At 60.6% G+C, this 57,671-nt stretch carries 44 protein-coding genes, 2 tRNA genes and 3 rRNA genes (1 of these 49 only partly in view); 20 read left to right on the top strand and 29 right to left on the bottom strand.

Translation table 11 applies throughout. The annotated features are described in order from the left end of the window. The 3 genes from ileS to murJ form a co-directional block, all read right to left on the bottom strand. Positions 1-1,899: the 5' portion of an isoleucine--tRNA ligase gene (ileS, locus tag HWV67_RS16345; RefSeq protein WP_175652016.1), read on the bottom strand. The gene continues 933 nt to the left of window position 1, outside the view; the window shows 1,899 of its 2,832 coding nt (coding positions 1-1,899); the start codon lies at positions 1,897-1,899; its stop codon lies beyond the left edge, outside the window. Then, positions 1,896-2,846 (bottom strand): bifunctional riboflavin kinase/FAD synthetase, encoded by a 951-nt coding sequence (gene ribF, locus HWV67_RS16340; RefSeq protein WP_175652015.1) that lies wholly within the window; start codon positions 2,844-2,846, stop codon positions 1,896-1,898. Before ribF ends, ileS begins: the two co-directional genes overlap by 4 nt. A gap of 118 nt (positions 2,847-2,964) precedes the next feature. Then, the gene (gene murJ / locus HWV67_RS16335; RefSeq protein ID WP_175652014.1) at positions 2,965-4,503 is read right to left on the bottom strand and encodes a murein biosynthesis integral membrane protein MurJ; all 1,539 of its coding nucleotides are present in this window, start codon (positions 4,501-4,503) and stop codon (positions 2,965-2,967) included. Positions 4,504-4,755: 252 nt separating this feature from the next. Between murJ and rpsT the strand changes: the two genes are divergently transcribed. Further along, positions 4,756-5,028, top strand: a complete 273-nt coding sequence (rpsT, locus tag HWV67_RS16330; protein ID WP_095154376.1) for a 30S ribosomal protein S20 — start codon at positions 4,756-4,758, stop codon at positions 5,026-5,028. 128 nt (positions 5,029-5,156) lie between these two features. On the opposite strand, the gene HWV67_RS16325 is transcribed toward rpsT, so the two are convergent. The 17 genes from HWV67_RS16325 to mrcB all read right to left on the bottom strand — a co-directional run bounded on the left by HWV67_RS16325 (position 5,157) and on the right by mrcB (position 24,399). Then, positions 5,157-7,460 carry a PqiB family protein gene (locus HWV67_RS16325; protein ID WP_175652013.1) on the bottom strand — a complete coding sequence of 768 codons (2,304 nt, stop codon included), beginning with the start codon at positions 7,458-7,460 and terminating at the stop codon, positions 5,157-5,159. Next, on the bottom strand, positions 7,453-8,076 hold the full coding sequence (locus HWV67_RS16320) for a paraquat-inducible protein A (RefSeq protein ID WP_175652012.1): 624 nt from the start codon (positions 8,074-8,076) through the stop codon (positions 7,453-7,455). The genes HWV67_RS16325 and HWV67_RS16320 overlap by 8 nt, the downstream gene beginning before the upstream one ends. Next, positions 8,063-8,722 (bottom strand): paraquat-inducible protein A, encoded by a 660-nt coding sequence (locus HWV67_RS16315; RefSeq protein ID WP_175652011.1) that lies wholly within the window; start codon positions 8,720-8,722, stop codon positions 8,063-8,065. Before HWV67_RS16315 ends, HWV67_RS16320 begins: the two co-directional genes overlap by 14 nt. Positions 8,723-8,912: 190 nt before the next feature. Next, a 5S ribosomal RNA gene (gene rrf / locus HWV67_RS16310) occupies positions 8,913-9,028 on the bottom strand. Between the two features lie 146 nt (positions 9,029-9,174). After that, positions 9,175-12,064: ribosomal RNA gene (locus HWV67_RS16305) — 23S ribosomal RNA — on the bottom strand. Positions 12,065-12,291: 227 nt separating this feature from the next. Then, positions 12,292-12,367 (bottom strand) — tRNA-Ala (locus HWV67_RS16300). Between the two features lie 6 nt (positions 12,368-12,373). Next, positions 12,374-12,450, bottom strand: a tRNA-Ile gene (locus tag HWV67_RS16295). Between the two features lie 84 nt (positions 12,451-12,534). Beyond that, a 16S ribosomal RNA gene (locus HWV67_RS16290) occupies positions 12,535-14,071 on the bottom strand. The 16S, 23S and 5S rRNA genes sit together here with 2 tRNA genes alongside, the layout of an rRNA operon. Positions 14,072-14,560: 489 nt before the next feature. Beyond that, a complete protein-coding gene (gene msrQ, locus HWV67_RS16285; protein ID WP_175652010.1) occupies positions 14,561-15,181 on the bottom strand; it encodes a protein-methionine-sulfoxide reductase heme-binding subunit MsrQ in 621 nt (206 codons plus the stop codon). Continuing rightward, positions 15,181-16,194, bottom strand: coding sequence for a protein-methionine-sulfoxide reductase catalytic subunit MsrP (gene msrP / locus HWV67_RS16280; RefSeq protein WP_175652009.1), 1,014 nt, complete (start codon positions 16,192-16,194; stop codon positions 15,181-15,183). The genes msrQ and msrP overlap by 1 nt, the downstream gene beginning before the upstream one ends. Positions 16,195-16,260: 66 nt before the next feature. Then, the gene (pssA, locus tag HWV67_RS16275) at positions 16,261-17,118 is read right to left on the bottom strand and encodes a CDP-diacylglycerol--serine O-phosphatidyltransferase (RefSeq protein WP_095159772.1); all 858 of its coding nucleotides are present in this window, start codon (positions 17,116-17,118) and stop codon (positions 16,261-16,263) included. 147 nt (positions 17,119-17,265) lie between these two features. Next, positions 17,266-18,282 carry a ketol-acid reductoisomerase gene (ilvC, locus tag HWV67_RS16270; protein ID WP_095159771.1) on the bottom strand — a complete coding sequence of 339 codons (1,017 nt, stop codon included), beginning with the start codon at positions 18,280-18,282 and terminating at the stop codon, positions 17,266-17,268. Between the two features lie 54 nt (positions 18,283-18,336). Beyond that, complete coding sequence (gene ilvN, locus HWV67_RS16265) at positions 18,337-18,828, bottom strand: acetolactate synthase small subunit (protein ID WP_042125802.1); 492 nt, start codon at positions 18,826-18,828, stop codon at positions 18,337-18,339. A gap of 1 nt (position 18,829) precedes the next feature. After that, positions 18,830-20,554 carry an acetolactate synthase 3 large subunit gene (locus HWV67_RS16260; RefSeq protein WP_095159779.1) on the bottom strand — a complete coding sequence of 575 codons (1,725 nt, stop codon included), beginning with the start codon at positions 20,552-20,554 and terminating at the stop codon, positions 18,830-18,832. 425 nt (positions 20,555-20,979) lie between these two features. Beyond that, complete coding sequence (locus HWV67_RS16255) at positions 20,980-21,312, bottom strand: YqcC family protein (protein WP_175652008.1); 333 nt, start codon at positions 21,310-21,312, stop codon at positions 20,980-20,982. Then, on the bottom strand, positions 21,309-22,052 hold the full coding sequence (locus HWV67_RS16250; protein ID WP_095159769.1) for a tetratricopeptide repeat protein: 744 nt from the start codon (positions 22,050-22,052) through the stop codon (positions 21,309-21,311). The genes HWV67_RS16255 and HWV67_RS16250 overlap by 4 nt, the downstream gene beginning before the upstream one ends. Positions 22,053-22,077: 25 nt before the next feature. After that, positions 22,078-24,399: a penicillin-binding protein 1B gene (mrcB, locus tag HWV67_RS16245; RefSeq protein ID WP_175652007.1), complete on the bottom strand. Its 2,322-nt coding sequence runs from the start codon at positions 24,397-24,399 to the stop codon at positions 22,078-22,080. Positions 24,400-24,516: 117 nt separating this feature from the next. Between mrcB and HWV67_RS16240 the strand changes: the two genes are divergently transcribed. From HWV67_RS16240 to HWV67_RS16230, 3 genes are all read left to right on the top strand, one after another. Continuing rightward, positions 24,517-26,079 carry a bifunctional aminoglycoside phosphotransferase/ATP-binding protein gene (locus HWV67_RS16240; protein WP_175652006.1) on the top strand — a complete coding sequence of 521 codons (1,563 nt, stop codon included), beginning with the start codon at positions 24,517-24,519 and terminating at the stop codon, positions 26,077-26,079. Between the two features lie 102 nt (positions 26,080-26,181). Next, on the top strand, positions 26,182-26,526 hold the full coding sequence (locus HWV67_RS16235) for a pentapeptide repeat-containing protein (RefSeq protein ID WP_175652461.1): 345 nt from the start codon (positions 26,182-26,184) through the stop codon (positions 26,524-26,526). A gap of 156 nt (positions 26,527-26,682) precedes the next feature. Then, positions 26,683-26,955, top strand: a complete 273-nt coding sequence (locus HWV67_RS16230) for a TfoX/Sxy family protein (protein ID WP_095159765.1) — start codon at positions 26,683-26,685, stop codon at positions 26,953-26,955. A 177-nt stretch (positions 26,956-27,132) separates the two neighbouring features. Here the strand turns inward: HWV67_RS16230 and HWV67_RS16225 are convergent, their stop codons facing one another. The 4 genes from HWV67_RS16225 to HWV67_RS16210 are packed head-to-tail and all read right to left on the bottom strand — an operon-like array spanning position 27,133 to position 30,721. After that, entirely contained in the window at positions 27,133-28,029 is an 897-nt protein-coding gene (locus HWV67_RS16225) for a ChaN family lipoprotein (RefSeq protein WP_175652005.1), read from the bottom strand. Positions 28,030-28,038: 9 nt separating this feature from the next. Further along, positions 28,039-28,806 (bottom strand): heme ABC transporter ATP-binding protein, encoded by a 768-nt coding sequence (locus HWV67_RS16220; protein WP_175652004.1) that lies wholly within the window; start codon positions 28,804-28,806, stop codon positions 28,039-28,041. Further along, complete coding sequence (locus HWV67_RS16215) at positions 28,806-29,789, bottom strand: FecCD family ABC transporter permease (RefSeq protein WP_175652460.1); 984 nt, start codon at positions 29,787-29,789, stop codon at positions 28,806-28,808. The genes HWV67_RS16220 and HWV67_RS16215 overlap by 1 nt, the downstream gene beginning before the upstream one ends. A 50-nt stretch (positions 29,790-29,839) precedes the next feature. Beyond that, complete coding sequence (locus tag HWV67_RS16210) at positions 29,840-30,721, bottom strand: heme/hemin ABC transporter substrate-binding protein (protein ID WP_175652003.1); 882 nt, start codon at positions 30,719-30,721, stop codon at positions 29,840-29,842. A gap of 168 nt (positions 30,722-30,889) precedes the next feature. On the opposite strand from HWV67_RS16210, the gene HWV67_RS16205 reads away from it, so the two are divergent. Then, a complete protein-coding gene (locus tag HWV67_RS16205) occupies positions 30,890-31,207 on the top strand; it encodes a Rieske (2Fe-2S) protein (RefSeq protein ID WP_095159760.1) in 318 nt (105 codons plus the stop codon). On the opposite strand, the gene sfsA is transcribed toward HWV67_RS16205, so the two are convergent. Both sfsA and HWV67_RS16195 read right to left on the bottom strand, forming a co-directional pair. After that, positions 31,197-31,910, bottom strand: a complete 714-nt coding sequence (gene sfsA / locus HWV67_RS16200) for a DNA/RNA nuclease SfsA (protein WP_175652002.1) — start codon at positions 31,908-31,910, stop codon at positions 31,197-31,199. The two genes, HWV67_RS16205 and sfsA, sit on opposite strands and share 11 nt — an antisense overlap. Then, entirely contained in the window at positions 31,910-33,082 is a 1,173-nt protein-coding gene (locus HWV67_RS16195; RefSeq protein ID WP_175652001.1) for a pyridoxal phosphate-dependent aminotransferase, read from the bottom strand. The genes sfsA and HWV67_RS16195 overlap by 1 nt, the downstream gene beginning before the upstream one ends. Positions 33,083-33,295: 213 nt before the next feature. Between HWV67_RS16195 and dksA the strand changes: the two genes are divergently transcribed. From dksA to HWV67_RS16120, 15 genes are all read left to right on the top strand, one after another. Continuing rightward, entirely contained in the window at positions 33,296-33,739 is a 444-nt protein-coding gene (gene dksA / locus HWV67_RS16190) for an RNA polymerase-binding protein DksA (RefSeq protein WP_175652000.1), read from the top strand. Between the two features lie 66 nt (positions 33,740-33,805). Then, positions 33,806-34,693, top strand: a complete 888-nt coding sequence (gluQRS, locus tag HWV67_RS16185) for a tRNA glutamyl-Q(34) synthetase GluQRS (RefSeq protein WP_175651999.1) — start codon at positions 33,806-33,808, stop codon at positions 34,691-34,693. Between the two features lie 151 nt (positions 34,694-34,844). Beyond that, positions 34,845-35,021 carry a hypothetical protein gene (locus tag HWV67_RS16180; protein ID WP_010796831.1) on the top strand — a complete coding sequence of 59 codons (177 nt, stop codon included), beginning with the start codon at positions 34,845-34,847 and terminating at the stop codon, positions 35,019-35,021. Further along, complete coding sequence (locus tag HWV67_RS16175) at positions 35,005-37,959, top strand: sensor histidine kinase (protein ID WP_175651998.1); 2,955 nt, start codon at positions 35,005-35,007, stop codon at positions 37,957-37,959. The genes HWV67_RS16180 and HWV67_RS16175 overlap by 17 nt, the downstream gene beginning before the upstream one ends. 22 nt (positions 37,960-37,981) lie before the next feature. Further along, positions 37,982-39,418: a sigma-54-dependent transcriptional regulator gene (locus HWV67_RS16170; RefSeq protein WP_175651997.1), complete on the top strand. Its 1,437-nt coding sequence runs from the start codon at positions 37,982-37,984 to the stop codon at positions 39,416-39,418. Positions 39,419-40,122: 704 nt separating this feature from the next. After that, positions 40,123-41,511, top strand: a complete 1,389-nt coding sequence (locus tag HWV67_RS16165) for a polynucleotide adenylyltransferase PcnB (RefSeq protein WP_175651996.1) — start codon at positions 40,123-40,125, stop codon at positions 41,509-41,511. 5 nt (positions 41,512-41,516) lie between these two features. Further along, entirely contained in the window at positions 41,517-41,993 is a 477-nt protein-coding gene (gene folK, locus HWV67_RS16160) for a 2-amino-4-hydroxy-6-hydroxymethyldihydropteridine diphosphokinase (RefSeq protein WP_175651995.1), read from the top strand. 251 nt (positions 41,994-42,244) lie between these two features. Then, a complete protein-coding gene (gene panB, locus HWV67_RS16155; protein WP_095159752.1) occupies positions 42,245-43,045 on the top strand; it encodes a 3-methyl-2-oxobutanoate hydroxymethyltransferase in 801 nt (266 codons plus the stop codon). Beyond that, entirely contained in the window at positions 43,042-43,899 is an 858-nt protein-coding gene (gene panC / locus HWV67_RS16150; protein ID WP_175651994.1) for a pantoate--beta-alanine ligase, read from the top strand. Before panB ends, panC begins: the two co-directional genes overlap by 4 nt. A gap of 165 nt (positions 43,900-44,064) precedes the next feature. Further along, positions 44,065-45,729, top strand: a complete 1,665-nt coding sequence (pgi, locus tag HWV67_RS16145) for a glucose-6-phosphate isomerase (protein ID WP_175651993.1) — start codon at positions 44,065-44,067, stop codon at positions 45,727-45,729. A 161-nt stretch (positions 45,730-45,890) separates the two neighbouring features. Beyond that, entirely contained in the window at positions 45,891-47,825 is a 1,935-nt protein-coding gene (gene acs / locus HWV67_RS16140) for an acetate--CoA ligase (protein ID WP_175651992.1), read from the top strand. A gap of 85 nt (positions 47,826-47,910) precedes the next feature. After that, positions 47,911-48,780 carry an oxygenase MpaB family protein gene (locus HWV67_RS16135; RefSeq protein WP_175652459.1) on the top strand — a complete coding sequence of 290 codons (870 nt, stop codon included), beginning with the start codon at positions 47,911-47,913 and terminating at the stop codon, positions 48,778-48,780. A 135-nt stretch (positions 48,781-48,915) separates the two neighbouring features. Continuing rightward, positions 48,916-50,094: an acetyl-CoA C-acetyltransferase gene (locus tag HWV67_RS16130; RefSeq protein WP_175651991.1), complete on the top strand. Its 1,179-nt coding sequence runs from the start codon at positions 48,916-48,918 to the stop codon at positions 50,092-50,094. Positions 50,095-50,170: 76 nt separating this feature from the next. Continuing rightward, on the top strand, positions 50,171-51,187 hold the full coding sequence (locus HWV67_RS16125; protein WP_175651990.1) for a class I SAM-dependent rRNA methyltransferase: 1,017 nt from the start codon (positions 50,171-50,173) through the stop codon (positions 51,185-51,187). 99 nt (positions 51,188-51,286) lie between these two features. Further along, positions 51,287-54,223: a DUF748 domain-containing protein gene (locus tag HWV67_RS16120; protein WP_175651989.1), complete on the top strand. Its 2,937-nt coding sequence runs from the start codon at positions 51,287-51,289 to the stop codon at positions 54,221-54,223. Positions 54,224-54,328: 105 nt separating this feature from the next. Here HWV67_RS16120 and HWV67_RS16115 read toward each other — a convergent pair whose 3' ends face one another. The 3 genes from HWV67_RS16115 to rpsO form a co-directional block, all read right to left on the bottom strand. Then, on the bottom strand, positions 54,329-54,682 hold the full coding sequence (locus HWV67_RS16115; RefSeq protein WP_095159745.1) for a BON domain-containing protein: 354 nt from the start codon (positions 54,680-54,682) through the stop codon (positions 54,329-54,331). Between the two features lie 257 nt (positions 54,683-54,939). Then, positions 54,940-57,045 carry a polyribonucleotide nucleotidyltransferase gene (pnp, locus tag HWV67_RS16110; protein ID WP_095159744.1) on the bottom strand — a complete coding sequence of 702 codons (2,106 nt, stop codon included), beginning with the start codon at positions 57,043-57,045 and terminating at the stop codon, positions 54,940-54,942. A gap of 252 nt (positions 57,046-57,297) precedes the next feature. Continuing rightward, positions 57,298-57,567: a 30S ribosomal protein S15 gene (gene rpsO / locus HWV67_RS16105; RefSeq protein ID WP_095159743.1), complete on the bottom strand. Its 270-nt coding sequence runs from the start codon at positions 57,565-57,567 to the stop codon at positions 57,298-57,300. Positions 57,568-57,671: the final 104 nt, after the last annotated feature.

Below are 57,671 nucleotides of genomic sequence, written 5' to 3'. Positions count from 1 at the left end.
CAGACGCATGATGTCGGCGCCCAGGGTGTCGTTGACCTTCTGCGGCTCGATGGTGTTACCCAGCGACTTGGACATCTTGCGACCGTTTTCGTCGACGGTGAAGCCGTGGGTCAGCAGCTCGCGGTACGGCGCATGGTTGTCGATCGCGCAACCGGTCAGCAGCGAGGAGTGGAACCAGCCGCGGTGCTGGTCGGAACCTTCCAGGTACAGGTCAGCACGAGGACCGGCTTCGTGGCCGATGTTGTGCGAACCGCGCAGTACGTGCCAGTGCGTGGTGCCGGAGTCGAACCAGACGTCGAGGGTGTCGGCGATCTTGTCGTACTGGGCAGCCTCTTCACCCAGCAATTCGGCGGCGTCCAGCTTGAACCAGGCCTCGATGCCTTCTTGCTCGACGCGCTTGGCCACTTCTTCCATCAGTTCGACGGTGCGCGGGTGCAGTTCGCCGGTCTGCTTGTTCAGGAAGAACGGGATCGGAACACCCCAGTTACGCTGACGCGAGATGCACCAGTCAGGACGGTTGGCGATCATCGAATGCAGGCGCGCCTGGCCCCAGGCCGGGACGAACTTGGTGTCTTCGATAGCCTTGAGTGCACGCTCACGCAGGGTGTCGCCGGTGTCCGGCTGCTTGTCCATGCCCACGAACCACTGCGCGGTGGCGCGGTAGATCAGCGCGGACTTGTGGCGCCAGCAGTGCATGTAGCTGTGGCTGATGGTTTCGGTGAACAGCAGCGAGCCGACTTCGGCCAGCTTGTCGACGATGTGCGGGTTGGCTTTCCAGATGAACTGGCCGCCGAAGAACTCCAGCGAGTCGACGTACACGCCGTTGCTCTGCACCGGGGTCAGGATGTCGTCGTTGACCATGCCGTAGCGCTTGCAGGTAACGAAGTCGTCCTCACCGTAGGCCGGCGCGGAGTGCACCACGCCAGTACCGGCGCCCAGCTCGACATATTCGGCGAGGTAAACAGGCGACAGGCGGTCGTAGAACGGGTGACGGAAGTTGATCAGTTCCAGCGCCGAACCCGGCGCGGTGGCGATGACCGAACCTTCCAGCGAGTAACGCTTGAGGCAGGACTCGACCAGTTCTTCGGCCAGCACCAGCAGCTTGTCGCCGACGTCGACCAAGGCGTAGGTGAATTCCGGATGGATGTTCAGCGCCTGGTTGGCCGGGATGGTCCACGGGGTGGTGGTCCAGATCACGATGGAAGCCGGCTTGGGCAGCGAAGCCAGGCCGAAGGCGGCGGCCAGCTTGTCTTCATCGGCGGCCTTGAAGGCGACGTCGATGGTCTGGGATTTCTTGTCGGCGTACTCGACTTCAGCTTCAGCCAGGGCCGAACCGCAATCGAAGCACCAGTTGACCGGCTTCAGCCCCTTGAACACGAAACCGTGCTTGACGATTTCAGCCAGGGCACGGATTTCGCCGGCCTCGTTGGCGAAGTCCATGGTCTTGTACGGGTTGTCCCAGTCGCCCAGCACGCCCAGACGGATGAACTCGGCCTTCTGGCCTTCGATCTGTTCGGCGGCGTAGGCACGGCACAGCTCGCGGGTCTTGTCCGCGGTCAGGTGCTTGCCATGGGTGACTTCGACCTTGTGCTCAATCGGCAGGCCGTGGCAGTCCCAGCCCGGAACATAAGGCGCGTCGAAGCCGGACAGGGTCTTGGAGCGGACAATCATGTCCTTGAGAATCTTGTTGAGCGCGTGACCGATGTGGATCTTGCCGTTGGCGTAGGGCGGGCCGTCGTGCAGGACGAACTTCGGACGATCCTTGCCAATTTCGCGCAGCTTCCGGTACAGGCCAATACTGTCCCAGCGCTGCAGGATCTGCGGTTCGCGCTGTGGCAGGCCGGCCTTCATAGGGAAGGCGGTGTCCGGAAGGTTAAGCGTGGCTTTATAGTCGGTCATTTCAGGCTCTTCGTTAGCGGTTGAGCGTGCCAATGGGCACGTGCGGCGGCGATATCCGCATCGATCGCCGACTTGAGCGCCTCCAGGGAGGCGAAGCGCTGCTCTTCGCGCAGCTTGTGGTGGAATTCCACCGTAAGGCGCCGGCCATACAGATCACCGGCAAAATCCAGCAGATGCACTTCCAGGTGGGCGCTGCCATCCCCGGAAACGGTTGGCCGCACGCCAATATTGGCGACACCGGGCCAAGCCTTGCCATCGATTGGCACACTGACGAGGTAGACCCCGCTCAGCGGCACACGACGGCGCTTGAGTTGTACGTTGGCGGTGGGCGTACCCAACTGCCGAGCCAGCTTCTGTCCGTGCAGTACTCGACCGCGGATGCGGAATGGCCGCCCCAGCAGACGCTCGGCCAGCGCGAAATCCGCAGCGGCCAGCGCATCGCGAACCTGCGTGCTGCTGACCCGCAGCCCGTCGAGTTCGACGGTCTGCGCCGCCTCGACGGAGAAGCCATGGCGGTTGCCCGCATCCTGCAGGAAGGCGAAGTCGCCGAGACGGTCGCAACCGAAGCGGAAGTCGTCACCGACTTCAAGGTGCTTCACGCCCAGCCCGTCGACCAGGATGGTCTCGACGAACTCGCTGGCGCTGAGTTTGCTCAGGCGCTGGTTGAACGCCAGGCACAACACCCGGTCGACACCTTCGGCGGCCAGCAGAGCCACCTTGTCGCGCAGGCGGGCCAGACGGGCCGGAGCGGTTTCCGGAGCAAAATATTCACGCGGCTGTGGCTCGAAAATGACCACGCAACTGGGCACGCCCAGCTCTACCGCGCGCTCACGCAGACGCGCCAGGATGGCCTGGTGGCCGCGGTGAACACCGTCGAAATTGCCGATAGTTGCAACGCAGCCCCGGTGCCGGGGGCGAAGGTTGTGGAGGCCTCGAACCAGCTGCATAACGCGCTTCTTGCTCATAAAGTGGTCGATTATAACCACACCCGGGCGCCGACGACAGGCAACAGCGCGAAGCCAGGACGTCGATCGTACAAAACCGACGTCCGGCCCGCGCCGTCCGTCAGTGCAGCGCCTTGCGGGCGAAGTCCCGGGGGCGGAAGCCGAACAGGAACAGGCTACCGAAATAGGTCAGGATGCCGGCCGCAATCAGCGCGCCCAGCCGCAAGAACCGCATCAGCATGTCACCCTGCGCCCAAGGCGGCATGAATATCAGGCCAACGATCAGCACGGCCGACATCAGAATTACTGCAATCACGAGCTTGAGCAGAAAACGCCCCCAGCCCGGCTGCGGTTCGAACAGCTGCTGCTGACGCAACTTCCAGTACAACAGACCGGCATTGAGGCACGCGCCAACACTGATGGCCAAGGCCAGACCGGCGTGCTGCAGCGGTCCGACAAATACCAGGTTGAGCAATTGCGTCGAGATCAGGGTGAAGATTGCGATCTTCACCGGTGTACGGATGTTCTGCTGCGCATAGAAACCGGGAGCCAACACCTTGATCAGGATGATGCCGAGCAGCCCCACCGAATAGGCAATCAGCGCACGCTGGGTCATTTGCGCATCGAACGCGCTGAACTTGCCGTACTGGAACAAGGCCACCGTCAAAGGCTCCGAGAGGATCGCCAGGGCCAGGGCACATGGCAGCACCAGCAGGAAACACAGGCGCAGCCCCCAATCGAGGATCTGCGAATACTGTTGGCGGTCCCTGTTGGCGTAGGTCTTGGCCAGGGTCGGTAGCAGGATGGTGCCCAGTGCTACGCCCAGGACGCCGGAAGGCAATTCCATGAGGCGGTCGGCGTAGTACATCCACGAAACCGAGCCCGCCACCAGGAACGACGCAAAAATGGTGTTGATGATCAGCGAGATCTGGCTGACCGAGACGCCAAGGATTGCCGGCAGCATTTGTTTAAGCACGCGCCAGACACCGGAATCATGGAGGTTGAGGCGAGGCAGCACCAACATGCCGATCTTTTTCAGATGAGGCAGTTGATAAAGCAGTTGCAACAGACCACCCACCAGCACTGCCCAGCCGAGTGCCATGACGGGCGGATCGAAATAAGGCGTGAGGAACAAGGCGAAGAAGATCATCGCGACGTTGAGCAGGGTCGGCACAAACGCCGGCACCGAGAAACGGTTCCAAGTATTGAGGATTGCCCCGGCCAAGGATGACAGCGAAATCAGCAATATATAAGGAAACGTCACACGCAACAGATCAGTGGTGAGCTGAAACTTCTCCTCGCTGTCGACAAAACCAGGTGCCGTAGCCCAGACCACCCAAGGGGCAGCCAGCACACCCACCACCGTGACCAGTGCCAGCACCAGGGTCAGAAGGCCGGCGACATAAGCGACAAAGGTGCGGGTCGCTTCTTCGCCATGCTGGGTCTTGTATTCGGCCAGGATGGGCACGAATGCCTGGGAGAATGCACCCTCGGCGAAGATCCGCCGCAACAGGTTCGGCAGCTTGAAGGCAATGAAGAAGGCGTCAGTTGCGACTCCAGCACCGAAAATACGTGCAAGAATGGTGTCCCGTACAAAACCCAGCACACGCGACACCATGGTGATGGAGCTGACCGCAGCCAGGGATTTGAGCAGATTCATCTAAAGTTTTTCATGCTGAGGGATGAAGGGCAGGCCGAAAGCCATCCAGATATGCGATACTGCGCGCCGCGCAAAACAGGCAGCGCAAAAGCTCCCGAGTTTACAGGTCACGCACCAGAAGGGAATCATCCCGATGGAGAGATTGGCCATTGGGCGGAACCCCGTCCTCGGCCTTGACAACCGGTCAACTCATCGGCATGATTCGCGGCCTATTTTGTTTGCTATTTACCAAGTCTTTCGAGGAGCTCGACGGTGGCCAACTCACCTTCCGCCAAAAAACGTGCAAAACAGGCTGAGAAGCGTCGCAGCCACAACGCCAGCCTGCGTTCCATGGTTCGTACCTACATCAAAAACGTAGTGAAAGCCATTGACGCAAAAGACGCCGAAAAAGCGCAAGCTGCTTACACCCTGGCTGTACCTGTAATCGACCGTATGGCCGACAAAGGTATCATCCACAAGAACAAAGCTGCCCGCCATAAAGGCCGTCTGAATGGCCACATCAAGGCGCTGAAAGCTGCTGCCTAAGCGACAAGCTTGTTAAAAAACCGACCTCAGGGTCGGTTTTTTATTGCCTGTCATTTGGTGAACACCTTACAAGAGCGGCGTTACTCACATCCGGGCCCGGGGAGGATTCCTCCGGGCCCAGACGCGGATCACTTACCGAGCGGGATCTTCGGCGCCCATTGCAGCCACTCGTCCTCCGCCTTGTCGAACAGCGCGAAGGTCTGCTGCGGTAATGCCGGCTTGCCGATCTGTTCGCCATCCGGCGTCGCAAAAGCGATACCGCCCTGGATCAGGGTTTCCAGGGACTCGGTCCGTACCGTTGCGCCCTTGAAGAGGCCCAGCTCAAAGCCGAAGCCACTGCTGTTCCAGAAGCGACTGCCGCCCCGAACCAACGCCGCGTAGCGCGGTTCGATCAAGATGTGGATCAGCACCCGATCCGCCGTCTGCCCCAATTCAAACCCCGTCACCTTGCCGACCGGTATCTCGCGATAAGTCACAGGCACACCAGGCTTGATCGACCCGCGTCGCGCCGCGCTCAGCACCAGCGCCAGGCCCTCTGGAGGCCCAAGGACCTCTGGCTTCTCGGGCAAGGCCACGAAGTCACGCTGCGGGCCCGGGCTCTTGGCCGCAGGCTGCACTTCCAGATATTGGCCCGTCACCAGGGTGCCCAGGTTCTCGGTCTTGACGATACCGAGCGCTGGCTTGACCACCCAGAACTGGGTACCGACCCTGGCGATTCGCTCCGGCACTTCGGTTATGCGCGCCTTGAGCAGGACAGATTGCAAGTCTGCACTCAGGTCGACCCCTTCCACCTTGCCAACATCCAACCCCTTGAAGCGAATAGGCGTACCGACTTTCAGACCATCGGCATCAGCCACCTTGATCGTGATCGCGGTACCCGAAAGGTTCGCCGCCTCCTGATTCTCGTGCAGGCGGAATGTAGGAATACGTCGCTTGAGAGCAACGTTCGGTACCGGTGTATCGAAGGATATGCCTCCTGCCATCAAACTCTGCAGCGACTCACTCTTGATCTGTATGCCTGAGAGGCCGCCCGTAAGGGTAATGCCACTGGCGTTCCAGAACCGTGTCGAGCCATTGACCAGGCCCGCATACTCCGGCTCGATGTGCACGCCGATCCGCAGGCGCTTTTGCTGCTTGCGGGAGAACTGGTAGCTCTGCACCGTACCCACCTTCACTTGCCGATAGAGGACGGGGCTTCCCACCTCCAGCGAGCCGAGGTTGTCGCTGAACAGCACCAGGTGCAGGCCCGGAGCCTTCAGGTCGAGCGGAGGGGCCTTGGCGCGGGCTTCGAACTCACGCTGTGGGGGTGCCCCTTTGTCGCCCGGGCGAATCGCGATGTAGTTACCCTTGACCAAGGCCTCAAGACCGGTGATTCCCGCCAGGGAAATCGACGGCTTGACCACCCAGAACTGAGTGCCCTCCACCAGATAGTCTTCCGCCAGCGGGTCCAGGGTAAGTTCAGCCATCGCACTGTTCAGGTCACTCTCGACCTTGAGAGCCTTCAGCGAGCCAACCTGGATGCCCTTGTACATGACGGGAGTACGACCAGCTTGAAGCCCCTCGAAGTCATTCAGCTTCACCTTTACCCGAATCCCGGCCTGGGCAGCATCGAAGTCTTCATACAGCCGGAACGGCAAGCTCGGGTCGGTGGGCGGGCTGTCCTTGCGGTGCTCTGGCGTGGCAAAGGCAATGCCGCCCGCCACGATACTGGCCAATGATTCACTACGGATCTTGACCCCGGACAGGTTGGCATCGACGCTGACACCGCTGGCATTCCAGAAACGCGTGTGTTTACGCACCAACGGCGCATAAGCCGGCTCAATGAAAACCTTGATTTCTACCGTGCCCTGGTCTTCTGCCAACCGGTAACTCTTCACCCGACCGACCTGAATCTGCTTGTAAAACACCGGACTGTCACGATTGAGCGAACCCAGCCGGTCGGCCTTGAGCGTCAGATGCAGCCCCGGCTCACTATCGGATAACGGAGGAGCTTCCGGTAGCGCGACGAATCGTTTGGTCGGCTCTCCATCCCCTGGGCTGACCGCGATGTAGTTACCGGAAACCAGCGTTTCCAACCCGGTAATGCCCGCAAGCGTTACGCTGGGCTTTACCAGCCAGAAGCGCGTATTGGCCAGCAAATGAGGCTCGGCGGCCGAGCTCATCTCGATGGTGGCAATCACGCCGGTATTACTGCCTTTGGCGTCCAGAACCAGGCTCTTTACCTTACCGACCGGCATGCCTTTGTAAACCACTTCGGTCTTGTTCGCGACGATACCCTCGCCACTCTCGAAGCGGACCTCGATATCTACGCCTGACTGCCGGTAGGCCTGCCAGCCCAGCCAACCACCGATGACCAGCGCGATCAAAGGCAAAATCCAGATAGCCGACCAATTCGAAGCGGGGCGGGTTCTAGCCGTAGGCAAATCACTCATGGTCGTCGTCCGACTCCGTGTTATCCCAGATAAGTCGGGGATCGAAAGTTACTGCAGCAAACATCGTCAATATCACCACACTGGCAAAGGCAATCGCCCCCAGGTTGGCCTCGACACTGGCGATGCGACCAAAGTTGACCACCGCCACAAGGATGGCGATGACGAAGATATCCAGCATCGACCAGCGCCCGATGAACTCGATGAAACGGTACATGAGGATTCGCTGGCGAGCGGACAACGGTTGATGACGCTGCACTGAATAGAGCAACAAGGCGATGCCTACCAGCTTGAAGGTCGGCACCAGAATACTGGCGATGAACACTACGGCAGCAATTGGCAACATGCCGTGCTTCATCAAGGTAATGACGCCGGACATGATGGTGTCCGGACTACCCTGACCCAGCGTACTGACCGTCATGATCGGTAGCAGGTTCGCCGGGATATAAAGAATGGCTGCAGTAATCAGCAAGGCCCAGGTTCTGGCCAGGCTATTGGGCCGGCGCGCATGAACGATCGCACCGCAGCGCGTGCACGTCTGGACGCTTGTATCGGGCTCCTGACGGTTGAGCTCATGACACTCACAACAAATCAGGATTCCAGCATCAATCGCCCGCATGCAGGTCTTCTCCAGATAACGCCACCCAGATCTGATGTGGCGACATCACCACCTCGAGCCAGACCTGGACCAGCAACAGACTGATGAAACACAAGAGGCCCAACCCAAGGCTCAGCTCGGCAAGGTCCACCAACTTGACGATAGCGACCAGCACACCCATGAAATAAACCTCGAGCATGCCCCAATCGCGCAGATGGTGATAAATGCGGTAGAGGAGCAATCCGTAATTCCTACCGACATTCCAGCGAATACTCAGCAGCACAGCGAGCTGACACAGCAGTTTAAGTAGCGGGATCGCCATGCTGCACAGGAACACCACAACAGCGATGCCCCGCATCCCTGTGTTGTACAACCCAATCACACCACTCCACACCGTATCGTCGGCGCTTTGCCCCAACAAATGGAGTTGCATGATCGGCAAGAAGTTCGCAGGCACATAGAGCAGTAAAGCAGCCAGGACCAATGCCAGGCTTCGCTCAACCACATTATGGCGGTGGGCAAAGAGTTCGTATCCGCAGCGCGGGCAATGAGCCTTTTCATCTCGCTTGAGCTGCGGCTTGCGCATCAGTAGGTCGCACTCGTGGCAGGCCACCAATTGGTCAAGAGGCAGATTCTCGAGCGGCCGAACGTCGGCGGGATCGGGCATAAATAGCTTCTGAATAAGATGTCGGGCTCTATTCTAGTGCTCTTGCTCACATTTGTGGGAGCAAGGACAGGCAGTCTGAGCATTCTGCTGAAGCGTTCAAGCCGCCAAAAAAGCACTGCCTAAGCCAAGATAAAAGCCAGAAAAGACAAAACCCCTACCTGCATACGCAGATAGGGGTTTCGGAATTTAATCTTGACGATGACCTACTCTCACATGGAGAAGCTCCACACTACCATCGGCGATGCATCGTTTCACTGCTGAGTTCGGGATGGGATCAGGTGGTTCCAATGCTCTATGGTCGTCAAGAAATTCTGTGTGCTCGTCCGCCTTTCGACGTCCGTGCAAATCGGGTATGTGATGTTTTGTGGGTTCACGAATTTTCGAGCGTTTCGTCTTCACCACCACAATTCGGTGCTCTGTCTCCAGAAGCAGTCAAATTGCTTGGGTGTTATATGGTCAAGCCTCACGGGCAATTAGTATTGGTTAGCTCAACGCCTCACAGCGCTTACACACCCAACCTATCAACGTCGTAGTCTTCGACGGCCCTTCAGGGAGCTCAAGGCTCCAGTGAGATCTCATCTTGAGGCAAGTTTCCCGCTTAGATGCTTTCAGCGGTTATCTCTTCCGAACATAGCTACCCGGCAATGCCACTGGCGTGACAACCGGAACACCAGAGGTTCGTCCACTCCGGTCCTCTCGTACTAGGAGCAGCCCCTCTCAAATCTCAAACGTCCACGGCAGATAGGGACCGAACTGTCTCACGACGTTCTAACCCCAGCTCGCGTACCCCTTTAAATGGCGAACAGCCATACCCTGGGGACCGGCTTCAGCCCCAGGATGTGATGAGCCGACATCGAGGTGCCAAACACCGCCGTCGATATGAACTCTTGGGCGGTATCAGCCTGTTATCCCCGGAGTACCTTTTATCCGTTGAGCGATGGCCCTTCCATACAGAACCACCGGATCACTAAGACCTACTTTCGTACCTGCTCGACGTGTCTGTCTCGCAGTCAAGCGCGCTTTTGCCTTTATACTCTACGACCGATTTCCGACCGGTCTGAGCGCACCTTCGTACTCCTCCGTTACTCTTTAGGAGGAGACCGCCCCAGTCAAACTACCCACCATACACTGTCCTCGATCCGGATAACGGACCTGAGTTAGAACCTCAAAGTTGCCAGGGTGGTATTTCAAGGATGGCTCCACGCGAACTGGCGTCCACGCTTCAAAGCCTCCCACCTATCCTACACAAGCAAATTCAAAGTCCAGTGCAAAGCTATAGTAAAGGTTCACGGGGTCTTTCCGTCTAGCCGCGGATACACTGCATCTTCACAGCGATTTCAATTTCACTGAGTCTCGGGTGGAGACAGCGCCGCCATCGTTACGCCATTCGTGCAGGTCGGAACTTACCCGACAAGGAATTTCGCTACCTTAGGACCGTTATAGTTACGGCCGCCGTTTACCGGGGCTTCGATCAAGAGCTTCGCGTTAGCTAACCCCATCAATTAACCTTCCGGCACCGGGCAGGCGTCACACCCTATACGTCCACTTTCGTGTTTGCAGAGTGCTGTGTTTTTAATAAACAGTCGCAGCGGCCTGGTATCTTCGACCGGCATGGGCTTACGGAGCAAGTCCTTGACCCTCGCCGGCGCACCTTCTCCCGAAGTTACGGTGCCATTTTGCCTAGTTCCTTCACCCGAGTTCTCTCAAGCGCCTTGGTATTCTCTACCCAACCACCTGTGTCGGTTTGGGGTACGGTTCCTAGTTATCTGAAGCTTAGAAGCTTTTCTTGGAAGCATGGCATCAACCACTTCGCGCTCTAAGAGCGCTCGTCATCAGCTCTCGGCCTTAAGATCCCGGATTTACCTAAGATCTCAGCCTACCACCTTAAACTTGGACAACCAACGCCAAGCTGGCCTAGCCTTCTCCGTCCCTCCATCGCAATAACTAGAAGTACAGGAATATTAACCTGTTTTCCATCGACTACGCTTTTCAGCCTCGCCTTAGGGACCGACTAACCCTGCGTCGATTAACGTTGCGCAGGAAACCTTGGTCTTTCGGCGTGGGAGTTTTTCACTCCCATTGTCGTTACTCATGTCAGCATTCGCACTTCTGATACCTCCAGCAAGCTTCTCAACTCACCTTCACAGGCTTACAGAACGCTCCTCTACCGCATCACCTAAGTGATACCCGTAGCTTCGGTGTATGGTTTGAGCCCCGTTACATCTTCCGCGCAGGCCGACTCGACTAGTGAGCTATTACGCTTTCTTTAAAGGGTGGCTGCTTCTAAGCCAACCTCCTAGCTGTCTAAGCCTTCCCACATCGTTTCCCACTTAACCATAACTTTGGGACCTTAGCTGACGGTCTGGGTTGTTTCCCTTTTCACGACGGACGTTAGCACCCGCCGTGTGTCTCCCATGCTCGGCACTTGTAGGTATTCGGAGTTTGCATCGGTTTGGTAAGTCGGGATGACCCCCTAGCCGAAACAGTGCTCTACCCCCTACAGTGATACATGAGGCGCTACCTAAATAGCTTTCGAGGAGAACCAGCTATCTCCGAGCTTGATTAGCCTTTCACTCCGATCCACAGGTCATCCGCTAACTTTTCAACGGTAGTCGGTTCGGTCCTCCAGTCAGTGTTACCTAACCTTCAACCTGCCCATGGATAGATCGCCCGGTTTCGGGTCTATACCCAGCGACTAAACGCCCTATTAAGACTCGCTTTCGCTACGCCTCCCCTATTCGGTTAAGCTCGCCACTGAATATAAGTCGCTGACCCATTATACAAAAGGTACGCAGTCACCTAACAAAGTAGGCTCCCACTGCTTGTACGCATACGGTTTCAGGATCTATTTCACTCCCCTCTCCGGGGTTCTTTTCGCCTTTCCCTCACGGTACTGGTTCACTATCGGTCAGTCAGTAGTATTTAGCCTTGGAGGATGGTCCCCCCATATTCAGACAAAGTTTCTCGTGCTCCGTCCTACTCGATTTCATTGATAAGAGATTTTCGTGTACGGGGCTATCACCCACTATGGCGGCACTTTCCAGAGCCTTCCACTAATCTCAAATCAACTTAAGGGCTAGTCCCCGTTCGCTCGCCACTACTAAGGGAATCTCGGTTGATTTCTTTTCCTCAGGGTACTTAGATGTTTCAGTTCCCCTGGTTCGCCTCTTACACCTATGTATTCAGTGTAAGATAACCATCTTATGATGGCTGGGTTCCCCCATTCAGAGATCTCCGGATCAAAGTCTGTTTGCCGACTCCCCGGAGCTTATCGCAGGCTACAACGTCTTTCATCGCCTCTGACTGCCAAGGCATCCACCGTATGCGCTTCTTCACTTGACCATATAACCCCAAGCAATCTGGTTATACTGTGAAGACGACATTCGCCGAAAATTCATGATTAAACTCACAAATTTTACCTTAGCCTGAACAAACACCAGTGAAAGTGCCGTCCAGTCTATCTTTCTATCACATACCCAAATTTTTAAAGAACGATTCTGATAAAGTTCAGAAATCAATATTCGATGCGAATATTCATTTCTAAGCTTTGACATAGGTGCAAGAGGGGGTGGTGGAGCCAAGCGGGATCGAACCGCTGACCTCCTGCGTGCAAGGCAGGCGCTCTCCCAGCTGAGCTATGGCCCCAGCAATTGGTGGGTCTGGGCAGATTCGAACTGCCGACCTCACCCTTATCAGGGGTGCGCTCTAACCAACTGAGCTACAGACCCAATCGAAGGTTGCTAACCTAATCGTCTTCTTCAATGAATCAAGCAATTCGTGTGGGAGCTTATGAAGCGGCTGATGTCGTCGATTAAGGAGGTGATCCAGCCGCAGGTTCCCCTACGGCTACCTTGTTACGACTTCACCCCAGTCATGAATCACACCGTGGTAACCGTCCTCCCGAAGGTTAGACTAGCTACTTCTGGTGCAACCCACTCCCATGGTGTGACGGGCGGTGTGTACAAGGCCCGGGAACGTATTCACCGCGACATTCTGATTCGCGATTACTAGCGATTCCGACTTCACGCAGTCGAGTTGCAGACTGCGATCCGGACTACGATCGGTTTTGTGAGATTAGCTCCACCTCGCGGCTTGGCAACCCTCTGTACCGACCATTGTAGCACGTGTGTAGCCCAGGCCGTAAGGGCCATGATGACTTGACGTCATCCCCACCTTCCTCCGGTTTGTCACCGGCAGTCTCCTTAGAGTGCCCACCATTACGTGCTGGTAACTAAGGACAAGGGTTGCGCTCGTTACGGGACTTAACCCAACATCTCACGACACGAGCTGACGACAGCCATGCAGCACCTGTGTCAGAGTTCCCGAAGGCACCAATCCATCTCTGGAAAGTTCTCTGCATGTCAAGGCCTGGTAAGGTTCTTCGCGTTGCTTCGAATTAAACCACATGCTCCACCGCTTGTGCGGGCCCCCGTCAATTCATTTGAGTTTTAACCTTGCGGCCGTACTCCCCAGGCGGTCAACTTAATGCGTTAGCTGCGCCACTAAAATCTCAAGGATTCCAACGGCTAGTTGACATCGTTTACGGCGTGGACTACCAGGGTATCTAATCCTGTTTGCTCCCCACGCTTTCGCACCTCAGTGTCAGTATGAGCCCAGGTGGTCGCCTTCGCCACTGGTGTTCCTTCCTATATCTACGCATTTCACCGCTACACAGGAAATTCCACCACCCTCTGCCCTACTCTAGCTCGCCAGTTTTGGATGCAGTTCCCAGGTTGAGCCCGGGGATTTCACATCCAACTTAACGAACCACCTACGCGCGCTTTACGCCCAGTAATTCCGATTAACGCTTGCACCCTCTGTATTACCGCGGCTGCTGGCACAGAGTTAGCCGGTGCTTATTCTGTCGGTAACGTCAAAACACTAACGTATTAGGTTAATGCCCTTCCTCCCAACTTAAAGTGCTTTACAATCCGAAGACCTTCTTCACACACGCGGCATGGCTGGATCAGGCTTTCGCCCATTGTCCAATATTCCCCACTGCTGCCTCCCGTAGGAGTCTGGACCGTGTCTCAGTTCCAGTGTGACTGATCATCCTCTCAGACCAGTTACGGATCGTAGCCTTGGTGAGCCATTACCTCACCAACTAGCTAATCCGACCTAGGCTCATCTGATAGCGCAAGGCCCTAAGGTCCCCTGCTTTCTCCCGTAGGACGTATGCGGTATTAGCGTTCCTTTCGAAACGTTGTCCCCCACTACCAGGCAGATTCCTAGGTATTACTCACCCGTCCGCCGCTGAATCGAAGAGCAAGCTCTTCTCATCCGCTCGACTTGCATGTGTTAGGCCTGCCGCCAGCGTTCAATCTGAGCCATGATCAAACTCTTCAGTTCAATACTGCTTGGGTTTTGAGAAAACCCTAAACTTGGCTCAGCAATCTCAAAATGAACTATTTCGATTTCTCGTATAGTCACTTGTGATGCTGATAATCTTGCTGACTATCAGTCCGAATTCACAAGCACCCACACGAATTGCTTGATTCAATTGTTAAAGAGCGGTTGGTTAAGAGCTTTTCGTCTCAACCGAGGCGCGCATTCTACGCTTTCCTCTCAGCCTGTCAAGGGTTTATTTTGAAGTTTTTCAGAATTTCTCTTTCAACTTCAAACACTTGACTCGCTGCGATCTCTCGTCAGCGGGAGGCGAATTCTACAGCGTTACAACCTGCTGTCAACTGCCTTTTTTCACCGCTTTCGGTGGAGACCGAAACACTTCCTACGCTACCTGAAACTTCTAACTCGTTGAATCTCAAGGAGTTTTCCGTTCCGACTGCGCCGGAAGTGGGGCGAATTATAGACAGATAAAACGAGGCGTCAAGGGTTTATTTAAACTTTTGTTACAGGCCCCGTTTTACGCCGGCCCAGACGCGGCAACCGCTGCCCGATAGCGGGGATACGAAGCAACAACAGCCCGGCGCCGATCACCGCATAGACAGTCCATTCCTTGAGGTCCGCTCGAACTACCCAAAGGAAGTGCAGCAGCCCTAGCCCCAGGATGGCGTACACCAACTTGTGCAGCTTCTTCCAGCGCGCCCCCAATCGACGCTGACTGAAGCGATTCGACGTTACCGCCAGACTCAACAAGCCGGTAAACCCCAAAACCCCGACGATGATATAGGGCCGCTTGCGAAGCTCGACCGCCAACTGCCCCCAATCAAGACCAAGAATAAAGAAGAGGTACGCACTCAGGTGCAACGCAATATAGGCAAAGCACCACAATCCCAACTGCCGGCGCACGACGATCCAGCCGGACCACCCTGTTAACCGCTGCAAGGGCGTCATGCTCAACGTGATCAGAAGAAAGATAAGCCCGCCCAGACCCAGCCGATCCACCAGGACCTTTCCCGGATCAGGACCCAGCGCGAAGATCCATGCCTGGTAAAGCCACAACAGCGGCCAGATGGAAGCCACTATAAAGATGCACAACCGAAACAGTGGGTAGCGCATCAGTAGTTCGTCCTCAGGTCCAGCCCGGTGTAGAGTCCACTCACCTCTTCGGCATAGCCGTTGAACATCTGGGTGTCGCGAACATTGGGACTGAACAGCCCGCTCGGTAAGCGCCGCTCCCGCGCCTGGGTCCAGCGAGGGTGATCCACCGTCGGGTTCACGTTGGCATAGAAGCCGTACTCTTCTGGCGCAATACGCTGCCACGTGGTTTGCGGCTGCTCGGTGACCAGACTGATCCGAACAATGGACTTGATGCTCTTGAAGCCGTACTTCCAAGGAACCACCAACCGCAACGGAGCGCCATTCTGGTTCGGCAACTCTCGGCCATACATACCCACCGCGAGTATCGCCAATGGGTTCATTGCCTCATCCAGACGCAACCCTTCTACATATGGCCAATCGATCAAGGCAAAACCCGAACGCTGGCCGGGCATATGCCGAGGATCTTGCAGCGTCTCGAAACGCACGTATTTGGCCTTGGACGTTGGCTGAGCCTCTTTGATAAGAGCCGAAAGCGGAAAACCCAACCAGGGAATGACCATTGACCACGCTTCCACGCAGCGCAGCCGATAGATGCGCTCCTCCAACTGGTAAGGCTTCATGAAGTCTTCCAGCGCGTAGCGGCCCGGCTTACCCACCTCGCCATCAATGACCACCGTCCATGGCGATGTGGGTAGCCCACCGGCATTCTCGGCAGGATCACCTTTGTCGGTGCCGAACTCATAGAAGTTGTTGTAGTGCGTAGCGTCCTTGAAAGGCGTTATAGCCTCACCCTGCACAGTGACAGCCTGCCAACGGGTTTCGGGAAGCTTGGCATTGAACCAGTCCGGAGCCTTGCCGGGCTCTATGTCGGCATAGCGCGACACCTCCCCTGCCCCGGCCCATCGAGGCAAACCGGCAATCGCCAGGCCGGCCATCGAACCACCCAGCAAAGTACGGCGGGAAAGGTAGATTGATTCAGGCGTGACCTCCGACTCAGAGCAGTCGGAGGCCCGGGGGAACTTGATCAGCATGATGACTCCGCAGAACCGCTGGACAGATGCAGCAGTAGACTACGAAGTCAGGGAGAAATTACATCACTACTCGGCGTTTTTCCGGCGACGCATGCGCAGCAGGTATTGCGCAGGTCCGGAAGCCGCATAGGCAAGGAACACCAGCAGCAGGATGCGTGGCGGATCGCTGAATACCACGGCGAACACCAGTACCACGGCCAGGATCGCGACGAAGGGAACACGCCCCTTCAGATCCAGCTCCTTGAAGCTGTTGTACTTGATGTTGCTGACCATCAGCATGCCAGCGCCCGCAACCAGCAGTGCCACCAGGAACGAAAGCTTCGACCCCTGGATGCCGAAGTCACTGAACGCCCATACCGTACCCGCGACCACACCAGCAGCAGCCGGACTGGCCAGACCGATGAAGTAACGCTTGTCGGCCTTGCCGACCTGGGTGTTGAACCGGGCCAGACGCAGTGCCGCGCCCGCAACATAAATGAAGGCGACCATCCAGCCGACTTTACCCATATCGCCCAGCGCCCAACCAAAGGCCAGCAACGCAGGGGCTACACCAAAGGCGACCATATCGGACAAGGAGTCATACTCCGCACCGAAAGCACTCTGGGTATTGGTCATGCGGGCCACGCGACCATCAAGGCCGTCGAGCACCATGGCAACGAAGATGGCAATGGCTGCGAAAGCGAAATACTTGCTCGCCTCGCGAGGATCACCGGCACTCAGCGCGCTCTGGGCGCTCATGGAGTTGATGATCGAATAGAAACCGGCGAACAGGTTCGCGGTGGTGAAAAGGTTTGGCAGCAGATAGATACCGCGGTGCCGGACTTTGCGTCCTTCGGCGTCATGCCCTTCTTCGACATGCTCATCGATCGGTAGCAGGCTTTCGGCGTCAGAGGCCTTGTTCGGCTCTTCGGGACGTTCGCTCATGGACATTACCTTGCAACGGGGTGGAAGTTTTCGACAAAGGTTTGCGACGAGGGTTCGCCGACAAACGGATGAAAGCTTATACCAGAAGCTGACCCCGGAAATGAAAAAACGCGGCCTAAGCCGCGTTTTTCATCGCATCAGGACCAATCAGTTCTTGGCCTTGTCGACGATTTTGTTCGCCGAGATCCAAGGCATCATCGAGCGCAGTTGCTCGCCGATGACTTCGATACCGTGAGCGGCGTTGTTACGACGCTTGGCGGTCATGGATGGGTAGTTGGTAGCACCTTCGCTGATGAACATCTTGGCGTACTCGCCGTCCTGGATGCGCTTCAGAGCGTTGCGCATGGCCTGACGGGATTCGGCGTTGATGACTTCAGGACCGGTCACGTACTCGCCGTATTCGGCGTTGTTGGAGATCGAGTAGTTCATGTTGGCGATACCGCCTTCGTACATGAGGTCAACGATCAGCTTCAGTTCGTGCAGGCACTCGAAGTAGGCCATTTCTGGCGCGTAGCCAGCTTCAACCAGGGTTTCGAAACCGGCTTTGACCAGTTCGACGGTACCGCCACACAGAACGGCTTGCTCGCCGAACAGGTCGGTTTCGGTCTCGTCCTTGAAGGTGGTTTCGATGATGCCGGTACGGCCGCCACCGACGCCAGCGGCGTAGGACAGAGCGACGTTCTTGGCGTTACCCGAAGCGTCCTGGTAGATAGCGATCAGGTCAGGGATACCGCCGCCTTTGACGAACTCGGAGCGAACGGTGTGGCCTGGTGCTTTCGGCGCGATCATGATCACGTCGAGGTCGCCACGTGGAACGACCTGGTTGTAGTGGATCGAGAAGCCGTGGGAGAACGCCAGGGTAGCGCCCTGCTTGATGTTCGGCTCGATCTCGTTCTTGTACAGGTTGCCCTGGAACTCGTCCGGAGTGAGGATCATGACCAGGTCGGCAGCAGCGACGGCGGTAGCAACGTCAGCAACTTTCAGGCCGTGTGCTTCAGCCTTGGCAACGGTAGCCGAACCTTTACGCAGACCGACGGTGACATCCACACCGGAGTCCTTCAGGTTGCACGCTTGAGCGTGGCCCTGGGAGCCGTAACCGATGATGGCAACTTTCTTGCCCTGGATGATCGAGAGATCGCAGTCTTTGTCGTAGAAAACTTTCATGAAATACCCCTGGTTATCTCGGCCTTGTTCAGGCCATTCGCTAATTTTGTCGAGTTAGATACTGAGCACTTTGTCGCCACGGGCAATGCCGGTGACACCACTGCGCACGGTTTCAAGAATGGACGCGGTGCCGATTGCCTGAATGAAGCTGTCGAGCTTGTCGCTGGTGCCGGTCAACTGCACGGTGTACACACTGGCGCTGACGTCGACGATCTGCCCACGATAGATATCAGTGGTGCGCTTGATCTCGGCGCGCTGTGCACCAGTGGCCTTCACTTTGACCAGCATCAGTTCGCGCTCGATATGAGCACTTTCCGACAGGTCGACCAGTTTGACCACTTCAACCAGTTTGTTCAGGTTCTTGGTGATCTGCTCGATCACCTCATCGTGGCCCACCGTGGTCAACGTCAGACGCGACAGGGTCGGGTCTTCGGTTGGCGCAACGGTCAGGCTTTCGATGTTGTAGTTGCGTTGCGAGAACAAGCCAACGACGCGGGACAGGGCACCGGGTTCGTTTTCCAACAGCAGGGAAATAATGTGCCGCATATCAGGTACGCTCCGTCTTGCTCAGCCACATGTCGCGCATCGAACCGTCCTTGATCTGCATCGGGTAGACGTGTTCGCTGTTGTCGACCTGGATGTCGATGAACACCAGGCGGTCCTTGAGGGCGAAGGCTTCTTCGAGCTTCGGCTTGAGGTCCTTCAGGCTGGTGATGCGGATACCCACATGACCATAGGCTTCAGCCAGCTTGACGAAGTCAGGCAGCGACTCCATGTAGGAATGCGAGTGGCGGCTGTTGTAAGCCATGTCCTGCCACTGGCGAACCATGCCCAGCACGCCGTTGTTCAGGTTGACGATCTTGACCGGCAGGTCGTACTGCAGGCAGGTCGACAATTCCTGGATGTTCATCTGGATGCTGCCTTCGCCGGTGACACAAGCGACATCGCTTTCCGGGAAGTTCAGCTTGACGCCCATGGCCGCCGGGAAACCGAAGCCCATGGTGCCCAGGCCGCCGGAGTTGATCCAGCGGTTCGGCTTGTTGAAGCGGTAGTACTGCGCCGCGAACATCTGGTGCTGGCCAACGTCGGAAGTGACGAATGCATCACCACCGGTAACTTCGCACAGTGTCTCGATAACGGTCTGAGGCTTGATGACGCTGCCATCCCCTTTGTCGTAAGGGAACATGCCGCGATCGCCGCGCCATTCTTCGATCTGTTTCCACCAGGCATCGATCGCTGCCTTTTCAGGCTGCTCGCCGATTTCGCGAACGGTAGCGAGCATCTCGGTCAGAACGCTTTCAACCGGACCAACGATTGGCACGTCAGCCTTGATGGTCTTGGAGATCGACGCCGGGTCGATATCGATATGGATGACCTTGGCGTTCGGGCAGAACTTGGCCGGACCGTTGACAACGCGGTCGTCGAAGCGTGCGCCGACAGCGAGGATCACGTCGGCGTGGTGCATCGCCAGGTTCGCCGGATAGCTGCCGTGCATGCCGAGCATGCCGAGGAACTGGCGATCAGTGCCTGGATAGCCACCGAGCCCCATCAGGGTATTGGTGACTGGCAGGTTGAGCAGTTGCGCAAGCTCGGTCAGCGGCGCGGAGCCACCACCGAGGATCACGCCACCACCGGCGTAAACGATCGGACGCTTGGCCGCCAGGAGCATTTCCGCAGCCTTGCGGATCTGACCGGAGTGACCGCGAACGGCCGGGCTGTAGGAGCGCAGCTTGACCTTCTTCGGATAGACGTACTCGAACTTCTCGGCCGGGTTGGTCATATCCTTCGGAATGTCGACAACCACCGGGCCAGGACGGCCGGATTGCGCAAGGTAGAAGGCTTTTTTCAGGACTTCAGGGATTTCCGAGGCATGCTTGATCATGAAGCTGTGCTTCACGATAGGCCGGGAAATACCGATCATGTCGGTTTCCTGGAAGGCATCGGTGCCGACCATGGTGCTAGGCACCTGACCAGACAGGATGACCATCGGGATCGAGTCCATGTAGGCGGTGGCGATGCCGGTGATGGCATTGGTCGCACCTGGACCGGAAGTCACCAGTACCACGCCGGCTTTGCCGGTGGCACGGGCGTAACCGTCCGCCATATGGGTAGCTGCCTGCTCGTGACGAACCAGGATGTGGTTCACTTCCGGTTCTTTGAACAGAGCATCGTAGACATGAAGAAGAGCACCGCCTGGGTACCCATAGATGTGCTTAACGCCCTCGTCACGCAAAAAGCGGACGACCATTTCAGCGCCAGATAAAAGCTCCACGTTGTTCACCTCTAAAACGCCAGAATACCGTCCACTCCGGGACGGGTCTTAATAGGTTTACTGCCAAGCAGAGCATGAGCGACGAAGTCGCCGACTACGTCAGCACTGACTGAGCAAGTATTGGGAGCGCCCCAAAGTGTTGCGGGGTTTTCCCACCCAGCGCGAGGTAACGCGTTGCGGGGTGTAACAGGTCGGCGCGGGTGTGCGCCTCATGATCTGCTTAGCGGGTCTGCTTCTGGCAGTCCCCCTACAGCGGACTTTGGATTGTTCTGATTCGAACTGCCCAAGTCAAGTGATCTTCAAGGTTTAATTCCAGCCGGGACGCTCTGCCAGCCGGGCGGAAACGTTTGCCTGGCTGTCGCAATCGCTCTGCCACAACGACGCGGGGCCGCAAAAGCGGCCCCGGCGGATAAACAACAGTGAAATCAGTTGGATGGGCTGATCAATTGGTCGAACTCGGCCAACAGCCTGCGCAACTGGCGACTTTCTTCCGGACGGTTGACATAAACCGTCTCCGCCATCACCAGAATGCCCGAGGCATTGGGCAGCGCGAGCCCCTTCTCGAGGATCTCCTTCATGCGCGGAAGGAAGATCCATTGCAGCCATTGCTCGAAGCTCAAGCTATCGACCGCGAAAGGAACAGTGCTGGCCAGCGCCTCGGCGCTGGGTATCTCGTCACTCCACCAGCCCTGCACATGCAGCTCACGCTCGATCAGCAGCAGATGATCGGCGATATCCAGGATCCGTGGGTCCATCACAGGTTGACCTGGGCTTTCTGCCGCGCCAGTGCCGCACCGGCGGCGTCGCCTTGTTTCTCGCGGGACTGCGCGATGATGTTCCACAGCCCTGATTGCAGATCAGGACGACCGTTCGCGTAGGTCAACGCACGGCGCGCCAACTGCTCGGCCTGTGGCGCGTCACCCTGGGCGAGACGGACCTGGGCCAAGCGATAGAGCACTTGCGGCTCGCGCGGGGCAATGCGCTGGGCACGCTCCAGGCTGGAAGATGCGCCGTTGTAGTCGCCACCGCTCTGCTGTTGCTGGGCGGTAGTCAGTAGCGCCAGCACTGGGCCATCAAGCTGTTCGTCGGCCGACAGGCCACTGCCGGTGGCAGCACGCGGGATTCCGCTCGGTGCGGAGGGCATGGTGTAACTGCCCGCGTTGGTCGACTGCGGCGTGAAGGGCTCCGATGTCACCGGCCCCGGCGTGATCGGACCGGTGCTGATCCCCGCAGGCGCCGTAGAGGCCGGGAAGGTCTGGATCGGCGAAGCGCCACTGCCTTGCGGCACCATCACGGTCACGCCACTGTCTTGCTGGATCGCTTGATTCTGGCGCGAGCCGGTATTGACCTGCGACGTCACGGCCCGATTGGCCGTAACCCGCTCGCTGTTGGATACCCGGGTGCCCGAATCCACCACCGGAATCGAACCACGCTGCACGCTGGCGCAGCCGTTGAGCAAAGCCAGCGCCGTCAAGGCAGGAAACAACCACTTGTTCACATCACGTCCTCTTGGCTGATGCTGCTTAATTCATCCAGCCCTTCACCCAGTCCATGACCGAGTCGGCTGGTGTCTGTTCGCCGCCGCAGGCCGCGCCTGGCGCCGGTTCGCTTCCGCGAATATACGGCATCTGCACCGCGCCCGGGCAGCTCGCATCCGAGCCCTGGCCGCTGTGCGGATCCAGCCATGCCTGAACGACGTTATCCGGCATCGGCATGTCCAGCGGCAGCGGGTCGGCCTTGCGCATGAAACTGGTCCAGACCTGCAGGGCACCGGTGGCGCCGGTAAAGGGCGTCTTGCCGTTGTCGTCGCGGCCCAGCCAGACCACCGCCAGGAGATCCTGGCTGAAGCCGGCGAACCAGCTGTCGCGCGAATCGTTACTGGTACCGGTCTTGCCCGCCAGGTTCAACGAGCTTGGCAGCACGCTGTAGACCGAGCGGCCAGTACCTTCGCGCATGACCCGCTGCATGGCGTTCTGCACCAGGTAGATGGAACCTGGATCGAAGCGCTGCTGGATCTGGAACGGATAGCGTTTGAGCGGCTCACCTTCGGCGGTCAGCACGCTGCGAATACCGCGCATCGGGGTGTTGAAGCCACCGTTGGCGAGCGTCTGGTACATGGTCGCCACTTGCATCGGCGACATGCCGCCAGCGCCCAGCAACATGGACGGGAACGCAGGCCAATCGACCTCGACACCCAGGCGACCGATGGTTTTGAGCACATTCGGCACACCCAGTTCCAGGCCCAGCTTGGCCGTCGACAGGTTGTAGGAATTGGCGAGGCCCTGGTACAGATAGATCGTGCCGTGAGCGCGCCGATCATAGTTCTGTGGTTTCCAGACCTGTCCGTCAGCGCCTTTCACCGAGAACGGCTCGTCCTGCACCCAACTGGTCAGCGTGTATTGGCTGGGTTTCTCGAGCGCCGTCAGGTAGACCGCCGGCTTGACCAGCGAGCCAATCGGCCGCACGGCATCGATTGCCCGGTTGAAGCCGGCAAAGCCCGCCTGACGACTGCCGATCAGCGCCTGCACCTCACCGGTTTCCGGGTTGGTGACGACCATGGCCGCTTCGACCTCATCCGAGCCCTTGCGACCGGCCAGACGCTTGAAGGTGTCGGCCATCGAGGCTTCGGCCTTCATCTGCAGGATCGGGTCGAAGCTGGTGAAGATGCGCAGACCTTCTTCGGTCAAGTCTTCATCGCGGTAGTCCTGGCGCAGTTGGCGCTTGACCAGATCGAGGAAGCCGGGGAAGGAGCTATCCGCGAGGCTGCCGCGCTTGGTCACGCCCAGCGGCATCTTCTTCGCCGCCTCGACCGCTTCCGGCGTGGCCACGCCCTGCTCCGCAAGCAGGTCGAGCACCAGGTTACGCCGTTGCAGGGCGCGCTCCGGGTAACGCCGCGGGTTGTAGGCGGACGGCCCCTTGACCATGCCCACCAGCAAGGCCACCTGGTGCAGTTTCAACTCAGACAACGGCTGACTGAAGAAAAATTGGCTGGCGAGGCCGAAACCATGCACTGCCCGCTGGCCATCCTGCCCAACGAACACTTCGTTCAGGTACGCCTCGAGGATTTCCTGCTTGCTGTAATGCAGTTCCAGCAGCATCGCCATCATTGCTTCGGTGAGCTTGCGGGAGAGGCTGCGTTCGTTAGTCAGGAAGAAGTTCTTTACCAACTGTTGGGTCAGGGTACTGCCGCCCTGGCGCATGGCGCCGGACGAGGTGTTGACCCACACGGCACGGGCGATGGACTTGGGCGACACACCGAGGTGGTGATAGAAGTCCCGGTCTTCCACCGCTACCAGGGTATCGAGCAGGTACGGCGGCACCTGATCGAGCTTGATCAGAATGCGGTCTTCGAGGTTCTTCGGATACAGGCCACCGATCAGCAGCGGTTCCAGGCGGACCACCGCAAGCTTGGAATCATTGGGCGAACTGAGGCCGGCTACGTAGTCACCCGAGAAGCGCACCCGCACTTGCTGAGCAGGCTCCATGGCTTCATAGAACTGGAAACCACGAGTATTCAAATCGATGGTATTACCGCTGACAGCCGCCGCGCCGGGGCCGTTGACCGCACTTTCGCGCCGATAGCCGAGGGCATCGAGCTCAACGAGGAAATCCTCCTTGCTCAGCTTCTGCCCGACGAACAGCTCCAATGGCCGCGCGTAGACCTTGGCGGGAATGGTCCAGCGCTTGCCAGAGAATTTTTCCTGGACGACCGCATCGAGATAGACGGCGAAACCGGCCAGCACGACAAGGCCGACGAGACCGAGCTTGATGGCCCAGCCCAGCAGGGCGCGAACGCGGCCAGACGGTTGTTTTTTAGGGGTACGGGAGGATCGGGTACGAGTCATGGGCGCGGATTATACGCACTTTATCGTTCATCGACAGGCGCCCCCCGGCGGTTTCCAGACGGCATGCTTGTCGCCATAATGGCCGATTAGAATCCCATTTGCCCAGAAGGATCGCCCGTGAGCCAAGCCTTGATCACAGCCTTGCAGAACCCCGCCCTGTTTCCCCATCCCGTGCGGGATTTCCGGGTTATCGAAACGCACATTTCCTGGGTTCTGCTCACTGGCGACTACGCCTACAAGATCAAGAAGCCGATGAATTTTGGTTTCCTCGACTTCACCGAGTTGTCGGGCCGCGCGCACTTCTGCGCTGAAGAACTGCGCCTGAACCAGCGCCTGACCGATGGCCTTTATCTGGAAGTCCTGCCGATCACCGGCACTGCCGAGGCCCCGCAACTCGGCGGCGAAGGCACGGCGATCGAATACGCGCTGAAAATGCGCCAGTTCCCGCAGGAGCAGATGCTCAGCACCCTGCAAGCCAACGGCGAGCTGACCACCGCACACATCGACCAGATGGCGAAGCAGATCGCCGAGTTCCACCTGCAGGCACCACGGGTTTCCGCCGAGCATCCACTGGGTACGCCAGAAAGCGTGATGGCGCCCGTGGAGCAGAACTTCGAGCAGATCCGTCCCTTCCTCAGCGACAAGGCCGACCTGCAACAACTCGACGCCCTGCAAGCCTGGGCCCGCAGCAGCTTCGACCGTCTGCACACGCTGCTGGAAGCACGCAAGGCTCGAGGTTTCATCCGCGAATGCCACGGCGACATCCACCTGGGCAATGCCACGGTGATCGACGGCAACGTGGTGATCTTCGACTGCATCGAGTTCAACGAGCCCTTCCGCCTGACCGACGTCTATGCCGACGCCGCCTTCCTGGCCATGGACCTTGAAGACCGCGGGCTGAAATCCCTGTCGCGGCGCTTCATCAGCCAGTACCTGGAACTGACCGGAGACTACGAAGGCCTGGAACTGCTGAACTTCTATAAAGCCTACCGCGCCCTGGTTCGGGCCAAGATCGCGCTGTTCAGCATGCCGGCCGACGCCGATGGCGTGCAGCGCGCCACCACCCTGCGCCAGTACCGCAACTACGCCAACCTGGCGGAGAGCTACAGCGCCATTCCTTCGCGCCTACTGGCCATCACCCATGGCGTTTCCGCCGTAGGCAAGAGCCACGTGGCAATGCGCCTGGTGGAAGCACTGGGGGCGATCCGCCTGCGCTCGGACGTGGAACGCAAGCGCGTGTTCGGCGAACAAACCAGCGAGGCCGCCGGCGAGTTGCAAGCCGGCATCTACAGCAGCGATGCCAGCCAGGCCACTTACGAGCGCCTGCATCAACTGGCCGCGCTGATCCTGCGGGCCGGCTTCCCGGTCGTCATCGACGCCACCTACCTCAAGCAGGCACAGCGCCAGGCAGCGGCCGAAGTGGCCAGCGCGACCGGCGTGCCGTTCCTGATCCTCGACTGCAACGCTCCTGACGCCGTGATCGCCAGTTGGCTGGCCCAGCGCCAGGCCGACCAGAACGATCCGTCCGACGCGACACTGGAAGTGGTCACCGCGCAGCAGGCCAGCCGCGAGGCGCTGAGCGCCGAAGAGCTGCTGCAAAGCAAACGCGTGGAAACCAACGAAAGCGACAGCCTGGACAATCTGGTCAAGCAGATCCGCCAGCGCCTGCCGGGCCTGTAAAACGGTAGAGGCGTGAAGCAGTCCACACTTCACGCCTCTATTCCGCTGCCTGCAAAGGGTGACACTATAATGCCATTACCAGGCCACCCAGGAGGCGTTCTCATAAATCAGCCACGGCAACTCGACAGCACGCTGTATGCATTGATTCACAACGAGAACATCGCAGCGTTCAACCGGGAGAAACCAAAGGGCGTCAGCATCGACTTTCGCGATGGCGACTTTCGCGGCCTCGACCTGCGTAACCTCGACACCACGGGCATCGACTTCTCGGGTGCGTACTTCCGCGCGGCCGACCTGCGCGGCCTGGATTTGCGGGACGTCCCCATGGAGGGGGCGAGCATCGCCCACGCGCAGATCTCCGGGTCGTGGTTCCCTCCCGAACTGAGCGCCGACGAGATCCTCATGTCGGTGCAATACGGCACCCGCCTGCGCTACCGCACAAGCTGAACAGCACCCGGCGGACCTGCGCGTCAGGTCCGTCGGGCGCAACCCTCCCAGCACCACATGGCAAATCGCCGCGTATTTTCCAAGTGCCGCTACACTCCTCAGTGTTTACCCGCGACTTCCTCCACAAGAACCGTTCAGCCGGCGCAAGGAGGCTTGATGAACGATGAACTTCAGCACCTGAAGAATCTTGGCAAGACCTCAGCACAGTGGTTGCACGCGGTAGGCATCCACAGCGCCTCGGACCTTCGCCGCCTGGGCGCGGTGGATGCTTACCGGGCGGTGCGCACCCGAGGTTTCCGGGCATCGAAGGTGCTGCTGTACGCCATTGAAGGCGCTTTGCTGGACGTGCACTGGAACGATATCCCCGCCGAACGCAAGGAAGCACTGAACCAGCAACTAGATGCGACGGCCCTTCGGAAAAAAAATTAAGGTTTATCGTACAAATCGATTGACTTCGAAATGAGAATCACTATGATTACCACAACTGGTCGCGAGACTGGTTGGATAAGCTGAAAGCCCCTGGTTCGGACTCTCAGATTATCTCCTCATCAGGCTAATCACGGTTATTGACCCGGCATCTTGCCGGGTCTTTTTTTGCCCGCGATTTCATTGCCGCAGATCGGCGCAGTAGTCCTTCTCAGGCAAGGCGGCGGTGAACCAGACGAAATCCGCTATCGCCGGCCCGACCTCCTCGCCCACCTGAGCCAGCATCAACACGACGGTATCCTCTTGCGCCGCCCCCAGGTCAGCCAGGTGCAATGGCACACCGACATCCTTGCGCACGTGATAGCCGCCAGCCAGCAGCAAGGCCGGTGCGGGTGCCACCAGCAGACGCTGAGCCATGCGCCGGTCGCGTTGCTGCTGCACCGCCAGCATCGCCGGCAACTGACTCTCCGGGAGCATGCCGCAATGGCCCTCGCGCACTTCGTCCAGCAACACTTCGCGCACCGCCTGCGCGGTAGAGCGAGGTCCGGACAATTGCGGTGGGTTGCGGTAGATGTCTTTCATCTCGCTGCGATCCAGGTTGGCCGCGAGCACCGGGTAGCCTTGGCTGAAGGCTTCCTCCAGCAGTGGACCGTAGAGTTTCCAGTCCCAGCCATCACGCCACGCCAGCGCCTTGGCCAGATCAGCCGGCAGCGGCTTTTGCTGACGAACCGCGTCGACATTGGCCTGCTGCGCCGGCTCCAGCATTTCCAGCAACAGGCTGCCCTGTGCGCGCTGCTGCACCAGGGCCTGCAACAGCCAGCGCTGCAAGGCGTGGTGATCGGGATTGTCATGCTGCTCGCCCACCAGCACCCGTGGCGCAGCCGCCAGCCGGCTCACCAATTGTTCCGGAGTCAGCAGGCGACCGCTGGCGGTCTCGCGAATCTGCCCGAGATCGGCATGCTCGCGCCCTTCCGGGCTCTGCCATTGCGGCAACGCCGGCAGCGGTGCCATGGCGTGACAACCCGCCAAGCCCCAGGCCAGCAGAATGAGGATGCCGAACGACCGGGACCAGGGCATAGGTAACTCCTAACGGGCAATGATGAGCGGATGGCCTCGCTCGGGATGGGCATGAACCAACACCTCCAGCCCGAACACCGCCTTCAGGGCCTCGGGCTGCAAGACCTTTTGCGGCGTATCGAAGACATAAGGCCGGCCCTGTTCGAGCAGCAGGATACGATCACAATAGCGCGCAGCCAGGTTCAGGTCGTGGAGGATCACCAGCACCGCGGCGCCGCGATCGGCAAATCCGCGGACTGCCTGCAGCGTGGTGTGCTGGTGCAACGGGTCGAGGGCCGAGGTCGGCTCGTCGAGCAGCAAGGTCCGACCCTCCTCGCCCGGCCAGAGCTGCGCCAGCACTCGTGCCAGATGCACGCGCTGCCGCTCGCCACCGGACAGCGCGAGGTAGCTGCGGTCGGCCAGATGCAGGGCATCCGCCGCCTCCAGCGCCGCGTGGACGATTTCATGGTCGCGGTCCTTGCCGGTCCGATGCGGCAGACGCCCCATGCCCACCACTTCCTCAACGCGGAAAGCAAAGCCGAGGCTCGACACCTGTGGCAAGACCGCCAACAGTTGGGCGCGCTCATGGCCAGGCCAGTCGGCAAGCGCGCGGTCGTGGAGCAGGACACGGCCACGCTGGGTCGCCAGTTCGCCGCAGAGTGCACCGAGCAGGGTGCTCTTGCCCGCGCCGTTGGGCCCGAGCACACCCAGTACTTCACCTGGCTGGACCTTGAGGCTGACGCCATCGAGCACCATCTTGCGCCCGCGGACGACTTGAAGATCTTCGACCTGGAGCATCAGGCACGTCCCCGCAGCAGCAGATAAAGGAAAAACGGCGCGCCGATGAACGCGGTGACGATACCGATCGGCAATTCCGCCGGCGCCAGCGCCAGCCGGGCGATCAGATCAGCGAACAGCAGCAGCGAAGCCCCCGCCAGCAATGAGGCGGGCAGCAAGACCCGGTGGTCCGGGCCGGACAACAGCCGCACCAGATGCGGCACCACCAGCCCGACAAAACCGATCAACCCCGCTGCCGCTACCGCCGCACCCACGCCCAGTGCCGTACAGAACACCAGTTCGCGTTTGAGCGATTCGACTTCGATGCCCAGATGGCGAGCCTCCGATTCGCCCAGCAGCAGCGCATTCAAGGCCTCGGCACGACGCGGCAACCACAGCGCCACCGCCGTCGCCACCAGCACCAGTGGCCACAGGCGCTGATAACTCGCGCCGTTGAGGCTGCCCAGGTTCCAGAACGTCAGGGTCCGCAGGGTCGCGTCATCCGCCAGGTAAGTGAACAGCCCCACCGCCGAGCTGGCCAGGGCCGTCAAGGCGATACCGGCAAGCAACATGGTGGCGACGCTGGTCTGGCCGTCACGCCGCCCCAGGCGATAGACCAGCGCGGTCACACCCAGGCCGCCGAGAAAAGCGCACACCGACAGCAGATAGGGCGCGATAGCTTCCGGCACGCCACCCACCCAGGCACTACCAACAATCGCCACCGCCGCACCGAGCGCCGCGCCGCTGGAAACGCCCACCAACCCCGGGTCCGCCAGCGGATTGCGAAACAGCCCTTGCATGGCCACACCGGCCAGCGCCAGCACAGCGCCCACCGCCAGCCCGAGCAGTGTCCGCGGCAGGCGGATCTGTCCGAGAATCAACTCGGCCTGCTCCAGCCCGTCGCCATTGACTGGCAGACCGAGCAGCCGCAAGCCTGCGCGCAAGGTGTCCATCAGCGGCAGACTCACCGGCCCGAGCGCCAGCGACAGCCAGACCGCCAGCAGACACAACAGGCTGAGGATGATGAACAGCGTGCGCGGCGGGATCAGACGGGTCATGGCGCCAGTTGAGCCTTGGCCGTCGGGTAGAACGCCTGGGCCAGCGCTTGCAGGCTGGCGGGCAGACGCGGACCGAGGCCGCCGACCAGCAGCGTCGGGTCAAGATCAATCAGACGCTTCTCTTTCGCCGCACGGGATGCGGCCAGCGCGGGGTTCTCTTTCAGCAGTGCCTGCAGCGCAGCATCGCCGGTGAGGGCGCGATCAGCGAACACCACCACTTGCGGGTTCAAGGCGGCCAGCGCCTCTCCGGAGAAGTTCTTGTAGCCCTGGTGAGTCGCCAGGTTGCGGCCGCCGGCCTGTTCCACCAGCCAGGCGCCAGCGGTGTCGGTGCCGGCAATCATCGGCTTGCCGCCAGCATGGCCCACCAGCAGGATCACCCCGGGTGCCTGCTCCGTGCCCTGCACCGCCTTGATCCGGGTACGCAGGGTTTCGAGTTGCTGGCGATAGTCAGCGAAACGCTGTTCGGCCTGCTCCGGCTTGCCAAGCAATTCGCCCAGGTGCTTGAGGTTGCCCTGTACGGCTTCCAGGTCGGCGCGGCTGGAGAACAGTTCGACCCGCACCCCCGCCCCGCGAATCTGCGACAGAACCGGCGGCGGGCCCATTTCCTCGGTGCCCACCAGCACATCAGGACGCAGGCTCAACACGCCTTCGGCCGAAAGCTGGCGCTGGTAGCCAATGCTGGGCAGCGCTTTCAGCGATTCCGGGTGCTGGCTGGTGGTATCGACGCCCACCAGCCGCGACTCCGCGCCCAGCTCGGTAATCCATTCGCTCAAGGCCCCGCCAGCGCTGACCCAGCGCTGTGGCAGCGGGTCGGCGGCGTGCGCCGGGTTGAACACAAGCCCGATACAAAGGGCGATCAGGCTGGCATATCGGCGCATAACGGGGCTTCCTTTTCGATCAGGACGAACCGCCACCCCTCGGATAGCGGTGTGAGAGAAGCGCCGGGCAAGGTATAAAGGCGCCCGACGCCATCAGAGCCGGCAATTTGATAATTATTTGCATTTGAGCGTCAAGCTGCCTTGCATCCTTAACGGAGCCCATCGCTCATGCACTTCCTTTGTACCTCCGCCGAACTGGGCGAAGGCCAGAGCCGCGGTTTCACCTGCGAAAACACCGAACTGCTGGGCGTACGCCGGCAAGGGCAGGTCTATCTGTACCGAAACCGCTGCCCTCATCGCGGGATTGCGCTCAACTGGCAGCCAGACCAATTTCTCGACAGCAGCGCCAGCCTGATCACCTGCGCCCGGCATGGCGCACTGTTCCTTATCGAGAACGGCGAGTGCGTGGCCGGGCCGTGCGAGGGTGATGCCCTGGAAGCCCTCGACTGCCATGAAGACAGCCAGGGCATCTGGCTCACGGATTGAGCAGCACCGGCAAGGCGCGGTCGATACGCACCTGCTCGCTGTCCAGCGTCACGCCGTAAGCCAGCACTTCGACGCCATCGAGCACGGCGGCGCGCAGTGCGATGGCGTATCCCGGGTCAATCTCTTCAGCCGGGCGTACCGCCTCGATACCGTTGAGGTTCACACAATAAAGCTGCAGCGCGCGGACACCTTGCCGGGCCAGCGCCGCCAACTCGCGCAGGTGTTTGGCGCCGCGTTGGGTCACGGCATCGGGAAAGGCCGCGATAGCCGAACCGTCGAAGCCGAGGGTCACGCTCTTGACCTCCACATAGGCCAGGCCGCTGTCGAAGGTCAGTTGAAAGTCGATGCGGCTGTTCTCCTCGCCATACGGCACCTCGCGGCGCAGCGCGGTGAAACCCGCCAGCTCACTGATCACGCCGGCGCGCAGCGCCTCTTCGACGATGGCATTGGCCCGCCCGGTATTCACGCAGGCCAGCCGGCCTTGCGGGGTCTCGCTGATTTCCCAGGTGCCGGGCAGCTTGCGCTTGGGGTCGTTGGAGCGACTGAACCAGACCTTGCCGCCTTCCTTCATGCAGTTGAGCATCGAGCCGGTGTTCGGGCAGTGGATGGTCATCTGCTCGCCGCTCGGCAGTTCGATATCCGCGAGAAAGCGTTTGTAACGGCGCAGCAGCCGGGCTTCTTCGAGCAATGGAGAAAAATGCATCAGCCTTGCCAGCTCTTCAGTCCACGGGCAATCCGCTCCACCGCTTCTTGCAGACGCGGCAGGCTCTGGGTGTAGGCGAATCGCACATGATGGCTGGCCTGGTGCCGGCCGAAATCCACGCCGGGGGTGAAGGCGACATGCTCGGTTTCCAGGAAATGCCGGCAGAACGCGAACGCATCACCACCGAATGCGCTGATGTCGGCGTACAGGTAGAACGCACCTTGCGGCTCCACCGTGATCCCGAAGCCGAGCCCGCGCAGGGCTGGCAGGAGGAAGTCGCGGCGACGGGCGAATTCCGCGCGACGCTCTTCGAGGATCGCCAGGGTGCCGGGTTCGAAACAGGCCAGGGCCGCATGCTGAGCCATGCTCGGCGCACTGATATAGAGGTTCTGCGCCAGTTTCTCCAGTTCAGGCACGGCTGCGGGCGGTGCGACCATCCAGCCCAGGCGCCAGCCGGTCATTCCGAAATATTTGGAGAAACTATTAAGGACAAAGGCTTGGTCATCGACTTCCAGCACGCTGGGGGCGTCCATCCCATAGGTCAGGCCGTGGTAGATCTCGTCCACCACCAGATGGCCATTGTGCGCCCGGGTCGCCCGCGACAGGCCCGCCAGTTGCTCGCGATCAAGCACGGTGCCGGTCGGGTTGGCCGGCGACGCCACCAGGGCGCCGACTGTATCGTTATCCCAATAGCGCTCGACCAGATCAGCGGTCAGTTGATAGTTGACGTCCGGCCCCACCGGCACCAGTTGTGCACCGCCTTCCACCAGACGCAGGAAATGGCGGTTGCACGGATAACCCGGGTCGGCCAGCAGCCAGTGCTTGCCGGGGTCCACCAGCAGGCTGCTGGTCAGCAGCAACGCACCGGAACCGCCTGGGGTAATGAGAATCCGCTGCGGGTCGATGTTCACGCCATAGCGCTGGTCATAGAAGCCGGCAATCGCTTCACGCAGCGCCGGCAACCCGCGGGCTGCGGTGTAACGGGTGTGACCGGCGCCCAGTGCGGCCTGGCCGGCTTCGACGATGGGCGCTGCGGTGGAGAAGTCCGGCTCGCCGATTTCCAGGTGAATCACATCATGACCGGCGGCCTGCAACTCGTTGGCCCGGGCCAACAGTGCCATCACATGGAAGGGTTCGATGGCGCGACTGCGCGCACTGTAGGGCTGAGCCATGGGACTTCTCTCAATTGGGACTAAACTGGTGATTCTACCCATGCGCAACGACGAACGTATGGCTAAACCTCGCTGTCTTACCCGAGCTAACGGGGAGTAGCGCACCCCCGTCCTATCTGGTAAGTTCGGCGGCTCGCAGTCGCAGGGCCGGCGGGCGCCGGAGATGGAATAAGCCTGCGCATTGGATTCAGATGAGTGAGAGGCGGGCTATTCATGTCCACCGTAGAAAAGCAAAAAGCAGGCTCCATGTATGGTCTCGACCCGTATGTCGCAACCAAAGATGAGGAGTACATGGGCGAGCCCATGAAAAAACACTTCATCAAGCTGCTCGGTGCCTGGAAACAGGACCTGATGACCAGCGTGGACCGCACCGTGGACCATATGAAGGATGAAGCGGCCAACTTCCCCGATCCGGCAGACCGTGCCAGCCAGGAAGAAGAGTTCGCTCTGGAGCTTCGTAACCGTGACCGCGAACGCAAGCTGATCAAGAAAATCGACAAGACTTTGCAAAAAATCCAGGACGATGAATACGGCTGGTGCGATAGCTGTGGCGTGGAAATCGGCCTGCGTCGGCTGGAAGCCCGTCCTACCGCGGACCTGTGCTTCGACTGCAAGGAAATTGCAGAGAAAAAGGAAAAGACCGTCGGCAAGGGCTGATCCTTACCGCATCTAGAACGGGGCGCATATTGCGCCCCGTTTCATTTACAGATCCCGGCATCCACCATGAACCAGTCCCACTACATCGGACGCTTCGCTCCGACACCCAGTGGCTTCCTGCACTTCGGCTCGCTGGTCGCAGCCCTCGCCTCCTGGCTTGACGCCCGCGCGGTCGGTGGCCGCTGGCTGCTGCGCATGGAAGACATCGACCCACCGCGCGAAGCCCCCGGCGCCCAGGCCGCGATTCTCAAGACACTGGAAAGCTACGGCCTGGAATGGGACGGCGAAGTCGTCTACCAGCATGACCGCCACGATGCTTACGCCGAAGTGATCGAACGCCTGTTCCGCCAAGGTCTGGCCTACGCCTGCACCTGCTCGCGCAAACAGCTGGAAGGCTACAGCGGCATCTACCCGGGCCTGTGCCGCAACCTCTGCCATGCGCGGGACGATGCCGCGATTCGGATTCGTGTACCGGAATTGACCTACCGCTTCACCGACCGTGTCCAGGGTGATTTCGAGCAACATCTGGGACGTGACGTCGGCGATTTCGTCATTCAGCGGCGCGACGGCCTGTATGCCTATCAGTTGGCGGTGGTGCTGGATGATGCGTGGCAAGGCGTGACCGATGTCGTTCGCGGCGCCGACCTGCTGGACAACACACCGCGTCAGTTGTACTTGCAGGAGTTGCTTGGGCTTGCGCAGCCGCGCTACCTGCACGTGCCGCTGATCACCCAACCCGACGGGCACAAGCTGGGCAAGTCCTACCGCTCCGCGCCGCTGCCGGCTGAACAGGCCACGCCCCTGATCCTGCGGGCATTGCGTGCACTGGGCCAGGGCACCGATCCGGCGATGGTCGCGTCCACCCCGGCCGAGGTGCTGCGCCATGCCGCCGCGCACTGGGATGCCGATGCAATCCCGCGCAGCCTCACCCTGCCCGAGGCCCAACTGCGCTGAACCCGGTCTTCCGGCAGAAAGACCAATAAATTCAATTCCTTGGGCCGCTGCATGAAGTCCGTTTGCAGGCAGCGGCCCTTCCGTTACCATCGCCACAGTTTTGCGCCAATAATAAGTCCAGTTCGCAGCGGCAAAATCCAATGAGGCCAGCATGTACATCTATCGTTTGGTCCTGCTTCTGGTCGTGGGGATCTACCTGTTCTCCCCGGCCATCATGGACTGGTGGATCGACCCGACCGGTGCCTGGTATCGCCCTTACCTGCTCTGGCTGATCCTGATCGTCGTGACCTTTATCCTGCAGAGCCAACGTGATGCCGATGAGCTTTAGCCTGACCCAGATGATCCTGATCAGCGCCGCCTACTTGCTGGTGCTGTTCGGCGTGGCCTGGGTCAGCGAACGCGGCATGATCCCCCGAGCGATCATCCGCCATCCCCTGACCTACACCCTGTCGCTGGGCGTCTATGCCAGTGCCTGGGCGTTCTATGGCACGGTTGGCCTGGCCTACCAATATGGCTATGGTTTCCTAGCCTGTTACCTGGGGGTGTCCGGCGCATTCCTGCTGGCGCCGGTGCTGCTTTACCCGATCCTCAAGATCACCCGCACCTACCAGCTTTCCTCCCTGGCCGACCTGATCGCCTTCCGCTTTCGCAGCACCTGGGCCGGCGCCCTGACCACGGTGTTCATGCTGATCGGTGTGCTGCCGTTGTTGGCCCTGCAGATCCAGGCGGTGGCCGACTCCATCAGCATCCTCACCGGCGAGCCGGTCAAAAGCCGGGTGGCCCTGGCCTTCTGCGCGATGATCACGCTGTTCACCATCTTCTTCGGCTCGCGGCATATCGCTACCCGCGAGAAACACGAAGGCCTGGTGTTCGCCATCGCCTTCGAATCGGTGGTCAAGCTGCTGGCCATTGGCGGGATCGGCCTGTACGCGCTGTACGGCGTATTCGGCGGTCCGCATCAACTGGAAGTCTGGCTGTTGCAGAACCAGACCGCCCTCGCCGCCCTGCACACGCCCCTGCAGGAAGGACCGTGGCGCACGCTGCTGCTGGTGTTCTTCGCCTCGGCAATCGTGATGCCGCACATGTACCACATGGCCTTCACCGAAAACCTCAATCCGCGCTCGCTGGTCAGCGCCAGTTGGGGCCTGCCGCTGTTCCTGCTGCTGATGAGCCTGGCGGTGCCGCTGATCCTCTGGGCCGGCCTTAAGCTCGGCGCCAGCACCCACCCGGAATTCTTCACCCTCGGCCTGGGCATCGCGGCCAACAACAAGGCTCTCGCCCTGTTGGCTTACATCGGCGGACTTTCGGCCGCCAGCGGGCTGATCATCGTGACCACCCTGGCACTGTCGGGCATGGCCCTGAACCATCTGGTGCTGCCGCTTTATCAACCGCCGGCGGAGGGCAACATCTACCGCTGGCTGAAGTGGACCCGCCGCGCGCTGATCGTCGCCATCATCGCCGCCGGCTTCGGTTTCTACCTGCTGCTGGGTGCGCAACAGGAACTGGCCAACCTCGGTATCGTCGCCTTCGTCGCGACGCTGCAGTTCCTTCCCGGGGTACTCTCGGTGCTGTACTGGCCGACCGCCAACCGTCGCGGCTTCATCGCCGGCCTGCTGGCGGGGATCACCGTGTGGATGGTGACCATGCTGCTGCCGCTGGTCGGCAACCTGCAGGGCTTCTATATCCCGCTGCTGAACATGATCTACGTGCTGGACGACACCAGTTGGCACATGGCGGCCATCGCCTCCCTCGCGGCCAACGTGTTGCTGTTCACCCTGATATCGCTGTTCACCAATGCCAGCACCGAAGAGGTTTCCGCCGCAGAAGCCTGCGCCGTGGACAACGTCCGCCGTCCGCAGCGCCGCGAACTGCACGCCGCCTCGCCCCAGGAATTCGCCACGCAACTGGCCAAGCCGTTGGGGGCGAAAGCCGCGCAGAAGGAAGTCGAACAAGCACTGCGTGACCTTTATCTGCCGTTCGACGAGCGCCGCCCCTATGCCCTTCGCCGCCTGCGCGACCGCATCGAGGCCAACCTGTCCGGGCTGATGGGCCCGAGCGTGGCCCAGGACATGGTCGAGACCTTCCTGCCCTACAAGTCCGGCAGCGAGAACTACGTTACCGAGGACATCCACTTCATCGAGAGCCGGCTGGAGGACTACCACTCGCGCCTCACCGGCCTTGCCGCCGAGCTGGATGCCCTGCGCCGCTACCATCGACAGACCCTGCAGGAACTGCCGATGGGCGTCTGTTCCCTGGCCAAGGACCAGGAAATCCTCATGTGGAACAAGGCGATGGAAGAGCTGACCGGAATCCCCGCCAAGCGCGTGGTCGGCTCGCGCCTGAGCACCATTGTCGAACCGTGGCGCGGCCTGCTGCTGGGCTTCATCAACGTGCCCGACGAACACTTGCATAAACAGCGCCTGGGCCTCGATGGCCAGACCCGTTGGCTGAACCTGCACAAGGCCGCCATCGACGAGCCGCTCGCGCCGGGTAACAGCGGCCTGGTGGTGCTGGTGGAAGACCTCACCGAAACCCAGATGCTCGAAGACAAGCTGGTGCACTCCGAACGCCTGGCCAGCATCGGCCGACTGGCCGCCGGGGTCGCCCATGAGATCGGCAACCCGGTGACCGGCATCGCCTGCCTGGCGCAGAACCTTCGCGAAGAGCGCGAAGATGACAGCGAAATCACCGAGCTGAGCAGCCAGATTCTCGAACAGACCAAGCGCATTTCGCGCATCGTCCAGTCGCTCATGAGCTTCGCCCATGCCGGCAGCCATCAGCAAACCGACGAGCCGGTGTGCCTGGCTGAAGTGGCGCAGGATGCCATCGGCCTGCTGGCCTTGAACCGGCGCAATTTCGAAGTGCAGTTCTTCAACCTGTGCGATCCCGATCACTGGGTCGAAGGCGATCCGCAACGTCTCGCGCAAGTGCTTATCAACCTGCTGTCCAACGCCCGCGATGCCTGCCCCGCCGGCGCCGCGGTGCGGGTCAAGAGCGAGGCCAGCGAACATACCGTCGACCTCATCGTCGAGGACGAAGGCAGCGGCATTCCGAAAAACATCATGGACCGTCTGTTCGAACCGTTCTTCACCACCAAGGATCCGGGCGAGGGAACCGGGCTGGGGCTCGCTCTGGTCTATTCCATCGTGGAAGAGCATTATGGACAGATCACCATCGACAGCCCGGCCGATGTTCAAAGCCAGCGCGGCACCCGGATCCGAGTGACCCTGCCGCGTCATGTCGAAGCGACGTCCGCTGTGAACTGAGACCGTCGAGAGAATTGAATCAATGCCTCACATTCTGATCGTCGAAGACGAAACCATCATCCGTTCCGCCCTGCGCCGTCTGTTGGAGCGAAACCAGTACCAGGTCAGCGAGGCCGGGTCGGTGCAGGAAGCTCAAGAGCGCTTCAGCATTGCCACCTTCGACCTCATCGTCAGCGACCTGCGCCTTCCCGGCGCTCCCGGTACCGAACTGATCAAGCTCGGCCAAGGCACTCCCGTGCTGATCATGACCAGCTACGCCAGCCTGCGCTCGGCCGTCGACTCCATGAAGATGGGCGCCGTCGACTACATCGCCAAGCCATTCGACCACGATGAAATGCTCCAGGCGGTCGCCCGCATCCTGCGCGACCGTCAGAACGCTCCGGCAGCACTGGCCGAACGCGCCAACGGCAAGGCGGCCGCAGGCGAGAAAGTCGCCGCCGGCAATGCCAATGGCGAGATTGGCATCATCGGTACCTGTCCGCCGATGCAGGACCTCTACAGCAAAATTCGCAAGGTCGCGCCCACCGATTCCAACGTCCTGATCCAGGGCGAATCCGGTACCGGCAAAGAGCTGGTCGCCCGTGCCCTGCACAACCTTTCGCGCCGCGCCAAGGCACCGATGATTTCGGTGAACTGCGCGGCGATTCCGGAAAGCCTGATCGAGTCCGAACTGTTCGGCCACGAGAAAGGCGCCTTCACCGGTGCCAGCGCCGGGCGTGCCGGCTTGGTCGAAGCCGCGGATGGCGGCACGCTGTTCCTCGACGAAATCGGCGAGTTGCCACTGGAAGCCCAGGCGCGCCTGCTGCGGGTACTGCAGGAAGGCGAGATTCGCCGGGTGGGTTCGGTGCAGTCGCAGAAGGTCGATGTCCGCCTGATCGCGGCGACCCACCGTGACCTGAAGAACTTGGCCAAGGTCGGGCAATTCCGTGAAGACCTTTATTACCGCCTGCACGTCATCGCGCTAAAACTGCCGGCGCTGCGTGAGCGCGGTGCAGACGTCAATGAAATCGCCAACGCCTTCCTCGCCCGCCAGGGCGCGCGCATTGGCCGTTCTGACCTGAAGTTCGCCCACGACGCGGAACAGGCCATCCGTCATTACTCGTGGCCGGGTAACGTGCGGGAGCTGGAAAACGCCGTCGAGCGTGCGGTGATTCTGAGCGAGAGCCCGGAAATTTCCGCTGACCTGCTGGGCATCGACATCGAGCTGAGCGACCTGGAAGACGACGTGCACTTCGACAACCTGCCGGCTATCGGCAGCGCTGCCAACGCCACCAGCCACGAGCCCACCGAAGATCTGTCACTGGAGGACTACTTCCAGCACTTCGTCCTCGAGCACCAGGACCACATGACCGAGACCGAGCTGGCACGCAAGCTGGGTGTCAGCCGCAAATGCCTGTGGGAACGGCGCCAGCGCCTGGGCATTCCACGTCGCAAGAGCGGCGCTACCAGCGAGAGCTGAGGCACCGCCGCTGCTCCACGGGTAACAGTGACGGCGTGGCACAAACTGTTACCTCTAGGCGGCGACGTAACAAAAACCGGGGTTTACGGTAACGAAATCCCGGTTTTTTTTCGCCTCGAATTTGCCCCCGAAACCACCTAACCCCTTGTTTTACTGGGGTTTGCAAAAGTTGGCACGGCACCTGCTATATGTTCGGTACAAGAACAATAACAAGCACAGCAAAACACAATAAAAATAAGACGAATCGGCTCACGCACAATAAGAACAATACGGCGGAGGCGCAGCTAACTGATTCTTTTGGAGAGGAGTTGTGTTTGGGGCTTGCCCCACAACCGGGCAGAGAACAACAAAAACTGCACTCAAGCAGAGCCTGAACTGGTTGGATCGAGAGATCATCGCAACATCGGCGACCAAAGCAATCCGTTTGCTCTTGTACTCCCGATTAGGGAGACGATCCACAAGCCTTGTGGCGTTTTGTGGATAGGGCGTGAATAAAAACAAGAAGCCCGACAAAAAAACAATAAGAGCACGCAACTACTTCTTGGGGAGCTTCGGCTCCCCTTGTAGTTTCTCCCTTCTGCGAAGCTTCCTACACAGCCATTTTTCGGGCGCCTACACCCTTTTCTGACTAAATGCTAGAATCCACGCCCATCATGCGGCCATTCTACGTTTATGGCCGAAAATTCCTTCAAACAGTGCATCCCATGCTGAAGAAGCTGTTCCAGTCTTTCCGTCCCCCCGTGCATGTCCAGCACCATCGGCGCACTACGCCCGAGGTGATCAACAGCGCACAACATTCGCTGCAGCGCAGCCAGTTCAGCCGCCACGCGGTGAGCATCGTCGAGCGCCTGCAAAGCGCCGGCTACCAGGCCTATCTGGTCGGTGGTTGCGTACGCGACATGCTCTTGGGCATCAACCCCAAGGACTTCGACGTCGCTACCAGCGCCACCCCCGAGCAGGTCCGTGCGGAATTCCGCAATGCCCGGGTCATCGGTCGACGCTTCAAGCTGGTCCACGTCCATTTCGGGCGCGAGATCATCGAAGTCGCCACCTTCCGCGCCAACCATCCGGTGGATGAAGAAGAAAACAGTCACCAGTCTTCCCGCAACGAAAGCGGAAGGATCCTACGTGACAACGTCTACGGCACCTTGGAAGAAGATGCCCAGCGCCGTGACTTCACCATCAACGCCCTTTACTACGATCCGGTCAGCGAGCGCATTCTCGATTACGCCAATGGCGTACACGACATCCGCAATCGCCTGCTGCGCCTGATCGGCGATCCGACCCAGCGCTACCAGGAAGACCCGGTCCGCATGCTGCGTGCCGTGCGTTTCGCCGCCAAGCTGAACTTCGGTATCGAAAAGCACACCGTGCAGCCGATCCGCGAACTGGCACCGATGCTGCGGGAAATCCCCGCGGCGCGGCTGTTCGAAGAATCGCTGAAGCTGTTCCTGTCCGGACACGCCGCCGACACCTTCGAGATGCTGGTGGACCTGCAACTGTTCGACCCGCTGTTCCCGGCCAGTGCCCAGGCCCTGGAAGAGCACCCGAACTACACTCACACGCTGATCAGTCAGGCGCTGATCAACACCGACCTGCGGATCAAGCAGGGCAAGCCGGTCACCCCGGCGTTCCTGTTTGCCGCCCTGCTCTGGCCAGCGCTGCCGGGTCGCGCCCTGTACCTGCAAAGCCGCGGCATGCCGCCGATCCCGGCCATGCAGGAAGCCGCCCACGAGCTGATCGCCGAACAGTGCCAGCGCATCGCCATTCCGAAGCGCTTCACCCTGCCGATCCGCGAGATCTGGGACATGCAGGAACGCCTGCCACGCCGCAGCGGCAAGCGTGCCGACCTGTTGCTCGACAACCCGCGCTTCCGTGCCGGTTACGACTTCCTGCTGTTGCGTGAAAGCGCAGGCGAGGAAACCGAGGACCTCGGCCAGTGGTGGACCGACTATCAGGAATGCAACGAAAGCGAGCGCCGCGAGATGATCCGCGAGCTTGGCGGCCGTGACGAAGGCAGCAGCGCCGGCCCACGCAAACGCAAGCGCAGCCCGAGCAAGCGCAAGCGCGTCGACAGTGGCACAGGCGAGTAAGCAGCATGGTCCGCGTCTACATCGGGCTGGGCAGCAACCTGGCCAATCCGCAGGAGCAGTTGCGCAGCGCCATTGAAGCGCTGGCACTGCTACCGGATACCCAGGTCGCCGGCGTTTCGTCCTTTTATGCCAGCGATTCGCTGTCCCCCGGCCAGCCGCGCTACACCAACGCCGTGGCCGCGCTGGACACCGCACTCGAGCCCATTGCGCTGCTCGACGCCCTGCAAGCCATCGAGGCGGATCAGGGCCGTGAACGCAAGGAGCGCTGGGGCCCGCGCACCCTTGATCTGGATATCCTGCTGTACGCCGACCGGGTCATCGACGAACCGCGGCTGAAAGTGCCCCATTACCACATGCACGCCCGCCCGTTCGTGCTCTATCCCTTGGCCGAACTGGTGCCCGAAGGCTTCCGCCTGGCAGATCAGCGGCCCCTCTCGCAATTACTGGCAGATTGCCCGTTCGTCGGCCTCGAGCGCCTGTAACCGGGCGTTCCCCCAGCGGTAACGCCCGTAACAGCCACGACGTAACAATGCGGTAACACGGTAATTGACTTCCCCCCTCGCGCTCACGACTATAGGCGTCCCGTGGCACCCCAGTGCCATAAACAAGGCGTAAATAGGCCTGGAACAGATCCAAACCCAAACACCACGATCGATGATGTGCTGTTCCAGAAGATGAATACATGCGTTGTACGCAGTGGTTTTTCACAGCGCCTGAACGAGGATTGCTTTTCATGCCAGACGTAACCCTGACCACCCTCCAGGCCCTCAAGGCCAAGGGTGAGAAAATCGCCATGCTGACCTGCTATGACGCGACCTTCGCCCAGACCGCGAACCGCGCCGGCGTGGAGATCCTGTTGGTGGGCGATTCCCTGGGCATGGTCCTGCAGGGCCATGACAGCACTTTGCCGGTGACCAATTCAGAAATGGCCTACCACGTCGCCAGCGTCAAACGCGGCAACGAAGGTGCGCTGATCCTGGCCGACCTGCCCTTCATGGCGTATGCCACCCCCGAGCAAGCCTTCGCCAACTGTGCCCAACTGATGCAGGCCGGTGCGCACATGGTCAAGCTCGAAGGCGCCGCCTGGCTGGGCGACACCATTCGCCTGCTGGCTGAGCGTGGCGTGCCGGTTTGCGCCCATCTGGGCCTGACCCCGCAAGCGGTGAACATCCTCGGCGGCTACAAGGTCCAGGGCCGTCAGGAAAACCAGGCCCGGCAGATGCGCGCCGACGCCATCGCGCTGGAGCAGGCGGGTGTCGCAATGCTGCTGCTCGAGTGCGTGCCGAGCGAGCTGGCCGCGGAAATCACCCAGGCCGTGGGCATTCCGGTCATCGGTATCGGCGCCGGCAGTGCCACCGATGGTCAGGTGCTGGTCATGCACGACATGCTGGGCCTGTCGCTGACCGGTCGTACACCGAAGTTCGTGAAGAACTTCATGGCCGGCCAGCCGGACATCCAGAGTGCTTTCCAGGCCTATGTCCAAGCGGTCAAGGACGTCAGCTTCCCTGGCACCGAACATGGGTTCAGCGCATGAACACCGTCAAGACCGTTCGCGAGCTGCGCGCCGCCGTCGCCCGCGCCCGCAGCGAAGGCAAACGTATCGGTTTCGTACCGACCATGGGTAACCTGCACAGCGGCCACGCGACCCTGGTGACCAAGGCCGCCCAACGCGCCGATTTCGTCGTCGCCAGCATCTTCGTCAACCCGCTGCAGTTCGGCCCCAGCGAAGACCTCGACAAATACCCGCGCACCCTGGCCGCCGATCAGGAACGCCTGCTCCAGGCCGGCTGCCACCTGCTGTTCGCCCCCACCGTCGAAGAGATGTACCCCGACGGCATGGGCGTACAGACCCGGGTCAGCGTTCCGCACCTCTCGGAAGATCTCTGCGGCGCCAGCCGTCCTGGCCACTTCGAAGGTGTGGCCACGGTGGTCAGTAAACTGTTCAACATGGTCCAGCCGGACCTGGCCATATTCGGTCAGAAGGACTTCCAGCAACTGGCGGTGATCCGCGCGCTGGTGCGTGACCTGAACATGCCGATCCAGATCATCGGCGAGCCGACCGTGCGTGCCGACGACGGCCTGGCGCTGTCCTCGCGCAACGGCTACCTGAACGACGAACAGCGCGCCATCGCGCCAACCGTCTACCGCACCCTGAGCCACATGGCCGAGGCGATCCGCCAGGGGCGTCGCGACTACCCGGCGCTGATTGCCGAAGGCCAGCAAGCGCTACAGACCGCCGGCCTCAAACCGGACTACCTGGAAGTACGCCAGGCGCTGAATCTGCGCACGGCCGGCGAAACCGACCGCGATCTGGTGATCCTGGTGGCAGCGTTCCTCGGTGCCACCCGCCTGATCGACAACCTGCACCTGAATCTCGACGAGAAGTAAGCTCGAAGAGCAAGTCCGTGCCATCATCCGAAGGCCAGACCGTGTCTGAATGACATATCTCAATAGCATTTGCCGGCCCGCCGCGAAATAATCCGCGGGGGCCGGCAAACGGTCCCGGGTACACAGTGTCCAAGGCAGTTCAAGCAACCAAGGAAACCTGCAGCGATGGCGTATTACCGCACTCCTCATGATGTCACCGCTCTGCCAGCCTGGCAGGCACTCCAGCAACACCGCGAAGCCATGCAGGATTTCAGCATGCGCGAGGCATTCAATGCCGAACCGCAACGTTTCAACCAATTCTCCCTGAGCAGTTGCGGGCTTTTCCTCGACTACTCGAAAAACCTGATCAACGCCGAGACCCGCACCAAGCTGGTCGGTCTGGCCAATGAAGTCGGCTTGAAAGAGGCGATCGACGCCCTGTTCGCCGGCGAGATCCTCAACGCCTCCGAAGGTCGCCCGGCCCTGCACACCGCGCTGCGTCGCCCGGTCGGCGACAAGCTGAGCGTCAACGGCGTCAACGTGATGCCGGAAGTACACAAAGTGCTGAACCAGGTCACCGAGCTGGTTGGCAAGATCCACGACGGGCTGTGGCGCGGCTACAGCGAGAAGCCCATCACCGACGTGGTGAACATCGGTATCGGCGGCTCGTTCCTCGGCCCGGAGCTGGTCTCCGAAGCCCTGCTGCCCTATGCCCAACGCGGCGTACGGTGCCATTACCTGGCAAACATCGATGGCAGTGAATTCCACGAGCTGTCGGCCAAGCTGCGCGCCGAAACCACCCTGTTCATTGTTTCCTCGAAGTCCTTCAACACCCTGGAAACCCTGAAGAACGCCCAGGCCGCTCGCGCCTGGTACCTGGCCCAGGGCGGCTCGGAAGCCGAGCTGTATCGCCACTTCATCGCCGTTTCCAGCAACAAGGCCGCCGCGGTGGCCTTCGGTATCCGCGAAGAGAACATCTTCCCGATGTGGGACTGGGTGGGCGGGCGCTACTCCCTGTGGTCGGCCATCGGTCTGCCGATCGCCCTGGCCATCGGCACCGCCAACTTCAAGGAACTGCTGTCAGGTGCCTACACCATGGACCAGCATTTCCAGAACGCGCCGTTCGAGCAGAACATGCCAGTGCTGCTGGCCCTGCTCGGTGTCTGGTACGGTAATTTCTGGGGCGCGCAGGCTCATGCGATCCTGCCGTACGACCATTACCTGCGCAACATCACCAAGCACCTGCAACAACTAGACATGGAATCCAACGGTAAATCCGTCCGTCAGGACGGCACGCCGGTCAACCACGACACCGGCCCGGTCATCTGGGGCGGCGTGGGCTGCAACGGCCAGCACGCCTATCACCAGTTGCTGCACCAGGGCACCCAGTTGATTCCGGCCGACTTCATCGTTCCGGTGGTCAGTTTCAACCCGGTTGCCGACCATCATCAGTGGCTGTACGCCAACTGCCTGTCGCAAAGCCAGGCGCTGATGCTCGGCAAGACCCGCGCCGAGGCCGAAGCCGAGCTGCGCGAGAAGGGCATGGCCGAGGCCGAAGTGCAGAAGCTGGCGCCGCACAAGGTGATCCCGGGCAACCGCCCGAGCAACACCCTGGTGGTGGAGCGGATCAGCCCGCGTCGTCTCGGCGCGCTGGTGGCCATGTACGAACACAAGGTCTTCGTGCAGAGCGTGATCTGGGGTATCAACGCCTTCGACCAATGGGGCGTGGAACTGGGCAAGGAACTCGGCAAAGGCGTCTACCAGCGCCTGACCGGCGGCATCGAAGAACCTGCCGAAGACGCCTCGACCCAAGGCCTGATCAACTACTTCCGCGGCCGTCACCGCGGCTGACCGCCAGGCGCTGCCCCCGAACATGGCCGGGGGCAGCGACTACACTGTCCTGACCCGGCAGCCTTCGAACATCACGGCGAAGACCCGCTCCCCCGCGTGCAGCAGGAGCGTCGCCGCTGATGAAGGTAACGCCGTCCCATAACAACAGGACAGGTTGTGCCATGTTCGAGATCAGTACCTTCCCCAAAGCCGACGCCGTCAGTCGCGCCGCCGAAATCAGCCAGGCCGACTACGAACGCCTCTACCGCCAATCGATAGAACAGCCCGATCAATTCTGGACCGAGCAGGCCAAACGCCTGGACTGGATCAGCCCCTGGAGCGCGATCCAGGAGTGCGACATCCGCACCGGCAAAGCCGTCTGGTTCAAGGACGCGAAACTCAACGTCAGCTACAACTGCCTCGACCGTCACCTGGCCAAACCCGGCGACCACCCAGCGATCATCTGGGAGGGCGACGACCCGAGCCGTTCCGCCACCCTCAGCTATCGCCAGGTGCACCAGCAAGTCTGTCGGCTGGCCAACGTACTCAAGCAGCGCGGAGTGAAAAAAGGCGACCGGGTGTGCATCTACATGCCGATGATCCCGGAGGCGGCTTTCGCCATGCTCGCCTGCACGCGCATCGGCGCGATTCACTCGGTGGTGTTCGGCGGCTTTTCCCCCGATGCCCTGCGCGACCGCATCCTCGATGCCGACTGCCGGACGGTGATCACCGCCGATGAAGGCGTACGCGGCGGCAAGACCGTCGCCCTCAAGCAGAACGTCGACAAGGCCCTGACAAGCTGCCCGAACGTAAGCAGCGTGGTGGTGGTCAAGCGTACCGGTGGCAAAGTCGAATGGAACGACAAACGCGACCTTTGGTACCACGATGCCATCGCCCAGGTCAGCGACGACTGCCCGCCCGAACCGATGGACGCCGAAGACCCGCTGTTCATCCTCTACACCTCCGGCAGCACCGGCAAACCCAAGGGCGTGCTGCACAGCACTGCCGGTTATCTGCTGCAGGCCACCATGACCTTCAAGGTGGTGTTCGACTACCGTGAAGGCGAAGTTTTCTGGTGCAGCGCCGACGTCGGCTGGGTGACTGGCCACAGCTATATCGTCTACGGGCCGCTGGCCAACGGCGCCACCAGCGTGATGTTCGAAGGCGTGCCGAACTACCCGGACGCCTCGCGCTTCTGGCAGGTCGTGGACAAACACAAGGTGAACATCTTCTACACCGCGCCCACTGCCCTGCGCGCCCTGATGCGCGAAGGCGAAGGCCCACTGAAAAACACGTCGCGCAAGAGCCTGCGCCTGCTCGGCAGCGTCGGCGAACCGATCAACCCGGAAGCCTGGGAGTGGTACTTCAACGTCGTCGGCGAGCAGCGCTGTCCCATCGTCGACACCTGGTGGCAGACCGAAACCGGCGCCACAATGCTGACCCCGCTGGTCAGCGCCCGACACATCAAGCCCGGCTGCGCGACCAAGCCGATGTTCGGCGTCCAGCCGGTGCTGCTGGACGAGAAAGGCCAGGTCATCGAAGGCCCCGGCGCCGGCATTCTGGCGATCAAGGCCAGTTGGCCGGCGCAGATCCGCAGCGTCTACGGCGATCACCAGCGGATGATCGACACCTACTTCAAACCCTTCCCCGGTTATTACTTCACCGGCGACGGCGCCCGCCGCGACGAACAGGGCGACCTGTGGATAACCGGGCGCATCGACGACGTGATCAATGTGTCCGGCCACCGCATCGGCACCGCTGAAGTTGAAAGCGCGCTGGTGCTGCACGACAGCATCGCCGAAGCAGCCGTCGTCGGTTATCCCCACGACCTCAAGGGCCAGGGCATCTACGCCTTCGTCACCCCGATGAATGGCGTCGAGCCAGACGACGCGCTGAAAAAAGAGCTGCTGGCGCTGGTCAGCAAGGAAATCGGCAGCTTCGCCAAACCGGAGCTGATCCAGTGGGCGCCGGCATTGCCCAAGACCCGCTCGGGCAAGATCATGCGGCGGATCCTGCGCAAGATCGCCTGCAACGAGCTGGACAACCTCGGCGACACCTCGACCCTGGCCGACCCGAGCGTGGTGCAGGGGTTGATCGATAAGCGGCTGAATACCTGATAGAACGTTTGCCAGGATTGGGGGCTTGCTCGCGATAACGTTGCACAGCGCCCCCAACGCTTCGGAAACCGACATCAAGGCCCCCATGGAACCCCTTCGCCGCCGTATCGAAACCCAAGTCATGAGCCTCACCGGTCTCGCCCTCGGCCAGCTCGACCTTGAAAACCCCAAGGGCGACCCCGGCCTGTTCGGCCCGCAAAGCGTGTGCTGGCAAGTGCAGGGCGACTTTCCCAGCATGCTGGTCGGTGGCATCAGCGCCCTGATGCTGCAGGTCCTGCACCCGCTGGCGCTGGCCGGGGTGTGGGACCACTCCAACTTCCGCGAGGACATGCTCGGCCGTCTGCGCCGCACCAGCCAGTTCATCTCCGGCACCACCTTCGGCTCGACCCGCGACGCCAACTGGCTGATCGAGCGGGTCCGCACCATCCACCTGCAGGTCGTCGGCACCGCTGCGGATGGTCGCCCTTATGCTGCCAGTGACCCGGGCCTGCTGACCTGGGTGCATGTCGCCGAAGTGAGCAGCTTCCTCGCCGCTCACCTGCGCTACCGCAACCCGCACTTGAGCGACGCCGCGCAGGACGCCTATTACACCGAAATAGCGCTGATCGCCGAACGCCTCGGTGCTCGCGACGTACCGCGTTCCCGCCAGGAGGTCGCGGACTACCTGCGGCGCATGCGCCCGCAACTCCAGTGTGATGAACGCAGCCGCGAAGTGCTCCGTGTCCTGCTCGACGCCCCGGCGCCGAGCCGCCTGGCCAAGCCGGTCGGCAGCCTGATGATGCAGGCCGGAATTGGGCTGCTGCCGGACTGGGCCGCGGACATGCTCTCGCTCAGGCAAGGAGCGCTGAAACAGCGAGCGGTCGGACTGGGCATCAATACGGTGGCCCCGGTGCTGCGCTGGGCGATGCGCGATGGATCGGCGCACCGGGCACGACGGCGAATGGGGATCAGTTAAGCCCGGCGCTACGCTTGAGGGCCTCGGCAGCGGACATCTCCAATCCACCGCCATCTATGCCACTATGTCGCCCGATCGAAGCCACAGAAGCTTCAGCGTTCCCACGCCAAATCCAACAACAATGAGGACCCGCGCATGCAAGATGTCGTAATCGTCGCCGCCACCCGTACTGCTGTCGGCAGTTTCCAGGGCGCGCTGGCCAACATTCCAGCCGTTGATCTGGGCGCCGCCGTGATCCGCCAGTTGCTGGCCCAGACCGGTCTGGACGGCGAGCTCGTCGACGAAGTCATTCTTGGCCAGGTACTGACCGCCGGCGCCGGACAAAACCCGGCACGCCAGGCCGCGATCAAGGCCGGCCTGCCTCACGCTGTTCCGGCCCTGACCCTGAACAAGGTCTGCGGCTCCGGCCTCAAGGCGCTGCACCTCGCCGCCCAGGCCATCCGCTGCGGCGACGCCGACATCATCATCGCCGGCGGCCAGGAAAACATGAGCCTGTCCAACTACGTCATGCCCGGCGCCCGCACCGGTCTGCGCATGGGCCACGCCAGCCTGGTCGACACCATGATCAGCGACGGCCTGTGGGACGCCTTCAACGATTACCACATGGGTATCACCGCCGAGAACCTGGTGGAGAAGTACGGCATCAGCCGTGAAGAACAGGATGCCTTCGCCGCCGCTTCCCAGCAGAAAGCTGCGGCCGCCATCGAAGCCAAGCGCTTCGTCGACGAAATCACCCCGATCCTGATCCCCCAGCGCAAGGGCGACCCGATCACCTTCGTCACCGACGAACAGCCCCGGGCCGGCACCACCGCCGAATCCCTCGGCAAGCTCAAGCCAGCCTTCAAGAAAGACGGCAGCGTTACCGCCGGCAACGCTTCGTCGCTCAATGACGGCGCCGCCGCCGTGATGCTGATGAGCGCGGCCAAGGCGCAAGAACTGGAGCTGCCAGTGCTGGCGCGGATCAAGGCCTACGCCAATGCCGGCGTCGACCCGGCGATCATGGGCATCGGCCCGGTCAGTGCTACCCGTCGCTGCCTGGACAAGGCCGGCTGGACCCTTGACCAGCTCGACCTGATCGAAGCCAACGAAGCCTTCGCCGCCCAGGCCCTGTCGGTGGGCAAGGAGCTCGGTTGGGATGCGAGCAAGGTCAACGTCAATGGTGGCCCCATCGCCATCGGCCACCCGATCGGCGCGTCGGGCTGCCGCGTGCTGGTCACCCTGCTCCACGAAATGATCAAGCGCGATGCGAAAAAAGGTCTGGCGACCCTGTGCATCGGCGGCGGCCAGGGCGTTGCCCTGGCAATCGAACGCTGATCGACACGGGAGGGGCCGCGCTGGCCCCTCCTCCGCCCCGACGGTAAACTGCACGCCCGCAACCAAGGCCACGTGCATGTCCTCCTTGAATCAGGCGCTGCGCGCCGCCCTCGATAGCCGCCAACCCCTTCTCGCTGAACTGCATGCCCAGGGCACCGACTGTTACCGCCTGTTCCATGGCAGCCAGGAAGGCGTGCCCGGCCTGACCGCCGACCGCTACGGCCCGCAACTCATGGTGCAGAGCTTTCACCAGACACTGGAACGCGACGCCCTGCTGGACCTGCACGCCAGCATCGAGCAAAGCGTTGGACAACCGCTGCAACTGGTCTACAACGACCGCTCGCGGGGCAACAGCCGCATCGACCGTCAGGACACGGTGTACCAGGCGACCGAGGAAGCGTTGGCGGACACTGTCGGCCATGAGTGGGGGCTGAATTACCGAGTGCGCGGCCGTCATGCCGGGCAGGATCCCCTGCTGTTCCTCGACCTGCGCAATGCCCGTGGCTGGGTCAAGCAGCACAGCGCCGGCAAAAGTGTGCTCAATCTCTTTTCCTATACCTGTGGCGTCGGCCTGAGCGCGGCAGCCGGCGGTGCCAGCGAGGTGTGCAACCTCGATTTCGCCGAAGGCAACCTGGCTGTCGGTCGCGAGAACGGTGCGCTCAACCCGCAACTGGCACCGATGGACTTCATCCAGTCCGACTACTTCCCGGCAATCCGCCAACTGGCCGGGCTGCCCATCAGTCAGCGGCGCGGGCAGAAGCTGCCGTCCTATGTGCGCCTGGAAGCCCGGCAGTTCGACCTGGTATTTCTCGATCCGCCGGCCTGGGCCAAAAGCGCGTTCGGCACGGTTGACCTGCTGCGCGATTACCAAAGCCTGCTCAAACCGGCCTTGCTGACCACCGCCGAAGACGGTGTGCTGATCTGCAACAACAACCTGGCCCGGGTCGACATGGACGACTGGCGCGAACAGGTGCTGCGCTGCGCGGAGAAAGCCGGTCGCCCGGTGCGCGAGTGGCAGGTGATCAGCCCGGCCGCGGACTTCCCGTCGCAAGATGGCCGCCCGCCGCTGAAGACCCTGGTGCTGCATCTGTAGGTCGCACGGACCGTGGGTTGTCGGGTTTTCCCGGCAACCGCCGGAACTCGATTAACGTGCCATACTCTAAGCGTCCCGCTTCCTACGCAGATGCCGCACATGTCCAAAGGATTGACCCGCGCCCTCGGCGCCCTGCTGGCCGCCCTGGCCTTGTACAGCCTTCTTGGCTTCTTCATCCTTCCCGGCATCGCCCTTCGTATTGCCAATCAACAACTGGCCCAGTACGCCACCGTACCGGCACAGTTGCAGCGCATCGAACTCAATCCGTTCAGCCTGGAGCTGACGGTCTGGGGCCTGCAGATCGGTGAACCGGGCAAGGAACAGGTCGGCTTCGAACGCCTGTACGCCAATCTGCAACTGGACAGCCTGTGGAGCGGCGCCCTGCACCTGGACAGCGTCGAACTGGTCAAACCGCGCACCGAGCTGCTGTTCGCCAAGGACGGCAGCCTGAACCTGACCCAACTGTTCAAACTCCCGCCAAGCGAGGCGAAACCCGAAGCGCCGGCCAGCGATCCGTTTCCGCTGCGCATCGGCAGCATCCGCCTGAGCGACGGCTACCTGCACTTCCAGGATGACCGCCCAAGCGAGCCGATCGAGTTCCTTTACGACGCAATGAACCTGGAGCTGAAAAACCTCAGCACCCTGCCCGACGACAACACCGACATGACCCTGGTGGCGGCCGGCCCGAACGGTGGGCGCATCGACTGGAGCGGCACCTTCAGCCTGTCGCCGATCGCTTCCAAGGGCACACTGAAAATCACCGACGGAAAAATGAAGGCGTTCTGGCCTTATGTGCGTGACGCCGTTCCGCTGGTGCTGGAAAACGGTGTGTACAACCTGCAGAGCGACTACAGCATCAGCCTGGCCAAGGAAACCGAACTCCTGCTGGACAACACCGCGCTGAGTATCGCGTCCTTCGCGATCAAGGCTCCCGATGGCCGGCCGCTGGTGCGTCTGGCCAAACTGGACGTGACGGAAAGCTCGGTCGACCTGGCCAAACAGTTGGTGACCGTCGGCAAGATCCGCAGCGAACAACTGGAAACCTGGGCAGCCCTTGAGGCCGACGGGCAACTGGACTGGCAGAAACTGTTCGCCAGCCAACCGGCCAAGGCCACGCCCGAGGAAAAAGCCGAGCCGGCCACCGCTGAGCCTTCGGCCAAAGAAAAAGCCGCGCAGGACGCGCCCAGCAAGCCATGGCAAGTGCTGCTGCGCGACACCCAGTTGCGCAACTATCAGGTGCATCTGGCCGATCGCACACAAAAGGAAGCGGTTGCCCTGGATGTCGGCCCGATCAACCTGGACCTGCAGAATTTCGACAGCCTGAACAAATCGCCCTTTACCCTCAAGCTCGACAGCGGCGTCGGCAAGCAGGGCAAGCTGCAGGCGTCCGGCGAGGTCAACCTGGCGCCGGTCACGGCAAAGCTCAAGGTCAGCACCCAAGACATCGACCTGCGTATTGCCCAGGCCTACATCAGCCCGTTCATTCGCCTCGAACTGCGTAGCGGCATGCTCGGCAGCGACCTTAATGTCGACCTCAAGAGCACCGAGCCGCTGGCCTTTGCCATTGCGGGCAAGGCGCGGGTCAACCAGTTGCATACCCTGGACACCATCAAGAACCGCGACTTCGTCAAATGGCAGCAACTCGATCTGGACGGCATCGAATACCGCCACGGTGATGCCCTGAGCATCGCCAAGGTGAATCTGCTCCAGCCCTACGCGCGTTTCATGATCAACGAAGACCGCACCACCAACGTCGACGATTTGCTGATTCCGCAGCCCGCCGACAGCGGCGCGAAAAACCAGGCAAAGGCCGCACCAGGAAACGACAAGCCTCTGGGCGTGCATATTGGTCAGATCGACATCAACGACGGCTCGGCCAACTTCGCCGACTTCAGCCTCACGCCCAACTTCGCCACGGCGGTCCAGCAGCTCAACGGCCAGATCGGCACCATCGACAATCGCCAGCCGAAACCGGCCAAGGTCGACGTCAAAGGCAAGGTCGACCGTTACGCGCCGGTGATCATCAAAGGCGCGCTCAACCCGTTCAACCCGATGGCGAGCCTGGATATCGCCACCAGCTTCCGCCGGGTCGAGCTGACCACACTGACGCCCTACTCCGGCAAGTTCGCCGGCTTCCGCATCCGCAAGGGCCGGCTGAATCTCGACCTGCACTATGTGATTACCAACGGCCAGCTCAAGGCCGAGAACAAGGTGGTGGTGGAGCAGTTGCAACTGGGCGAGAAGGTCGACAGCCCGGACGCCGTGGACCTGCCGATCCGCCTGGCGGTGGCACTGCTCAAGGACACCGAGGGCAAGATTTCCATCGAATTGCCGGTGACCGGGGACCTGAACAACCCGCAGTTCAGCGTCATGCCGATCGTTTGGCAGACCTTGCGCAATCTGGTGCTGCGCGCGGCACAGGCACCGTTCAAATTCATCGGTGGGCTGATCGCCGGTGGCGGTGCGGAAGACCTCGGCAACGTTGCTTTCGCCCCGGGTTCCAGCGATCTGAGCACTGATGCCCAGGGCGCTCTGGACAAGCTGTCCGCTGCCCTGAAGGAACGCCCCGCCCTGCGCCTGGAAATCGAAGGCACCAGCGCCCAGAGCAGCGACGGCCCGTTGATTGCCCAGCAACGGCTGGAGCGTGAATACCAGAGCACCTACTACAAGATCCTCCAGCGCCGCGGCGACAAGGTCCCGGCCCAGGCTTCGATGCTGCAGGTGCCGGAAGGCGACAAGCCGGCGATGCTCGAAGGCATCTACCGCACCCGTCTCAAACAGCAACCGCCAGTGGAATGGGAGCAACTGGACACCGAGCAGCGTGTCGGCCAGATGCGTGATGCCGTGCTCAAGACCTGGGCGGAAAGCGCTGTACTGCTGCGTCAGCTCGGCCAGGCAAGGGCCAGCAGCATCAAGGATTACCTGGTGGACAAGGGCAAGCTGGAAGACGAGCGGGTCTACTTCGTCGATGCCAGCCTGGGCCAGGCCGAGTCCGATGGCCGGGTGATCTCACCTCTGCACCTCGACGCCGAGTAGTTTTCGACCGACAAAAAAGAGCCCCGGCATTGCCGGGGCTCCGTGCGCCCAAATCCTTTTGGGCTGTCGCATGAACCGTCAGGATCAGCGAGCGGGACGAACCAATCAGTTGGTTTTCAGGCCATCAGCCGATACGGCCTGTACGCCTTTGATTTTCTTGGCGATGGCAACTGCCATGTCTTTCTGCGACGAGGACACTGCCACGTCGGACGACAGCGACACTACGCCTTTGTTGGTTTCGACTTTAATGTCGGTACCAGGAATGCCTTTCTCGGTAACCAGATCAGCTTTTACCTTGGTGGTGATCCAGGTATCGGAAGTGGCTTCCTTGGCCTTGGTCACTTCACCGGCCGCAAGAGTCAGTGGCGCCTGGGTGGTTGGCTGTTGGGCGAACGCTACATTGGCCATGGTCAGAGTCAGGGCAGTAGCGGTGGCAGCAGCAATAGCGAACTTCTTCATACGAGACACTCCTGTTTTTCGAGAAATCTGCCACCGAAAGGTCCTGGTGGCAGGTGTAATCCTTACATTGCAGACGCTGTGCCAGTTTTTGATATCTTAAAAATCGTTTAAAAACAGCAACTTACGTAAACACGAAAATACCGGGATCGTGCAAATTGCAAGTTGCCGAGTTATTGCGCATGCAAGATGCAAGTTGTCCCATCAATTCGCGCGCATAAAAAAAGGACCCCGGAGGGTCCTTTTTCGAAAGCCGGGAGTTAAACGCCCGAAGCCTTCGCTGCAGCAACGTCTTTGATCGACAGCTTGATGCGGCCGCGGTTGTCCACGTCCAGCACCAGAACCTCAACTTCCTGACCTTCTTTCAGGATGTCGGTCACTTTCTCTACGCGAGCGTCGCTCAGCATGGAGATGTGAACCAGACCGTCCTTGCCCGGCAGGATGTTGACGAAGGCGCCGAAGTCGACGATGCGCTCTACCTTGCCGACGTAGATCTTGCCGATCTCGGCTTCGGCAGTGATGCTCAGAACGCGCTGACGCGCTGCTTCTGCTGCATCTTTGGTTTCGCCGAAGATCTTGATCGAGCCGTCGTCTTCGATGTCGATCGAAGCCTTGGTTTCTTCACAGATACCACGGATGGTCGCGCCGCCTTTACCGATGACGTCACGGATCTTGTCGGTGTCGATCTTCATCGCGATCATGGTCGGAGCGTTTTCCGACAGCTCGCTACGGGACTGACCGATGATCTGGTTCATCTGACCGAGGATGTTCAGGCGCGCTTCCAGGGCTTGGCCCAGAGCGATCTCCATGATCTCTTCGGTGATGCCGTTGATCTTGATGTCCATCTGCAGCGCGGTAACACCCTTGGAGGTACCGGCAACCTTGAAGTCCATGTCGCCCAGGTGGTCTTCGTCACCGAGGATGTCGGTCAGAATGGCGAACTTCTCGCCTTCTTTAACCAGACCCATGGCGATACCGGCAACCGGAGCCTTCATCGGTACACCGGCGTCCATCAGTGCCAGGGAAGCACCGCAAACCGATGCCATCGAGCTGGAACCGTTGGATTCGGTGATTTCCGACACAACGCGGATGGTGTACGGGAATGCGTCGGCGGCTGGCAGCATGGCCTGAACCGAACGACGGGCCAGACGGCCGTGACCGATTTCACGACGACCAGCACCGCCCATGCGACCACACTCGCCCACCGAGAACGGAGGGAAGTTGTAGTGCAGCATGAAGGGGTCTTTACGCTCGCCTTCGAGGGTGTCCAGCAGCTGTGCGTCACGGGCAGTACCGAGGGTCGCAACAACCAGCGCCTGGGTCTCGCCACGGGTGAACAGAGCGGAACCGTGAGTCTTCGGCAGAACACCGACTTCGATGTTCAGCGGACGTACGGTCTTGGTGTCGCGACCGTCGATACGTGGCTTGCCGTTTACGATGTTTTCGCGAACGGTGCGGTATTCGATTTCGCCGAAGATTTCTTTGACTTCGCCAGCCGAAGCCTGACCTTCTTCACCGGAGAACTTGGCGATCGCCTGATCGCGCAGTTCGCCCAGACGAGCGTAACGGTCGGCCTTGACGGTGATGGTGTAGCCCTGGGAAACGGCTTCGCCGAACTCAGCGCGGATGGCGTTCAGCAGTTCGGTGTTGGCAACGGCTGGTTTCCAGTCCCAAGTTGGCTTGGCAGCTTCGGCGGCCAGCTCTTTGACAGCCTGGATGACTGCCTGGAATTCGTCGTGGGCAAACAGCACGGCGCCCAGCATCTGGTCTTCGGTCAGCTCTTTGGCTTCCGATTCAACCATCAGAACGGCGTCGGAAGTACCGGCAACGACCATGTCCAGGCTGGAGGCAGCCAGTTGCTCGTAGGTCGGGTTCAGCAGGTAGCCGGTGCTCTCGTGGAAGGCAACGCGCGCGGCACCGATAGGGCCTTCGAACGGGATGCCGGAGATGGCCAGGGCAGCCGAGGTACCGATCATCGCAGCGATGTCCGGATCGGTCTTCTTGCTGGTGGAAACGACGGTGCAGACAACCTGCACTTCGTTCATGAAGCCTTCTGGGAACAGCGGACGGATCGGACGGTCGATCAGACGCGAAGTCAGGGTTTCTTTCTCGGAAGGGCGGCCTTCACGCTTGAAGAAACCACCAGGGATCTTGCCGGCGGCGTAGGTCTTTTCCTGATAATGCACGGACAGCGGGAAGAAGCCCTTGCTCGGATCGGCGTGCTTGGCGCCAACCACGGTCACCAGCACGGTGACGTCATTATCAACGGTGACCAATACGGCACCGGATGCCTGACGGGCGATACGGCCAGTCTCGAGGGTTACGGTCGACTGACCGAACTGAAATTTCTTGATTACCGGGTTCACGGTTTCCTACCTTATCTTAGTGGCTCTGGGGGAACTGGTTTCTTGCGAATTCTTGGGCAGAACGGGGAATCGGCCCCATTGACCGTCCAGATAAAACTAAAGGTTGGGAGCCTGCCCGGCCGTCGCGGAAAACCGCTCGGGCAAGACAGACTGCCAACCTCATAGATACGCGCGGCGCGCTCGTCAGCCATGGAGCGAAAGCTCTTGGCTGAAGACCGCAGCACGCCGCGCACACCACTGGCCAGGCCGCTATTAGCGACGCAGACCCAGACGACCGATCAGGGCGCTGTAACGAGTGGCGTCTTTACCTTTCAGGTAGTCCAGCAGCTTGCGGCGCTGGTTTACCATGCGGATCAGACCACGACGGGAGTGGTGGTCTTTGCCGTTGGCCTTGAAGTGGCCTTGCAGCTTGTTGATGTTGGCGGTCAGCAGAGCAACCTGAACTTCCGGGCTACCGGTGTCACCAGCAGCTTGCTGGTAGTCGCCAACGATCTGTGCTTTTTCTTCAACGCTGAGTGCCATCTGGCTTTCTCCAAATCAAGGGAAACCGGTAAAGGCTTCCAATAGGCCAGGGACTGCTCCCTGTATTCATAAAAGTGAGGTGTGACCATGCCTATTAACAGCCA

Source organism: Pseudomonas sp. Marseille-P9899 (assembly GCF_903166565.1).
GTDB classification, from domain to species: Bacteria; Pseudomonadota; Gammaproteobacteria; order Pseudomonadales; family Pseudomonadaceae; genus Aquipseudomonas; species Aquipseudomonas huaxiensis.
This window is presented reverse-complemented; position numbering and strand designations above follow the sequence as displayed.

What these genes read in the sequence shown, in the direction of transcription:
- murJ (WP_175652014.1), bottom strand. Translation starts at nt 4,503, where the DNA reads ATGAATCTGCTCAAATCCCTGGCTGCGGTCAGCTCCATCACCATGGTG.
- gluQRS (WP_175651999.1), top strand. Translation starts at nt 33,806, where the DNA reads ATGAACCAGTCCCACTACATCGGACGCTTCGCTCCGACACCCAGTGGC.
- HWV67_RS16220 (WP_175652004.1), bottom strand. Translation starts at nt 28,806, where the DNA reads ATGCTCCAGGTCGAAGATCTTCAAGTCGTCCGCGGGCGCAAGATGGTG.
- dksA (WP_175652000.1), top strand. Translation starts at nt 33,296, where the DNA reads ATGTCCACCGTAGAAAAGCAAAAAGCAGGCTCCATGTATGGTCTCGAC.
- HWV67_RS16320 (WP_175652012.1), bottom strand. Translation starts at nt 8,076, where the DNA reads ATGCGGGCGATTGATGCTGGAATCCTGATTTGTTGTGAGTGTCATGAG.
- mrcB (WP_175652007.1), bottom strand. Translation starts at nt 24,399, where the DNA reads ATGACTCGTACCCGATCCTCCCGTACCCCTAAAAAACAACCGTCTGGC.
- panC (WP_175651994.1), top strand. Translation starts at nt 43,042, where the DNA reads ATGAACACCGTCAAGACCGTTCGCGAGCTGCGCGCCGCCGTCGCCCGC.
- HWV67_RS16125 (WP_175651990.1), top strand. Translation starts at nt 50,171, where the DNA reads ATGTCCTCCTTGAATCAGGCGCTGCGCGCCGCCCTCGATAGCCGCCAA.
- msrQ (WP_175652010.1), bottom strand. Translation starts at nt 15,181, where the DNA reads ATGCGCTACCCACTGTTTCGGTTGTGCATCTTTATAGTGGCTTCCATC.
- panB (WP_095159752.1), top strand. Translation starts at nt 42,245, where the DNA reads ATGCCAGACGTAACCCTGACCACCCTCCAGGCCCTCAAGGCCAAGGGT.
- HWV67_RS16195 (WP_175652001.1), bottom strand. Translation starts at nt 33,082, where the DNA reads ATGGCTCAGCCCTACAGTGCGCGCAGTCGCGCCATCGAACCCTTCCAT.
- HWV67_RS16170 (WP_175651997.1), top strand. Translation starts at nt 37,982, where the DNA reads ATGCCTCACATTCTGATCGTCGAAGACGAAACCATCATCCGTTCCGCC.
- HWV67_RS16115 (WP_095159745.1), bottom strand. Translation starts at nt 54,682, where the DNA reads ATGAAGAAGTTCGCTATTGCTGCTGCCACCGCTACTGCCCTGACTCTG.
- HWV67_RS16315 (WP_175652011.1), bottom strand. Translation starts at nt 8,722, where the DNA reads ATGCCCGATCCCGCCGACGTTCGGCCGCTCGAGAATCTGCCTCTTGAC.
- ilvN (WP_042125802.1), bottom strand. Translation starts at nt 18,828, where the DNA reads ATGCGGCACATTATTTCCCTGCTGTTGGAAAACGAACCCGGTGCCCTG.
- HWV67_RS16135 (WP_175652459.1), top strand. Translation starts at nt 47,911, where the DNA reads ATGGAACCCCTTCGCCGCCGTATCGAAACCCAAGTCATGAGCCTCACC.
- HWV67_RS16205 (WP_095159760.1), top strand. Translation starts at nt 30,890, where the DNA reads ATGCACTTCCTTTGTACCTCCGCCGAACTGGGCGAAGGCCAGAGCCGC.
- msrP (WP_175652009.1), bottom strand. Translation starts at nt 16,194, where the DNA reads ATGCTGATCAAGTTCCCCCGGGCCTCCGACTGCTCTGAGTCGGAGGTC.
- HWV67_RS16165 (WP_175651996.1), top strand. Translation starts at nt 40,123, where the DNA reads ATGCTGAAGAAGCTGTTCCAGTCTTTCCGTCCCCCCGTGCATGTCCAG.
- HWV67_RS16225 (WP_175652005.1), bottom strand. Translation starts at nt 28,029, where the DNA reads ATGCCCTGGTCCCGGTCGTTCGGCATCCTCATTCTGCTGGCCTGGGGC.
- acs (WP_175651992.1), top strand. Translation starts at nt 45,891, where the DNA reads ATGTTCGAGATCAGTACCTTCCCCAAAGCCGACGCCGTCAGTCGCGCC.
- HWV67_RS16130 (WP_175651991.1), top strand. Translation starts at nt 48,916, where the DNA reads ATGCAAGATGTCGTAATCGTCGCCGCCACCCGTACTGCTGTCGGCAGT.
- ribF (WP_175652015.1), bottom strand. Translation starts at nt 2,846, where the DNA reads ATGCAGCTGGTTCGAGGCCTCCACAACCTTCGCCCCCGGCACCGGGGC.
- folK (WP_175651995.1), top strand. Translation starts at nt 41,517, where the DNA reads ATGGTCCGCGTCTACATCGGGCTGGGCAGCAACCTGGCCAATCCGCAG.
- HWV67_RS16325 (WP_175652013.1), bottom strand. Translation starts at nt 7,460, where the DNA reads ATGAGTGATTTGCCTACGGCTAGAACCCGCCCCGCTTCGAATTGGTCG.
- HWV67_RS16120 (WP_175651989.1), top strand. Translation starts at nt 51,287, where the DNA reads ATGTCCAAAGGATTGACCCGCGCCCTCGGCGCCCTGCTGGCCGCCCTG.
- HWV67_RS16175 (WP_175651998.1), top strand. Translation starts at nt 35,005, where the DNA reads ATGCCGATGAGCTTTAGCCTGACCCAGATGATCCTGATCAGCGCCGCC.
- HWV67_RS16180 (WP_010796831.1), top strand. Translation starts at nt 34,845, where the DNA reads ATGTACATCTATCGTTTGGTCCTGCTTCTGGTCGTGGGGATCTACCTG.
- ilvC (WP_095159771.1), bottom strand. Translation starts at nt 18,282, where the DNA reads ATGAAAGTTTTCTACGACAAAGACTGCGATCTCTCGATCATCCAGGGC.
- pgi (WP_175651993.1), top strand. Translation starts at nt 44,065, where the DNA reads ATGGCGTATTACCGCACTCCTCATGATGTCACCGCTCTGCCAGCCTGG.
- pssA (WP_095159772.1), bottom strand. Translation starts at nt 17,118, where the DNA reads ATGAGCGAACGTCCCGAAGAGCCGAACAAGGCCTCTGACGCCGAAAGC.
- rpsO (WP_095159743.1), bottom strand. Translation starts at nt 57,567, where the DNA reads ATGGCACTCAGCGTTGAAGAAAAAGCACAGATCGTTGGCGACTACCAG.
- HWV67_RS16230 (WP_095159765.1), top strand. Translation starts at nt 26,683, where the DNA reads ATGAACGATGAACTTCAGCACCTGAAGAATCTTGGCAAGACCTCAGCA.
- HWV67_RS16210 (WP_175652003.1), bottom strand. Translation starts at nt 30,721, where the DNA reads ATGCGCCGATATGCCAGCCTGATCGCCCTTTGTATCGGGCTTGTGTTC.
- sfsA (WP_175652002.1), bottom strand. Translation starts at nt 31,910, where the DNA reads ATGCATTTTTCTCCATTGCTCGAAGAAGCCCGGCTGCTGCGCCGTTAC.